General features: G+C 41.7%; 63 protein-coding genes and 1 riboswitch (2 of these 64 only partly in view). Of the genes, 41 read left to right on the top strand and 22 right to left on the bottom strand.

Features of this window, described 5'->3' with window-relative positions:
• A protein-coding gene (locus IRY55_RS05395) for a methyl-accepting chemotaxis protein (protein WP_194562214.1) crosses the window boundary here: on the bottom strand, positions 1-209 show its start. 1,510 nt of this gene lie to the left of the window's left edge; the window shows 209 of its 1,719 coding nt (coding positions 1-209); its start codon is at positions 207-209; its stop codon lies beyond the left edge, outside the window.
• A gap of 130 nt (positions 210-339) precedes the next feature.
• On the bottom strand, positions 340-795 hold the full coding sequence (locus IRY55_RS05390; protein ID WP_194562213.1) for a chemotaxis protein CheX: 456 nt from the start codon (positions 793-795) through the stop codon (positions 340-342).
• 163 nt (positions 796-958) lie between these two features.
• Between IRY55_RS05390 and IRY55_RS05385 the strand changes: the two genes are divergently transcribed.
• From IRY55_RS05385 to IRY55_RS05375, 3 genes are read left to right on the top strand one after another with little or no spacing between them, the layout of a single operon-like run.
• Positions 959-4,516 (top strand): dynamin family protein, encoded by a 3,558-nt coding sequence (locus IRY55_RS05385; RefSeq protein ID WP_194562399.1) that lies wholly within the window; start codon positions 959-961, stop codon positions 4,514-4,516.
• The gene (locus IRY55_RS05380) at positions 4,513-5,337 is read left to right on the top strand and encodes a sulfurtransferase (protein WP_194562212.1); all 825 of its coding nucleotides are present in this window, start codon (positions 4,513-4,515) and stop codon (positions 5,335-5,337) included. Before IRY55_RS05385 ends, IRY55_RS05380 begins: the two co-directional genes overlap by 4 nt.
• Positions 5,330-5,914 (top strand): metallophosphoesterase family protein, encoded by a 585-nt coding sequence (locus IRY55_RS05375; protein ID WP_194562211.1) that lies wholly within the window; start codon positions 5,330-5,332, stop codon positions 5,912-5,914. Before IRY55_RS05380 ends, IRY55_RS05375 begins: the two co-directional genes overlap by 8 nt.
• 37 nt (positions 5,915-5,951) lie before the next feature.
• Here the strand turns inward: IRY55_RS05375 and IRY55_RS05370 are convergent, their stop codons facing one another.
• Positions 5,952-6,698 carry a DUF6612 family protein gene (locus tag IRY55_RS05370; protein ID WP_194562210.1) on the bottom strand — a complete coding sequence of 249 codons (747 nt, stop codon included), beginning with the start codon at positions 6,696-6,698 and terminating at the stop codon, positions 5,952-5,954.
• A gap of 59 nt (positions 6,699-6,757) precedes the next feature.
• A complete protein-coding gene (locus IRY55_RS05365; RefSeq protein WP_194562209.1) occupies positions 6,758-7,165 on the bottom strand; it encodes a ribonuclease HI family protein in 408 nt (135 codons plus the stop codon).
• 36 nt (positions 7,166-7,201) lie between these two features.
• Here IRY55_RS05365 and IRY55_RS05360 point away from each other — a divergent pair, with 36 nt between their 5' ends.
• A complete protein-coding gene (locus IRY55_RS05360) occupies positions 7,202-7,396 on the top strand; it encodes a zinc-finger domain-containing protein (protein ID WP_194562208.1) in 195 nt (64 codons plus the stop codon).
• A 31-nt stretch (positions 7,397-7,427) separates the two neighbouring features.
• Here the strand turns inward: IRY55_RS05360 and IRY55_RS05355 are convergent, their stop codons facing one another.
• The 3 genes from IRY55_RS05355 to IRY55_RS05345 form a co-directional block, all read right to left on the bottom strand.
• Positions 7,428-7,631: a cold-shock protein gene (locus tag IRY55_RS05355; protein WP_194562207.1), complete on the bottom strand. Its 204-nt coding sequence runs from the start codon at positions 7,629-7,631 to the stop codon at positions 7,428-7,430.
• Positions 7,632-7,708: 77 nt separating this feature from the next.
• On the bottom strand, positions 7,709-8,245 hold the full coding sequence (locus IRY55_RS05350; protein WP_194562206.1) for a transcription repressor NadR: 537 nt from the start codon (positions 8,243-8,245) through the stop codon (positions 7,709-7,711).
• Positions 8,246-8,273: 28 nt separating this feature from the next.
• The gene (locus tag IRY55_RS05345; RefSeq protein ID WP_194562205.1) at positions 8,274-9,410 is read right to left on the bottom strand and encodes a cysteine desulfurase family protein; all 1,137 of its coding nucleotides are present in this window, start codon (positions 9,408-9,410) and stop codon (positions 8,274-8,276) included.
• Between the two features lie 95 nt (positions 9,411-9,505).
• Here IRY55_RS05345 and nadC point away from each other — a divergent pair, with 95 nt between their 5' ends.
• From nadC to IRY55_RS05315, 6 genes are all read left to right on the top strand, one after another.
• Entirely contained in the window at positions 9,506-10,360 is an 855-nt protein-coding gene (nadC, locus tag IRY55_RS05340) for a carboxylating nicotinate-nucleotide diphosphorylase (RefSeq protein WP_194562204.1), read from the top strand.
• 17 nt (positions 10,361-10,377) lie between these two features.
• Positions 10,378-11,466, top strand: coding sequence for a quinolinate synthase NadA (gene nadA / locus IRY55_RS05335; protein WP_408015132.1), 1,089 nt, complete (start codon positions 10,378-10,380; stop codon positions 11,464-11,466).
• A 274-nt stretch (positions 11,467-11,740) separates the two neighbouring features.
• On the top strand, positions 11,741-12,859 hold the full coding sequence (gene proB / locus IRY55_RS05330; RefSeq protein ID WP_194562202.1) for a glutamate 5-kinase: 1,119 nt from the start codon (positions 11,741-11,743) through the stop codon (positions 12,857-12,859).
• Positions 12,846-14,072, top strand: a complete 1,227-nt coding sequence (locus IRY55_RS05325; RefSeq protein ID WP_235961019.1) for a glutamate-5-semialdehyde dehydrogenase — start codon at positions 12,846-12,848, stop codon at positions 14,070-14,072. Before proB ends, IRY55_RS05325 begins: the two co-directional genes overlap by 14 nt.
• 141 nt (positions 14,073-14,213) lie before the next feature.
• The gene (locus IRY55_RS05320) at positions 14,214-15,278 is read left to right on the top strand and encodes a branched-chain amino acid aminotransferase (RefSeq protein WP_194562201.1); all 1,065 of its coding nucleotides are present in this window, start codon (positions 14,214-14,216) and stop codon (positions 15,276-15,278) included.
• A 126-nt stretch (positions 15,279-15,404) separates the two neighbouring features.
• Positions 15,405-15,956, top strand: coding sequence for a restriction endonuclease (locus IRY55_RS05315; RefSeq protein WP_235961018.1), 552 nt, complete (start codon positions 15,405-15,407; stop codon positions 15,954-15,956).
• Here IRY55_RS05315 and IRY55_RS05310 read toward each other — a convergent pair.
• The 4 genes from IRY55_RS05310 to IRY55_RS05295 all read right to left on the bottom strand — a co-directional run bounded on the left by IRY55_RS05310 (position 15,949) and on the right by IRY55_RS05295 (position 18,607).
• Positions 15,949-16,524 (bottom strand): YrvL family regulatory protein, encoded by a 576-nt coding sequence (locus IRY55_RS05310; RefSeq protein ID WP_194562200.1) that lies wholly within the window; start codon positions 16,522-16,524, stop codon positions 15,949-15,951. The genes IRY55_RS05315 and IRY55_RS05310 overlap by 8 nt on opposite strands.
• A 349-nt stretch (positions 16,525-16,873) precedes the next feature.
• The gene (locus IRY55_RS05305; RefSeq protein WP_194562199.1) at positions 16,874-17,167 is read right to left on the bottom strand and encodes a DUF2653 family protein; all 294 of its coding nucleotides are present in this window, start codon (positions 17,165-17,167) and stop codon (positions 16,874-16,876) included.
• Positions 17,152-17,601, bottom strand: coding sequence for a hypothetical protein (locus IRY55_RS05300; RefSeq protein ID WP_194562198.1), 450 nt, complete (start codon positions 17,599-17,601; stop codon positions 17,152-17,154). The genes IRY55_RS05305 and IRY55_RS05300 overlap by 16 nt, the downstream gene beginning before the upstream one ends.
• A 58-nt stretch (positions 17,602-17,659) precedes the next feature.
• On the bottom strand, positions 17,660-18,607 hold the full coding sequence (locus IRY55_RS05295; protein ID WP_194562197.1) for a hypothetical protein: 948 nt from the start codon (positions 18,605-18,607) through the stop codon (positions 17,660-17,662).
• Positions 18,608-18,678: 71 nt separating this feature from the next.
• Here IRY55_RS05295 and IRY55_RS05290 point away from each other — a divergent pair, with 71 nt between their 5' ends.
• From IRY55_RS05290 to IRY55_RS05280, 3 genes are all read left to right on the top strand, one after another.
• The gene (locus tag IRY55_RS05290) at positions 18,679-20,826 is read left to right on the top strand and encodes an ATP-dependent helicase (protein WP_194562196.1); all 2,148 of its coding nucleotides are present in this window, start codon (positions 18,679-18,681) and stop codon (positions 20,824-20,826) included.
• 273 nt (positions 20,827-21,099) lie between these two features.
• Entirely contained in the window at positions 21,100-22,479 is a 1,380-nt protein-coding gene (nhaC, locus tag IRY55_RS05285) for a Na+/H+ antiporter NhaC (RefSeq protein ID WP_194562195.1), read from the top strand.
• A 10-nt stretch (positions 22,480-22,489) separates the two neighbouring features.
• Positions 22,490-22,948 carry a DUF523 domain-containing protein gene (locus tag IRY55_RS05280; protein ID WP_194562194.1) on the top strand — a complete coding sequence of 153 codons (459 nt, stop codon included), beginning with the start codon at positions 22,490-22,492 and terminating at the stop codon, positions 22,946-22,948.
• Positions 22,949-22,995: 47 nt separating this feature from the next.
• On the opposite strand, the gene IRY55_RS05275 is transcribed toward IRY55_RS05280, so the two are convergent.
• The 3 genes from IRY55_RS05275 to IRY55_RS05265 all read right to left on the bottom strand — a co-directional run bounded on the left by IRY55_RS05275 (position 22,996) and on the right by IRY55_RS05265 (position 25,360).
• A complete protein-coding gene (locus IRY55_RS05275; RefSeq protein WP_194562193.1) occupies positions 22,996-23,682 on the bottom strand; it encodes a DUF421 domain-containing protein in 687 nt (228 codons plus the stop codon).
• Positions 23,683-23,763: 81 nt separating this feature from the next.
• Positions 23,764-24,294 (bottom strand): hypothetical protein, encoded by a 531-nt coding sequence (locus IRY55_RS05270; protein ID WP_194562192.1) that lies wholly within the window; start codon positions 24,292-24,294, stop codon positions 23,764-23,766.
• Positions 24,287-25,360 (bottom strand): DUF2157 domain-containing protein, encoded by a 1,074-nt coding sequence (locus IRY55_RS05265; RefSeq protein ID WP_194562191.1) that lies wholly within the window; start codon positions 25,358-25,360, stop codon positions 24,287-24,289. Before IRY55_RS05265 ends, IRY55_RS05270 begins: the two co-directional genes overlap by 8 nt.
• A gap of 132 nt (positions 25,361-25,492) precedes the next feature.
• On the opposite strand from IRY55_RS05265, the gene IRY55_RS05260 reads away from it, so the two are divergent.
• From IRY55_RS05260 to IRY55_RS05210, 11 genes are all read left to right on the top strand, one after another.
• Positions 25,493-27,241, top strand: a complete 1,749-nt coding sequence (locus IRY55_RS05260) for an isomerizing glutamine--fructose-6-phosphate transaminase (RefSeq protein ID WP_194562190.1) — start codon at positions 25,493-25,495, stop codon at positions 27,239-27,241.
• Between the two features lie 18 nt (positions 27,242-27,259).
• Entirely contained in the window at positions 27,260-27,667 is a 408-nt protein-coding gene (locus IRY55_RS05255) for a DUF3221 domain-containing protein (protein ID WP_194562189.1), read from the top strand.
• Between the two features lie 121 nt (positions 27,668-27,788).
• Entirely contained in the window at positions 27,789-28,988 is a 1,200-nt protein-coding gene (locus IRY55_RS05250; protein WP_328799621.1) for an MFS transporter, read from the top strand.
• Positions 28,989-29,095: 107 nt separating this feature from the next.
• Positions 29,096-30,085: a transglutaminase domain-containing protein gene (locus IRY55_RS05245; RefSeq protein ID WP_194562187.1), complete on the top strand. Its 990-nt coding sequence runs from the start codon at positions 29,096-29,098 to the stop codon at positions 30,083-30,085.
• An 81-nt stretch (positions 30,086-30,166) separates the two neighbouring features.
• The gene (locus tag IRY55_RS05240) at positions 30,167-30,598 is read left to right on the top strand and encodes a hypothetical protein (protein ID WP_194562186.1); all 432 of its coding nucleotides are present in this window, start codon (positions 30,167-30,169) and stop codon (positions 30,596-30,598) included.
• Positions 30,599-30,616: 18 nt separating this feature from the next.
• On the top strand, positions 30,617-30,832 hold the full coding sequence (locus IRY55_RS05235) for a hypothetical protein (protein WP_194562409.1): 216 nt from the start codon (positions 30,617-30,619) through the stop codon (positions 30,830-30,832).
• Positions 30,833-31,144: 312 nt separating this feature from the next.
• The gene (locus IRY55_RS05230) at positions 31,145-32,341 is read left to right on the top strand and encodes a quaternary amine ABC transporter ATP-binding protein (protein ID WP_328799620.1); all 1,197 of its coding nucleotides are present in this window, start codon (positions 31,145-31,147) and stop codon (positions 32,339-32,341) included.
• The gene (locus IRY55_RS05225) at positions 32,334-33,194 is read left to right on the top strand and encodes an ABC transporter permease (RefSeq protein WP_194562184.1); all 861 of its coding nucleotides are present in this window, start codon (positions 32,334-32,336) and stop codon (positions 33,192-33,194) included. Before IRY55_RS05230 ends, IRY55_RS05225 begins: the two co-directional genes overlap by 8 nt.
• 53 nt (positions 33,195-33,247) lie before the next feature.
• Complete coding sequence (locus IRY55_RS05220; RefSeq protein WP_235961017.1) at positions 33,248-34,168, top strand: glycine betaine ABC transporter substrate-binding protein; 921 nt, start codon at positions 33,248-33,250, stop codon at positions 34,166-34,168.
• 159 nt (positions 34,169-34,327) lie between these two features.
• Positions 34,328-34,552 (top strand): hypothetical protein, encoded by a 225-nt coding sequence (locus tag IRY55_RS05215; RefSeq protein WP_194562182.1) that lies wholly within the window; start codon positions 34,328-34,330, stop codon positions 34,550-34,552.
• A gap of 60 nt (positions 34,553-34,612) precedes the next feature.
• A complete protein-coding gene (locus tag IRY55_RS05210) occupies positions 34,613-35,671 on the top strand; it encodes an alanine racemase (RefSeq protein ID WP_194562181.1) in 1,059 nt (352 codons plus the stop codon).
• Between the two features lie 10 nt (positions 35,672-35,681).
• On the opposite strand, the gene IRY55_RS05205 is transcribed toward IRY55_RS05210, so the two are convergent.
• Entirely contained in the window at positions 35,682-36,260 is a 579-nt protein-coding gene (locus IRY55_RS05205; protein WP_194562180.1) for a hypothetical protein, read from the bottom strand.
• Positions 36,261-36,387: 127 nt separating this feature from the next.
• Between IRY55_RS05205 and IRY55_RS05200 the strand changes: the two genes are divergently transcribed.
• Positions 36,388-36,885, top strand: a complete 498-nt coding sequence (locus IRY55_RS05200) for a hypothetical protein (protein ID WP_194562179.1) — start codon at positions 36,388-36,390, stop codon at positions 36,883-36,885.
• Positions 36,886-36,918: 33 nt separating this feature from the next.
• Here IRY55_RS05200 and IRY55_RS05195 read toward each other — a convergent pair whose 3' ends face one another.
• Both IRY55_RS05195 and IRY55_RS05190 read right to left on the bottom strand, forming a co-directional pair.
• On the bottom strand, positions 36,919-37,791 hold the full coding sequence (locus IRY55_RS05195) for an NAD(P)-dependent oxidoreductase (protein ID WP_194562178.1): 873 nt from the start codon (positions 37,789-37,791) through the stop codon (positions 36,919-36,921).
• Positions 37,792-37,836: 45 nt separating this feature from the next.
• Complete coding sequence (locus IRY55_RS05190; RefSeq protein ID WP_194562177.1) at positions 37,837-38,967, bottom strand: FAD-dependent monooxygenase; 1,131 nt, start codon at positions 38,965-38,967, stop codon at positions 37,837-37,839.
• Positions 38,968-39,101: 134 nt separating this feature from the next.
• Here IRY55_RS05190 and IRY55_RS05185 point away from each other — a divergent pair, with 134 nt between their 5' ends.
• The 7 genes from IRY55_RS05185 (at position 39,102) to IRY55_RS05155 (ending at position 45,717) form a co-directional block, all read left to right on the top strand.
• Positions 39,102-39,620 (top strand): type 1 glutamine amidotransferase domain-containing protein, encoded by a 519-nt coding sequence (locus IRY55_RS05185; RefSeq protein WP_194562176.1) that lies wholly within the window; start codon positions 39,102-39,104, stop codon positions 39,618-39,620.
• Between the two features lie 44 nt (positions 39,621-39,664).
• Positions 39,665-39,759, top strand: a riboswitch (guanidine-I (ykkC/yxkD leader).
• A gap of 53 nt (positions 39,760-39,812) precedes the next feature.
• The gene (locus IRY55_RS05180; protein ID WP_194562175.1) at positions 39,813-40,133 is read left to right on the top strand and encodes a DMT family transporter; all 321 of its coding nucleotides are present in this window, start codon (positions 39,813-39,815) and stop codon (positions 40,131-40,133) included.
• A gap of 1 nt (position 40,134) precedes the next feature.
• The gene (locus tag IRY55_RS05175; protein ID WP_194562174.1) at positions 40,135-40,452 is read left to right on the top strand and encodes a DMT family transporter; all 318 of its coding nucleotides are present in this window, start codon (positions 40,135-40,137) and stop codon (positions 40,450-40,452) included.
• Positions 40,453-40,822: 370 nt separating this feature from the next.
• A complete protein-coding gene (gene putP / locus IRY55_RS05170; RefSeq protein WP_194562173.1) occupies positions 40,823-42,367 on the top strand; it encodes a sodium/proline symporter PutP in 1,545 nt (514 codons plus the stop codon).
• A 102-nt stretch (positions 42,368-42,469) separates the two neighbouring features.
• Positions 42,470-43,138, top strand: coding sequence for a response regulator transcription factor (locus IRY55_RS05165; protein WP_194562172.1), 669 nt, complete (start codon positions 42,470-42,472; stop codon positions 43,136-43,138).
• A complete protein-coding gene (locus tag IRY55_RS05160) occupies positions 43,125-44,513 on the top strand; it encodes a sensor histidine kinase (protein WP_194562171.1) in 1,389 nt (462 codons plus the stop codon). Before IRY55_RS05165 ends, IRY55_RS05160 begins: the two co-directional genes overlap by 14 nt.
• A 73-nt stretch (positions 44,514-44,586) precedes the next feature.
• Positions 44,587-45,717 carry a S1C family serine protease gene (locus IRY55_RS05155; protein WP_194562170.1) on the top strand — a complete coding sequence of 377 codons (1,131 nt, stop codon included), beginning with the start codon at positions 44,587-44,589 and terminating at the stop codon, positions 45,715-45,717.
• Positions 45,718-45,781: 64 nt separating this feature from the next.
• On the opposite strand, the gene IRY55_RS05150 is transcribed toward IRY55_RS05155, so the two are convergent.
• Complete coding sequence (locus IRY55_RS05150) at positions 45,782-46,402, bottom strand: SAM-dependent methyltransferase (RefSeq protein WP_194562169.1); 621 nt, start codon at positions 46,400-46,402, stop codon at positions 45,782-45,784.
• A 130-nt stretch (positions 46,403-46,532) separates the two neighbouring features.
• On the opposite strand from IRY55_RS05150, the gene IRY55_RS05145 reads away from it, so the two are divergent.
• Entirely contained in the window at positions 46,533-47,012 is a 480-nt protein-coding gene (locus IRY55_RS05145) for a hypothetical protein (protein ID WP_194562168.1), read from the top strand.
• 16 nt (positions 47,013-47,028) lie between these two features.
• On the opposite strand, the gene IRY55_RS05140 is transcribed toward IRY55_RS05145, so the two are convergent.
• A complete protein-coding gene (locus tag IRY55_RS05140; RefSeq protein ID WP_194562167.1) occupies positions 47,029-47,343 on the bottom strand; it encodes a hypothetical protein in 315 nt (104 codons plus the stop codon).
• A 78-nt stretch (positions 47,344-47,421) separates the two neighbouring features.
• On the opposite strand from IRY55_RS05140, the gene IRY55_RS05135 reads away from it, so the two are divergent.
• From IRY55_RS05135 to IRY55_RS05125, 3 genes are read left to right on the top strand one after another with little or no spacing between them, the layout of a single operon-like run.
• Positions 47,422-47,829, top strand: a complete 408-nt coding sequence (locus tag IRY55_RS05135) for an NUDIX hydrolase (protein WP_194562166.1) — start codon at positions 47,422-47,424, stop codon at positions 47,827-47,829.
• Positions 47,830-47,843: 14 nt separating this feature from the next.
• Positions 47,844-48,296, top strand: a complete 453-nt coding sequence (locus IRY55_RS05130; RefSeq protein ID WP_235961016.1) for a methylated-DNA--[protein]-cysteine S-methyltransferase — start codon at positions 47,844-47,846, stop codon at positions 48,294-48,296.
• Between the two features lie 57 nt (positions 48,297-48,353).
• Positions 48,354-49,160, top strand: a complete 807-nt coding sequence (locus IRY55_RS05125) for an MBL fold metallo-hydrolase (protein WP_194562164.1) — start codon at positions 48,354-48,356, stop codon at positions 49,158-49,160.
• Positions 49,161-49,212: 52 nt separating this feature from the next.
• Here IRY55_RS05125 and IRY55_RS05120 read toward each other — a convergent pair whose 3' ends face one another.
• Positions 49,213-50,904, bottom strand: a complete 1,692-nt coding sequence (locus IRY55_RS05120; protein ID WP_235961063.1) for a methyl-accepting chemotaxis protein — start codon at positions 50,902-50,904, stop codon at positions 49,213-49,215.
• Positions 50,905-50,987: 83 nt separating this feature from the next.
• Positions 50,988-52,676 carry a methyl-accepting chemotaxis protein gene (locus IRY55_RS05115; protein WP_194562162.1) on the bottom strand — a complete coding sequence of 563 codons (1,689 nt, stop codon included), beginning with the start codon at positions 52,674-52,676 and terminating at the stop codon, positions 50,988-50,990.
• Positions 52,677-52,843: 167 nt separating this feature from the next.
• On the opposite strand from IRY55_RS05115, the gene IRY55_RS05110 reads away from it, so the two are divergent.
• The 4 genes from IRY55_RS05110 to IRY55_RS05095 are packed head-to-tail and all read left to right on the top strand — an operon-like array spanning position 52,844 to position 56,125.
• Positions 52,844-53,740: a YcjF family protein gene (locus tag IRY55_RS05110; RefSeq protein WP_194562161.1), complete on the top strand. Its 897-nt coding sequence runs from the start codon at positions 52,844-52,846 to the stop codon at positions 53,738-53,740.
• Between the two features lie 55 nt (positions 53,741-53,795).
• Positions 53,796-54,818: a helix-turn-helix transcriptional regulator gene (locus tag IRY55_RS05105; protein WP_194562160.1), complete on the top strand. Its 1,023-nt coding sequence runs from the start codon at positions 53,796-53,798 to the stop codon at positions 54,816-54,818.
• Positions 54,819-55,616, top strand: coding sequence for a hypothetical protein (locus tag IRY55_RS05100; protein ID WP_194562159.1), 798 nt, complete (start codon positions 54,819-54,821; stop codon positions 55,614-55,616).
• Between the two features lie 11 nt (positions 55,617-55,627).
• A complete protein-coding gene (locus tag IRY55_RS05095; protein WP_194562158.1) occupies positions 55,628-56,125 on the top strand; it encodes a hypothetical protein in 498 nt (165 codons plus the stop codon).
• Between the two features lie 59 nt (positions 56,126-56,184).
• Here the strand turns inward: IRY55_RS05095 and IRY55_RS05090 are convergent, their stop codons facing one another.
• Positions 56,185-57,000 (bottom strand): lysozyme inhibitor LprI family protein, encoded by an 816-nt coding sequence (locus IRY55_RS05090; RefSeq protein ID WP_194562157.1) that lies wholly within the window; start codon positions 56,998-57,000, stop codon positions 56,185-56,187.
• Between the two features lie 137 nt (positions 57,001-57,137).
• Between IRY55_RS05090 and IRY55_RS05085 the strand changes: the two genes are divergently transcribed.
• Positions 57,138-57,453 carry the 5' portion of a Na+/H+ antiporter family protein gene (locus IRY55_RS05085; RefSeq protein ID WP_328799619.1) on the top strand. Its footprint extends 980 nt past the window's final position, so only the first 316 of its 1,296 coding nucleotides appear in the window; its start codon is at positions 57,138-57,140; its stop codon lies off the right edge, out of view.

The following is a 57,453-nucleotide window of genomic DNA, read 5'->3' as shown; positions in this document are numbered from 1 at the left end:
AAATAGCTTGTGGCACTATTTGCAAGTTGCTGTTGTAATCGGACGAATTCATTTAGTTCGTCAATGGTCTTTTGCTGTTGTTCTGTAATTTGTTCATGTTTCGTTTCACTTTGAGCGAATGTATATATGCTTAAAGTAGTAGCGCATGCAAAAATAATAAAAAGTAAAGAGAATGCAAGAGCTAATTTCCGTCCAACTGTGAAAATCATACGAAGCCTCCGTTTATTCATACTATGACTAGTATAAAAGAGGGAAGTAAAGGACATAAGCCTTTTATTGTTAAGAAATCGTAAAAAAACAGTAAAAACCTTTTGAATTTATAGGTTTTTACTGTTTTTATCATTCGTCGTCTAACATGATTAACACTTTCATTTTTTCTGTACCATTTAATAAAACAGGAAGTGTGATCGCTTTCCCGAAGCCATGAAACCTAGCAGAACCTGTCATCACAGTCGGTGTTGTAATATCGATCATCAATTTATCGCTCTCTAAACCGACACTTAAATTTCCTGCCAGCATATTACCGATTTCACCACTTAACGATTCAACAAATTCATCTGAAATGTCCATTTTAAACATTTCTTTTCCTACATCTTTCATTGTATCAAGTGTCGTATCGATTAAAATCCGACCTTTCGTATCGCCAACTAGTCCGATGAGCACGCTAATTTCTTTTTGAGTATAAGGCTCAGGAGATACAGTAGGCGCAGAAATTTCAACGTTGAATGGTATGACCTCTTTTAAAGAGCGGGTCATATGATTTAAAATGAGTTGGATTGTTTTAGCTTGGGACAAGATCTTTCCCTTCTTTCATCTTTTATAGATATATTATACCATGTAGAAAGTAATGTTAAAGCGAAAAGTTTCTCGTCTATGTCCCTTGAAAAGTAAAAATGGTATGATATAGCGAGAATAGTTTAAGAAGGGGTCGAAATCATTGGAACAAATATCTTCATTAATGCGTACAACTGCTATGTACGACACGCTCTTTGAGAAAAATGGTGACCGAGAACGCGTCGATAAATTACAACTTTTTATCAAAAAATTACAAAGTCGCCAATTTACAATTGGCTTTGCGGGACACTTCTCTGCAGGGAAGTCATCGATGATCAATGCTTTAACAGGAGATGACTTATTACCATCGAGTCCAATTCCGACGAGTGCCAACATCGTCAACGTGCAAAAGTCAGATGAGAACTATGTCATTTTGCACCAGACGGATGGCCGAGCGATTAAATATAAAGGCCATGATTTTACCGGAGCGATTAAAGCGTTCGGGAAAAATGGGGCAGAAGTGGCGCGCATCGATATCGGTCATGTTGAATCGAATATTCCAAAAGGTGTCACGGTCATGGATACGCCAGGCGTTGACTCGACGGATGATGCGCACGCATTATCGACAGAATCTGCACTTCACTTATCCGATATCGTCTTTTATACGATGGATTATAATCACGTTCAATCGGAGTTGAACTTCACATTTACGAAAGAATTAATGGCATACAATCCGAACGTTTATTTAATCGTTAACCAAGTCGATAAACATCGCGATGAAGAGTTGTCGTTCGATGATTTTAAAAAATCGGTAGAAGAATCGTTCGCAACGTGGGGTGTTCATCCGAAAGGGATTTTCTTCACATCATTGCGCGCTTTTGATTTACCGTACAATGATTTTACGAAAGTAAAAGCGATTGTCGATGAGGCGATGCGCGATGCCGAAACACAGTTCATTACAAATAGTGAAATGATTTTACAGAAGCTCCATGATGAACATGTGGAATTTTTACAACGTTCTGCCGAGAAAGTGAAAGAAGAAACGACGATTGTGGAAGAGGAAGAATGGACAATGCGTGAGGAGCTAGAAGAACAATATGCTCGTCTTCGCCATGAGCGTTCTTTACTATCGAGTGACGCTTTCCAAAGAGAATTTGAAGCAGCGCGTAGTGAATTAGTGGAAAGTGCTGCAATTACACCGTTTGAAATGCGTGAACAGCTGAAAGATTATTTAGAAAGTAAAAATCCGAACTTTAAAGTCGGTTTATTATTTGCGAAGAAAAAGACAGAAGAAGAACGTTTACGTCGTCACGACGCGTTGTCTGCTTCTTTATCTCAACTGATCGATACACAAATCATTATGCATTTGCGCACATTGATGAAGCGCACGTTGAATAAAGCGAATTTATTAACGGACGAAGAAACGCGTAAAATTGACAGTATGCCGCTCGATATTTCTTTCGATGAAATCGATGAAGTGTTGCATGCGCCAGATGTTATTACAGGGGATACCGTTTTAAACTATACGAAACAAGTACGTAACCGCATCGAAGTATTATTGCGCCAAAAAACAGATGCTTGGAAGCAAGAGATGGCGAAAAAAGCCGAGTCTGTCGGAACGGAAGCGACAGTAACGCTCGATAAACGCATCGCAACACTCGGTGAAAAAGTGACAGCGGTCGCTCAGTACGATGAATATACACAAGCATTACAATCGATCGATCAAATTTTAGAACGTGATGATTTAGCAGCTTCAAACGCTGTCGAACGCCGTTTGCGTGCTTGGAGTAAGCCGATCGAATATATTGAAATTGATGAATTCGATGAGCGAGTAGAAGAGGAAGTCGAAGAAGAAACCATTCTCGAATCAGGACAAGCATCAACGATTGATGCTGATCAAGTTGTCGATATCGCTTCACAAATCGCTGAACGTATCGGTGCCATCGAACAGCTCGCAGAATGGGAAACGTATTTAAAATCAAAAGCGAATCGCATTCGCAACCACGAATTTACGGTCGCTTTATTCGGAGCTTTCAGTGCTGGAAAGTCATCGTTCTCCAATGCGTTAATTGGAAATAAAGCATTACCTGTATCGCCAAACCCGACGACAGCGGCGATTAACCGCATTCGTCCAACGACAGAAGAAAAGCAACACGAGCATGCGGACGTACATGTGAAAACACACGACATTATGTTAGAAGACGTCGGTCGTTCTTATGAAATGATCGGCATGCGCGTCACATCTTTAGAAGAAGCGTATGAAAAAGCAGATGAAGCGTTAGCAAAACCGATTGAAGATGAGCGTCTTCACTTGCATAAATCGTTCATTCGCGCGTATCAAAAAGGATACCCGACGTATCATGCGTCACTCGGTGAAGTGTTGTACGTCGATAAAGACGAGTTTTCTAAATTTGTTGCAGAAGAACATCGCAGTTGTTTCGTCGATTCGATCGATTTTTATTTCGATAGTCCGTTAACACGTCAAGGGGTGACACTCGTTGATACGCCAGGAGCGGATTCGATTAACGCGCGTCATACAGACGTTGCCTTCGAATACATTCGAAATGCGGATGCGATTTTATTCGTGACGTATTATAACCATGCTTTCGCTCGCGCAGACCGTGAATTCCTTATTCAGCTTGGACGCGTAAAAGATGCGTTTGAAATGGATAAAATGTTCTTTATCGTCAACGCGATCGACTTAGCGAGCAATGACGAAGAAGCAGAGCAAGTAAAGTCTTACGTGCGTAATGAATTAACGAAATTAGGAATTCGTCATCCACGCGTGTTTGGCGTTTCAAGTTTAGAAGCATTACAAGCGAAAGAGCGTGGCGAAGAAGACCCGAATATGGCGATAATTGAAGGACAGTTCTATTCATTTTTACAAAATGATTTAAAAGGAATGGCTGCTGAAGCGTTACAAACGGATAGCGAAAACGTCGTTTCTCTCGTGCGCGAGCAAATTGAACGTGCTGAAGCAAATATTGCGCGTAAAGGTGAACGTTTAATCGAATTACGCGAGTTGGAAGAAGCGCTCGAAAATCGTTTCGAACAATCGTTTGAAGAAGTGTATGTCCCTGCTTTAACGAATGAAGTGAAAGAGTTGTTGTACTACGTGAAACAACGTGTCTTTTTACGTTTCCCAAGTTTTTTACGCGAGTCATACAACCCGATTATTTTCGCGAAACATTCAAAGCAAGAGGCATTGAAAATGGCATTGACGCAAATGACGGAAATGATTCGTTTCGATTTCGTCCAAGAATTACGCGTGACGAACTTACGCGTCGGGAAGTATGTCGAACGAATCATCAAAGAACGTCAACGCAGTGAAACGGAACAGTTATTAGAAATGGATCACGCTCTAAAAGTGCGCCCTTACGAGATGGAAGAGTACGACATGCTTCATTTCGACGAACAATTCCAAAGCATCGCACCATACGAACAAGTGAACCGTCATTATAAAAATGAATCTGCGTTCTTTGAAAAAGGAGGGCGCGATACGTTAGGGCAAGCATTGCAGGAGTTACTTGAAGCGGATGCGGAAACGTATATGCAAAAGGAAAATGACGTGTTGTACGATTGGGCATTTGCGTTACTCACGAAAGAAGCGCATCAATTGTATAAACATTTACACGATGAAGCGATGCGTCAAGTGAAAGCGCAGTTCGAATTGTTAGAACATGAAGACCAAATCGAAGAGTGGAAAGACGTGTACGAACAATTAGAAGAGGTGATGAAATGATCGTATTTCAATCCAAACCGAATCCGAATGCGAAATGGATCGACGCTCGTTTTTATTTAATGGACGTCGAAGAAGGAAAGCGCCGTTATGACGAAGAACATATTGCAGGAGCAATCTATTGGGACGTCGAGCGTCATTTGTCAAATATGACAAGTGACCTCGGGCGTCACCCTCTACCGTCGAAAGAAGCGTTCACGACTTTATATCGTGAAAGTGGCCTTACATTAGACGATGAGATTGTCGTTTATGATGACGCAATTTCAGGAGGAGCGAGTCGTGCCTACTGGTCACTCCGTTATGGCGGCTTTCAAAATGTCGTCATCGCCCGTGAATCGTTCGAGCAATTGAAAGAACTCGGGTACGAGACGACGAATGAAAGAGTCGTCGTTACACCTTCTCATGTTGTCCCTTCATTTGATGAGTCGATTTTAGCGATGACGGAAGATGTGGAGCGCGTCGTAGCAAAAGAAGAACAAGCGACGTTAATCGATGCGCGAGCGCATGACCGTTACTTAGGAGAGCGCGAGCCAATCGATCCTGTAAAGGGGCGTATTCCTTCAGCTCTATCTTTCGACTGGGAACGTCTCATCGATCACGAAGCAGGGCAGTTTTCACTCGAACAGGAAGATGAATTTTTGAAGCTCGTTTCGAAAGAAGAGCCAATCATCGTCTATTGTGGTAGTGGCGTTTCAGCAGCACCACTTTTTGCGATGTTGACGCATTATGGTTTCACGAATGTTCGCTTGTATGCGGGAAGCTTTAGTTGTTGGATTCGTGGCGACCGCCCGATTGCGACAGGAGAGTGGTCAGAACGTGAGTAAGTTTGCCATTATCGGAGATATTCATTCTTCGAAAAAAGATTTACAAGCGGTATTGCAACATGTGCGGAAAGTAGACCCACAAGCAGAAATCGTCGGAACGGGCGATATTTTCGAATGTACGATTAGCAAAAAGAAACTTCCGCTTCCAGAGCCTTTGCCGTATGAAGACGTGTATAAAACGAAACAATCGTTTGAACAGTTATTAACTTTTCCTACCGTTTATGGTAATCAAGAAGAGCGCATTTTGCTCGTAGGAGAAGGAGAAGACGAATGGCCGAAATGGATGCGACGCTTACCTGAAGTGTATCCTTTATCTCCAGATGCAGCGATTATTCATGGACATCAGTGGGAATGGGGCGGTACACCGTGGGCATTGCAAAACTACACGATGCAAGCTCGCTTAACATTTTACGGGCATAGTCATACGTCTTTAATCAATCGCCAACCGGTGCAATTCGGGTATCCGTATGACGTGTCGACAGGCGAACATTTAATTAATGTCGGTTCGGTCGTCAGTAACCGCGAATGGGTACTATACGATGAAGAAGCAGGGCATGTTTTATTTATGAAAGCGTAAAAAAGCGCATGAGGAAAGTCTCATGCGTTTTTGTCATTTATTCAATCCTTTCGGCTGAATCAGGAATGGTAATGTCGAGTGCTTCGTTGTAGCGATAATCTTTTGTAAATGTTTTTCGTTGTTGTGGGAATTCTTGACCTTCCACTGCGTACGTATAATATTCAACCAGTTCAGTACTTTGAACTAAATTCGTTTCTTCGTCGATGATTACTTGAATGCGATATTCTTCATATTTCGGCAGTTCAATGACGAGGTCTTCCGCTTGAATGCTCCGCTTCGCGAATTCTTGGAATTGAGTCGTAAACTCCTCCTCTGTCGGCGCATATGTTAAAATATACAGTCCGTCTTTTTTCTCGACGGTCATATGATGATCGAGATTGTCAATCATGCGTTCAAAGACGTGAAAAGGATTTTCGGAAATTTTCTTGAATTCTTCCAGTACGAGAGCGGCAAAAGTATGTTCTCGCTCGAGCTGTTCTTCTGGAATTTCAGGACCTTCCAAATAATCATGTTCGGCGTCGGCATAGTAAATCATGCCATTTAATTGCGTATCGACTCGAACGAGATTGTTTTTCATGTCCATTTCACGGAAAGATTCATGACGGAAGTCGTCATTCCCTTCATCATATGTCACATAAATAGAATCAAGTTCAGCATGCGCTTTTTTCGTATTTTCGATAATTTTAGCGGCTTCGGGATCTTTCGGTTTCGTTCCATCGTCGCTTCCGCAAGCGGTTAAGACGAGGAGTGAAGTAAAGAGTAGTACAGTTATGAATCGTTTCATTCGGTATGAAACCTCCTTTTGTTTACAGTAGCAACTCTGTGTGAAAACTTCATGAATCGTTACTGTTTTCGCACGTGGCGCTCGGTTAAATGAATGGCGCGCCTTGCGAGTTGATCGGCGGCTTTATTTTGTTTTTCGGGAATCCATTCGACGAAACAATAATCAAATTGGTCGGCAAGCGTTAAAATATCATGTAAAATAGGACGGAAATGTTTATTTTTCGTTTGTCTTCTTTGAAAACTATCGACGACTACTTGTGAATCTGAAAATGCTCGTATAAATGTCGTCCCAAGTTCTTGTGCGTATTGTAAAGCTGTTCGTAAAGCGAGAAATTCCGCGAGATGATTGTCCGTCGGTTCAATCGGTTCGGCAATGTGAATAAGATGACCTTCTCCACGAATGAAAATCCCGATACCACTCGGGCCAGGATTGCCAGCACTCGCTCCATCTACAAATATTTCTAACATATTGATAAACCCTCATTTCAAAAGGAGATGATTATTGTGGAACGTAAACAACTCATCCGTGAAATCGATGAGATGACCGATACGTATTGTGAAGGCTGTCTCGTCAAGCAATCGCTCACGAAGGAAAGAAGCAAAACGAATGCCCATCGCTTTTGTATTACGCAATGTTCGATTGGTTTGCGCATTCAAAGGATGGGCGAAGTGATGATGCAAGACAGCAAAAAAGGATGACACACTGTAATAAGTGAGGTCATCCTTTTCTTTATCCGTTCACAGAGACATTCGTTGCTTGAGGACCTCGGTTCCCTTCTTCAACTTCAAAGGAAACAGATTGACCTTCTTCTAATGTTTTGAAGCCTTCCGTCGCAATACCCGTATAATGTACGAAAACATCTTCACCATCTGACGTTTCGATAAATCCGTACCCTTTTTCATTGCTGAACCATTTGACAGTACCTTCACGCATGACGAATTCCCCCTTAGTGATTCCATTATTCATAATGTGATTTCACTATACAGGACTATTAAAATTTCGTCAACGCTTCATTCGACTAAAATCCCTGCATCACGCAATTTTTGCTCTGCTTGATTCATCATGTCAGCGTCTTTAGAAGCGATTGTATGCATATGAATCCCATCTTCACTTAAAGTGGATAAGTATGCTGCTTGATACTTTTGAACGCGTTCAATGAACTGTTGCACCTCTAAGCGGTTGGATACCATAATCGATGCACGTAAGTCGCCATAAATCGGATGTTCGACAGCGACATCTTTCACTAATATACCGTGATCGACGAGTATGTTGAGCTCTTCTTCTGTTTGGTCTGAACGGTGTGAACACACAATCGTTTTTTCAATCATTTGCGGGTCGCTTGTAGGCGTAGTATACAAATAGCCACGACTCGTCGCTAAAATCGGCATGCCTTGCGCTTTCAGCAACGTAATGTCGCCGACAATTACTTGTCTACTCACATTTGCTCGTTCACCGAGCTCGCTTCCTGTAAGTGGTGAGTCGGATTGTTTGAGCCATTGGAGTAGTTGTTTGCGCCGTTCATTCCCGAGTAATTTTTCTTCGGTCATATTGAAGCCTCCTTCATCATGTCGATGTTTATTTTACCATAGTTATATGTTCTGTATAAATAGAGTGCATCGCTTCTGCTAAAGCTTTTACATCTTCTACTGTCGTCGATTTTCCAAACGAAATCCGCACGAATTCTTTCGCACGGTCGGGAGAGGCTTCGAGGGCATACATCGCTTTCGAAGCGACTTGCATGCCGACTTGGCAAGCGCTACCTGTCGAAATCGCAAATCCTTTCTCGTTCAATCGTAACATGAGCAACTGTCCTTCTATCGGATAAATGCCGAGCCCGATAATGTGAGGAATTGTATTTTCACCGTAAATCGTTAAGTGGTGGGCTGGAATTGTTCGTTTCAGTTGGTCAATGAGTTGTTGATGAAGCGCATTCGCCTGTTTTTCAAAATCTTCTCTTTCTTCAATCGCAAAAATCACTGCTGTTGCGAAACTTGCAATACTCGGCGCGTCTAGCGTCCCACCTCGAAATCCTCCTTCTACAGGAAAACCTTGAAAGAGCGGTTCGAATCGAACATGCTCTCGAATGTACACTGCACCTACACCGATCGGTCCGCCGACTTTATGACTGGAAACGGAAGCCGAATCGATATAGGAAATGATGGGAGAAACGTCGATCTTTCCGAATGACTGGACGAGATCGCAATGGACCAACGCGCCGTATTTTTTTGCAATTTTTGCGATTTGTTCAATCGGCTGAATCGTTCCGAGTTCTGGATTGACATGTTGAACGATAATCATGCCGATATTTTTATTCATCTTTTTTTCTAAGACGTCCATATCGATTATTCCATCTGTTCGGAAAGGAATAGAATGAATCGTGTACCCGTGACGTGCTAAATAGTCTACGGCACTGTCGCAAGAAGCGTGTTCTCCTTTGCTAATGATGATTTCCTTTTTACAAGAGGCGAGTGCGATTTGAACGATGGCGAGCACATTGCTTTCCGTCCCACTATTCGTAAAAAATATGCGATGATTCGGCACGTTAAGCAAGCGAGCAATCCGTCTACGACTATTTTCAATTAATTGCGCCGCAAGCCCTCCGACATCGTGTAAACTGTTTGAATTTCCGTACATTTTCACGTTCGCTTCTTTCAATACGTCAAGAGCACGTTCATCCATAGGTGTCGTCGCACTATGGTCAAAATAGATCATAATCATTCTCCTTTATGAAAACTCAGTAAAAATATCTTGTCATAATTTTCGTTTTATGTAAAGATAGATGTCAAGACAGTTGAGTGAGGTGTAAAATGAATAGAGTAACTATACGCGAACAACTCGTTCGTTTTTATAAAGAAGATGTCGGAACGGGCGATCTCTCGGTAGAGTCGATTTTTCCAGAAGAGATGACAAGTGAGCTGACACTCATCGCAAAAGATACGGGCATCTTTTGTGGAAAGATGGTGATTGAAGAAGGGTTTAAGCTAGAAGGAACGAAAATAGCGATTAAATATTGTCGGGACGATGGAGAAGAAATAAGTTCTGGAGAAACGGTTGCGATCATTCGAGGGCCAATTCGCACACTTTTAACTTGTGAACGACTCGTTTTAAATCTCGTACAAAGGATGAGTGCCATTGCGACGAAGACGAATCATCTCATTCAATTGATGGGAGAGACGGATACTCGTTTAACGGATACGCGCAAAACAGCACCAGGACTTCGCATGTTTGATAAATATGCCGTAAAAGTAGGAGGCGGACACAATCATCGCTTCGGTTTATACGATGCCATTATGTTGAAAGATAATCATATCGCCTTTAGCGGCTCGATTACAGAAGCGGTGAATAAAGCGCGCGACTATGTCGGACATACGGTCCCGATCGAAGTTGAAATCGAAACAGAAGCGCAATTAGACGAAGCGATTCAAGCGGAACCGAACATTATTATGTTTGACAACTGTACGCCTGAACAAATTACAAAGTGGCTACCGAAAGTGCCGAAATCGATTGCGACAGAAGCGAGCGGTATGATCACAGAAGAGACGATTCGCGCTTACAGTGAGACAGGTGTTGATTATATTTCAGTCGGTGCATTGACGCATTCCGTTCAAGTGTTTGATATGAGTGCGGTCGTAAAAATGAAAACGATGGAGGAGACATCATGACTTTATTGAATGATTTAATGGACCAAGAACAGAGCTTTTTGCCGGAACGTTATCGAAACTTATCGGAAGACGAGATGCAAATACGCATTCGTGAAATAAAAGAGCAATTTGGAGAGAAATTATTTATTCCAGGACATCATTATCAAAAGGACGAAATTGTTGAATTTGCGGATGCAACAGGCGATTCACTGCAGCTCGCTCAAATTTGTCAGGCGAATGAAAAAGCGGAACATATCGTATTTTGTGGGGTTCACTTCATGGCAGAGACGGCGGATATGTTGACGACAGACGAGCAAACTGTGTATTTGCCGGATATGCGAGCAGGCTGTTCGATGGCAGATATGGCGGATATTGAACAGACGGAGCGCGCTTGGACGAAATTACAAGGGCAGTTTGGAGATACGATCATCCCGTTAACGTATGTCAACTCGACTGCGGCGATTAAAGCGTTCGTCGGGCGACATGGAGGAGCGACGGTAACGAGCTCGAACGCACATACGATGGTCGAATGGGCGATGACGCAAAAGGAGCGCATTTTATTTTTACCTGACCAACATTTAGGACGCAATACAGCGGCCGACCTCGGAATCGCATTAAATGAAATGGCAGTTTGGGACCCGATTCATGACCGCTTCGAATATGACGGCGATTTAGAAAAAGTGAAAGTGATTTTATGGAAAGGGCACTGTTCTGTCCACGAAAACTTTACAGTGAAAAATATAGAGTGGGTGCGTGAAACGTATCCGAATATGAACATTATCGTGCACCCAGAATGTCCGTATGAAGTCGTTGCAGCGTCAGATCAAAACGGCTCGACGAAAAAAATTATTGAAACGATTGAAGCAGCAGCACCAGGAACAGAGTGGGCAATCGGTACCGAAATGAACTTAGTGAACCGCCTCATTGCGAGTCATCCTGATAAAAAAATCATTTCGCTTAATCCATACATGTGTCCATGTCTTACGATGAATCGCATCGATTTACCACACTTATTGTGGAGCTTAGAAAGCATCGTGGCAAATGAGCATGTGAACGTCATCACGGTAGATGAAGAGACGACGAAGCAATCCCTTCTCGCTTTAGACCGCATGTTACAACGTGCATAGTGGCAACTTTTCTTGACAATTCGTTTAGATGTTGTATGATAATAAAAACTAAACATCGGCGATAAGAAGACCGAGTAATGATCGTGAACGAATGTCAGAGAGCGAAACAGTAGCTGAAAGTTTCGTCATTCGAGCGGTGATGAACCTACCTTCTTGCTCTAATAACATTAGCGCGTCATTCACGTTAAGAATGATAGAGAGAAATGAGAAATCATTTAATCGAAGGTGGTACCGCGGAAACATATGTTTTCGTCCTCGAACGAGGGCGATACATATGTTTTTTTACGTTCAAGGAGGAGAAAAAATGCGAATTACTGTAAAAATCGGGAGTAGTTCCCTTACGAATGTGAATGGCGAAATTGATAAAGAAAAAATGATTGAACATGTGCAAGCGATTGCTGAATTGAAAAAGCGTGGCTATGAAGTGATGCTCGTATCATCAGGAGCTGTCGCAAGTGGCTTCAAACAGTTGAACTACGCAACGCGTCCGACGACGGTAAAAGGAAAACAAGCAGCTGCTGCAGTCGGTCAAAGCTTACTCATTAAAACATATATCGAATTGTTTCATTATTTTGACATTATTCCAGCACAAATTTTATTGACGCGTGATGATTTTACAAATCCGAAATCGTTCAACCATATTTTCAATACGATTACCGAACTGTTAGAACGTGGTGTCGTACCGATTATTAATGAAAACGATACGGTATCGATTGCGGAATTAACATTTGGCGATAACGATTTACTTTCCGCTTATGTGGCAGGGTTTTTACATGCGGATCAGCTCATCATTTTAACGGATATTAACGGCATTTATTCAGCTAATCCGAGCCAAGATCCGACGGCGGTTAAATATGATAAAATTACAGAATTGACGCCGGAACTGTTCGGGCAAACGACGTCAGAAGGTTCTTCGCTCGGTACAGGCGGGATGAAATCGAAATTGTACGCAGCGGAAGTAGCAGGAGAGCTCGGAGTTGCTTGCTTTATCGGACGTGGCGAATCGAAAGATAAATTGACGGATATCGTAGACGGTCACGGGGACGGGACGTACATTCAATTAGACGTTGAAAAATCGATGACGAAAAAACGTCAATGGGTCGCATTACATGCGGAACCGGCAGGGACGATCATCGTCGACGAAGGGGCGAAAGAAGCGCTCATGAACCGTGGGAAAAGTTTACTTCCCGTAGGGGTCACTCGCGTAGAAGGAGACTTTTCTGCAGGGGATGTCGTCAATGTGTACTGCGGTGATGAACTGATCGGAAAAGGACGCGTCGCTTACGATGCGAAAACATTGATGGGTTACAAAGAAGAATCAGGCGAAACGAAAGAAATTATCCACCGTGATGAGTGGGTGCAAATAGGGGGAATTTTACATGGAAATGATTGAAATCGGTCAACTTGCTAAAAAAGCGAGCCAGCAATTAGCACAACTGACAGAAGAACAGACGAATGAAGTGTTACGCGCGATCGCTTCACAGTTAGAAGAAGATGCAGAGACGATTTTAGCAGCGAATGCGCAAGATATGGCGCAAGCGGAGAAAGACGGAATCGAAGCGAGTGTTCAAGACCGTATGTTGTTAACGGAAGACCGTTTAGCAGACATGATCGACGCGGTTCGTGAAATTGCGAAGCTGCCAACACCAATCGGCAATGTGTTAACGGAAACGACGCACGCGCAAGGGATGTCGATTGAAAAGACAGTTGTGCCACTCGGTGTCGTTGCGATGATTTACGAAGCGCGCCCGAACGTGACAGTGGACGCAGCAGCGCTCACATTTAAAACGAATAACGCCGTTATTTTACGCGGTTCTTCATCTGTTTTAAAGACGAATATGGCGATGATAAACTCGATTCAACGTGCGTTAATAGCGCAACGAGTAGACGAGCACGCGATTCAATTGTTGACGAATACGAGTTATGAATTTGCGGATCAATTGTTGACGCTGAACGGTTATGTCGACGTCATCATTCCACGTGGCGGTCAAGGACTCATTCAAAACGTCGTGAAAAAAGCGACCGTGCCAGTCATTGAAACAGGAGCGGGCAACTGCCATCTCTTTATCGATGAGGAAGCAAACCCAAGCATGGCATTAAATATTGCCCTCAATGCAAAATTGCAAAGAACTTCTGTCTGTAATGCGATTGAAACGATTCTCCTACACGAGAAATTTGACGCTTCTCCATTGCTTGCAGAACTTCAAAAGCGCAACGTTCGCATTTATGCAGACGATGCAGATTTACAAGGAGAAGGCGTGCAACCTGTTGCAGGATGGGATACGGAATTTTTAAATGAATCGGTTCGTTTAAAACGTGTCGCATCCGTAGAAGAAGCGATTGAGCATATTAATCGATACGGCACGAAGCATTCTGAAGCAATCATTACAGAAAATATCGCTCACGCGAATCAATTTTTACAAAGCGTGGATGCTTCGACGGTGTACCACAATGTGTCGACACGCTTCACAGACGGCTTTGAATTCGGGTTCGGTGCAGAAATCGGCATTAGTACACAAAAACTTCATGCGCGCGGTCCGATGGGATTAGACGCGCTCACGTCAACAAAATATATCGTCCGAGGCAACGGCCAAACGCGCGGATAATGGAAACGAAACATAGTCGTTCAGGAAGAGCGACTATGTTTTTATTATCGTTAAAAAAATTTCAAAAAATCAGCAAAAATATATTTGAATTATTTGAAAATAGTGTACAATTGAAAGATAGCATTAAAGGGGGAATCATTCATGGAATTAACGATTGAACGTGCAACTAAGTTGCAAACGAAACCGAATTGGAGTGACTTAACATTCGGTACAACATTTACAGATCATATGTTTGTGATGGATTATGAAGTAGGGAAAGGATGGTATGATGCGCGCATTATGCCGTACCAAGATTTACCTCTCAGTCCAGCAGCAGTCGTTCTTCATTATGGGCAAACGGTATTTGAAGGTTTGAAGGCGTATAAAGATGACGCCGAAGAAATTTTCTTATTTCGTCCTGATGAAAATATGAAGCGCATGAATGATTCGTGTGAACGTTTATGTATGCCGACATTCGACGGACAGTTCGTGATTGAAGCGATGAAACAATTGATTGAAATTGAACAAGATTGGGTGCCTGAAGTGGATGGAATGGCGCTTTACATTCGTCCTGTCATGTATGCGACAGAAGCGCATTTAGGAGTATCTCCATCAAAACAATATCGCTTTATCATTTTATTATCACCGGTAGGCTCTTATTACGCAGAAGGGATCAACCCTGTTAAAATTGCAGTGGAAAGCCAGTTCGTCCGTGCGGTAAAAGGAGGAACAGGTGCAGCGAAAACAGCTGGAAACTATGCAGCAGCGTTAAAAGCGCAAGAAGTCGCTGAAAAAGAAGGGTACTCTCAAGTGCTTTGGTTAGACGGACGTGAGCAAAAGTATATTGAAGAAGTAGGTGCGATGAACGTCTTCTTTAAAATCGATGGCAAAATTGTCACACCAGAATTGAATGGCAGTATTTTGCCAGGAATTACACGTAAATCGGTTTTACAATTGCTTCGTCATTGGGAGATGGACGTAGAAGAGCGTCGTCTTTCGATTGATGAATTGTTGGAAGCGGCGAAAAACGGTACACTCGAAGAAGCGTTCGGAACAGGGACAGCGGCTGTCATTTCTCCGATTGGCGAGTTGTTTTACAAAGGTGAAAAAACGGTCATTAACAACAATGAAATCGGTCCTGTCGCGAAAAAAATCTACGACACAATTACAGGGATACAAAGCGGTGATGTCGAAGATCCATTTGGCTGGCGTGTACAAGTAATTTAATCATGATATTTTAAAACTAAGAGGGACGGTCTCTCTTAGTTTTTTTGATGTTTCAGAAAGAAAGAGTAGCCGTTTTGTTAAAAACACGCTATGATAGAGGGGAACGTATGTTAGGAGTGCGACATTTTGAAGAAAAGTAATTGGAAAATAAAAATGAGTCGCTTCATCACCCTCGCGATGTTAATGACAGGTTTAATCTTCGGATACTTATATACAGGAGATTGGATGATTGCGTTAGCTAGTTTAGGTGGGGTAGCCATCATCATCACGCTATTTACCTTTTTGCATCTTACGTATCGTCACCGTCAATGGCGAAAAGTAGAGATGGATGCGATTGATGAAATGACTGGTGAGCAATTTGAACAATATTTAGTGAAATTGTTTAAAGCGCACGGATATAAAGTGAAACATACGCCTCTTTCCGGGGATTATGGAGCGGATTTAATTTTAAAAGATGCGGGGCATACGATTGTTGTGCAAGCGAAGCGCTACCGTTCGACTGTCGGTTTACAAGCCGTGCAAGAGGCGCTTGGTTCCATCAATATGTATGATGCGGACGAAGCTTGGGTTGTGACAAATAGCACATATACGAATCAAGCGAAAAAACTCGCGGAGGCGAATGACGTCTATTTAATCGATCGTCAAGGGCTGCGCGAGCTCGTGCGAGAAGTCACTTAGGTGGAGCGTTTTTTTGCATTTCATTATAAATCCATAACGTTGCTTTTTGTAAGTCTTGCAGTGGGATGTGTGGATATTTTTCATGTAAAATGTCTACACAAGTCCCGACATCGACTTCTCTTAACAATGATTGAATTTCTTTTGCGATGTGAGGATCTATCGGAACTTTTTTCGACTTAATGGATACTTCGCTACTTGCTACTAAATAAAATAATAAACTATGCGCCAGAGCAATTCCGGCTGCTGTCCCTGTCGTTAAATGAACATTGTTCGTCAAAGATTCTAAAACGACGACGATAGAAAAGCTCGTTACTGTGTCGACGAGAAAGGTGAGCCAAAACGATTCAGGGCGTCTACGCAATGCTTGAATCGCTGTTAAAATCGCATCAGTGACAAAACCGAAAAGAAAATCAAAGAAATAAAAAATAAGTAAAAAGACGATTAAACTCCATGTGCTGGAATATGAGTTGTCCATAAAGAAAATAATGCCACTATCGATAAAAATAAGTGGAACGAAAATGATGCTAAACGATAGCATAAGGAGAAAAAAGAGCGATAATCGTTTCAAGCTAAGAACTCCTTTCAAAATCTAGTACAAATTATACCATAGAAGGAGTGGTGATATGTCGAATATACGCTTAAAAGGTGCGCTACTCGACGACGAGACGCGTTGCGTACATTATCATTCTCCGTTAGATGTTGTAGCGCTTCAATGTTATGAATGTCGAACGTTTTATGTGGCGTTTGTCGCACGTTGCACACGATTGAGGCGTATCAATCGATGACGCATTGCACAAACTGCCAAGCGCCATTCAATCCAAAATGCACGCTCCACGCCAAGCACTATTTCGAATAAAAAATCGTCTTTTACATGAAAAAACCTTTCCGCTACATGAGTAGAGGAAAGGTTTTTAGTATTAGTCGATGACGGCGATAAACTCTTCATCATCTGTCAATTGTAAGTCAACGGAAGCACTTAATGGATCGACATCGGTATATTGTTCTAAATATAAGCGAATCGCTGCGACGAGTTCAGGCATTAATAAATCTTCCGTCACTCCGCGATATGTTACTTCCGCAAGAAATGGCTGTGGAAAATCGTCATCATAGACGATCTCCGCTTCGAAATCTTCCGGTTCGGCACCGCGCTTTTGTGCTTCGTATAAACAAACACCGTTAATGAGTTCTTGAACCGTTAAGATGAGCGCCATGATTGGTGATCCTCATCTTTCTTTTCTTTTTTGCCGAATAAAAACTTAATGAGGCGGAAAAGTAGTCCGATAATGACGACGATGAAGAGAATGTTTAAAATCATGCCGACGATTGGACCGAGTGCGCCTAAACCACCGAGTAAGCTACCGAATAAAAGACCAGCGAGTCCACCCATCATTAATCCACCAAGGAAGCCACCACGTTTATTTGGTTGGTCCGGTGATTTTTTAGGCGTCTGGTTAACGTTTTGTTTTTGGTCGTTCTTTTTGTTGATGTTGGATTTATTCGGTGTTGGATTACTTTTATTAAATCCACTTTTACCTGATTTGACACGTTTTGCTTCTGCTACAGACACATCATCTGTCATAAGAGCACCGATTGTTGGGCTCATGACGATTGTCAGTGCAAGGAAAGCTGCAAATAATTTTTTCACTATGAAAACCTCCTACTAAATCTCTTTCTATTGTACCGTACAACGAAAAAAAGTGATACTAATTTGAATGAATGATGATTGTTTCGTATTGTTCTTGCAATTGGAGCAGTCGCTCGTCTGCGAGGCGTTTTTGTTTGACGAGTTCCGCTTGCATTTTTTTCACTTGTTGATACGGTTTTTGCAATGTTTCGGTATGCTCTTGAATTTTTTGATGAACGAGAAAATCGAAAATAAAACCATCAAAGAAAAAGTCAGCAAAGCTGAGCGCGAAAGAAGGGACGATTTTCATTTCTTGCTCGATTATTTTTTGCACATCTTGTAATTCGATTTCATAATCGCGTAACGCACGACGTAAAGGCAATGTTTCATTTTCAGCGGCTTGCATTTCCGAATGTTTGAGCGCTGTCGAAATGATTCCACCACCGAACATGTCGAGCATCGAATAGCCTGAAGCATTGTCCAAGCTTTTAAACATTTTGTCGAAGACGTGAAGCACGTGCACACCGGCTGCATGCGCTTCTTGAATTTGTTCGATGAGGTGGTGTAGTTCTTCTTGTTGAAGACGTATCGATTGTGCGTGTTCATAAGCTTCTTGATCTGTCGTCATGATGGATAAAGCTTTCGCTTCTAGCCATGTTTTGTAACGTTCGTCCATATCGCCTATACTAGCGATCCGTTTGGTGACATCGTCATATTGCTCTTCGCATTTTTTAAGTTGATGCTCCGCTTCTTTTAATCGTTGTTCCGCCTCGAATGCTTCAGTTAGTTCTTGATCGATGACCGTATCCCATGAACCTATTTTTTGTTTCACGAATTTCTTTAATGAAAATCGTTGCAATGCTTCCACATCGCGATATTCTTTTTCGTGTTCACGTTGGAGTATTTGGACTTCTTTTTTATAATGGTCGCATCGTTTTGCTAAAGCAGTTTGCTCTCTTTGCAGTTGACTCATGTAGAGTCGTTCTGTTTGAATATGTTCATATTGTTGTTGCAGTGATGTTCGCATCTTCTCACCTCACTTGTTATGATACATATACGGAACAAGATTGAAAAAGGTTTCAAAAAGGGTGACAATGAGTGAATACATTTTTACAACAAGTAGAAGAGCGGACGGGTGTTCTTTTTAATGAGGAACAAATGGCAGCCATTCATCATGAAGAAGGACCAGCGCTCGTCTTAGCATGTCCAGGGTCGGGCAAAACGACGACGATGATTACGCGACTTGCACGACTAATAGAAGAGCGTCATGTCGCACCGCAACGATTGCTTGCCATTTCTTTTAGTAAAGCAGCGGCACTCGCATTAGGAGAGAAGTTTACGCAGTTTTTCCCGCATTTACCAAAACCTCAATTTGCGACGATTCATCGTTTAGCATTTCATATTACACGGCATTATTTTGCGAAATATGAAGTGGCGTATCAATTGATCGAAAGCAATCAAGCACCGATTACGAAGCAACAATTGCTGAAAAAAAGCTATGAAATGGTCATGCGTTTATCGGCGACAGATGATGTCTTACAAGAACTAGAGACGCATATTACGTTATTGAAAAATAAAATGGTGCCAGTCGAGCGGTGGAAAGAAGTCGAAGGACCATTTGAACGAGCAGGAGATATCGCTTATCAGTACGAGCAGTTGAAACGGCAATCAAGCCCGCGTTTGATCGATTTTGATGATATGTTGGAAATCGGAGAGCAAGCGTTACGAGAAGATGCGCAAATACGGCAACACTACGCTTCATTTTATGACTTTATCGCAACAGATGAAAGTCAAGATACGTCGCTCGTCCAATTTAAATTAATTGAACATTTACTCGTCCATCATCAAAATGTATTCGTCGTAGCGGACGATGATCAGTCGATTTACATGTGGCGAGGCGCGAGCCCGACGTATTTATTACAATTTGAACGTCATTATCCGAACGCATCATTTTATCATTTGCAATACAATTATCGTTCTGCTACGTCGATTATTGAACGGGCGAATCGTTTAATTCAACATAATCAAAAACGGTATGAAAAAGAGATGAATGCCGTGCGAGAGACGGAAGGAGATATCCGCGTCATCGCTTATGAGACGGAAACATTCCAAACGAATGCGATTGTCGATCAACTCGTAGAAGCTGAAAACTTTGATATGTATGCGATTTTATTCCGAAACAATAAGTCGGCGATTCCTTACATTATGGAATTGCATAAGCGAGGTATCCCTTTCCAATTGAAAGATGAACAAGGATTTTTCTTTAATCATTGGATTGTGAAAGATTTGTTTCATTTTTTCGCATTGAGTGAAGATCGGACGAATGTGGAAGCGTTCGGGAAAATCGCATTTAAATTGCAACTTTATTTATCGCGCGTCATGTTGAACAATTTAAAAGGACGGACCGTTCCACACTCCGTGTTTGATACTTTTATTGAAGTGAATGATTTACGTGCGAACCAAAAAGAAAGCTTGCAAATGATTGATGAGACACTTGATGAATTTCCGAAACAGACGATTGCTGAATGCATTCGGACGATTCGTCAAACGTTTCGTTACGAAGAAGCGATCGTTCAACGTGCGGAAAAGTTCGGTTATCGTTTAGAGACGATGATACAAATTTTAGATGAAATGGAACAACTTGGGGAATCGTGTCAAACGGTCGAACAGTTTCGAGAGAAAATCGATGAATTACAACGAGCCGTCAAGGAAGCGAAGCATAAAGGAAATACACCACGCGTCACATTATCGACCATCCATTCTGCAAAAGGATTAGAATGGGATACCGTCTTTTTAATCGATGCTTCAGATGGTATTTTACCTTCTGAACGCGATGTGGAAGATGCCGAAATGTTAGAAGAAGCGAGACGACTTTTCTATGTTGGAATGACGCGTGCAAAAAATACATGTTTGATTTCATATCCGAAACGAACGGAAGACCGTGAACGCGCGCGTAGCAGTTTTTTAGAAGAATGTTTCGAATTTGAAGATGCGACAAAACGCCATGTCACGATATCGACACGACCGAAAGTAGCGAAGCGAAAAGCGCGTCCTCAAGTGAATGAACATGGCATGACGAAGCTTGAACAATTCGCCATTCAAAAACGCGTGGAACACCGTGTTTTCGGGGAAGGCATCATTATCGAATTGACAGCGCGAGATGTGAAAATACGCTTTGAAAAAGAGACGAAGCAATTTGATTTGCAAACTGTCATGACGTACGGATTTTTAACAGAACGCGAATAAACTATTGACAAAACCGCCTTACGTCCTTAACATATTGACTATTACAAGAAAATGAACGAAATTACGCAAATTGAAGTAGGATGACAAGACGCAGCATGTAGAGACTGAGCGGATGGTGAAAGCTCAGGTGGTTGTCAAACGAATTACGTTTTGCATAAATAGTAATTTCACAATTCGAGCGGACTTTACAGTCAAGCAGGGTGGTAACGCGGAGCACACTTCGTCCCTAATCTAGGGATAGAGTGTGCTCTTTATATTTGGAGGGAATTGGAAATGTTACAAATGAAAAAATTAGTTACCCCGAAAACAGGAGAAGCTGTTTTTGTACTTCTTCTGACACTTAGCTTACTTAGTATATTTATTATCGGACTAGGTGTCGCACCACATATTCCGTTATTGTTAGCTCTTTTTGTATTGATCGGATACGGTTTATTAAAAGGGGTAAAATACCGCGATTTAGAAGCAGGTATGGTCGAAGGGACAAGTTCAAGTTTAGGTGCCGTTTATTTATTTTTTATGATTGGGATTTTAACGAGTAGTTGGATGGTCGGCGGAACGATTCCGACGTTAATGATGACGAGCTTTGAACTCGTCACGCCACAATTTTTCTTTATGACGATATTCATCGTGACAGGAATTGTCGGCATTTCCATCGGTAGTTCGTTAACGACTGTTGCGACGATTGGCGTTGCGTTTTTCTCGATGGCAGCAGCGCTCGACCTTTCATTACCGATGGCAGCAGGCGCGATTGTGAGCGGCGCGTTTTTCGGCGATAAAATGTCTCCACTTTCAGATACGACGACAATCGCTTCGAAAACGGTCGGTGTCGATTTGTTCGAACATATTAAAAATATGGGATGGACGACGATTCCTGCTTTTCTCATTAGCGCCGTATTGTTTGCGATTTTGACGCCATCTGTCGGCGAATTAAATTTAGCGCAATTAGAGGAATATAAACAAAATATTTTAGCGACAGGACTCGTTCACGGGTATAGTTGGATTCCGATTATCGTGTTGTTCATCTGTACATTTTTACGCGTTCCTGCTGTGTTAACATTGTTCATCAGTTCAGCGACAGCGCTCATCTTATCGCGCTTCCATTCTTCGTACACAGTCGGAGAATATGTCGATATTTTATTCGGAGGATTCGAAACGAATACTGGGCATGAAGCGATCGATGCTTTACTTTCAAAAGCGGACGGCTTAATGGGCATGATGTTTACGATTTCCCTCGTATTGCTCGCATTAAGCATGGGTGGTCTATTGTTTAAACTCGGCATCATTCAAGCGATTTTGGAGCCTTTTGCCCATCGTTTAAAAACAAAAGCATCTGTCATCGTTGGCGCGGCATGTACAGCGATCGGTGTGAACTTAGCGATCGGAGAACAATATTTATCCATTTTACTGACGGGTCAATCGTTCGCTCCTCATTTTGAGAAAAATGGCTTAGCGATGAAAAATTTAAGCCGTGTCATGGAAGATGCAGGAACGGTCATTAACCCACTCGTTCCGTGGGGCGTATGTGGCATTTTCATTTCGACGACGCTCGGCATTCCGGTCATCAGTTACATTCCATTTGCGTTTTTCTGTTTATTATCACCGATTTTAACGATTATTTTTGGATTGACGGGCAAAACATTAACGAAAGCATAGGAGAGATACAATGATTCTCGTGAGCAGTTGTTTAGCAGGTAACAAAGTGCGTTATGATGGAGGGCATTGTTTGCAAGAAGTGATTGAAACACTCGTCCGCGAAGGAAAAGCAGTGACCGTTTGTCCAGAAGTGATGGGCGGTATGTCGACACCTCGCGAACCTTCAGAAATCATAGGGGGAGACGGGTTCGATGTGTTAGACGGACGCGCGCGTGTCGTATCGATTTCAGGAGTTGACTTGACGGACGCTTTTTTAAAAGGGGCAAACGAAGCGTTACAAGTTGCACGAAAATACGGTGCGACGACAATCGTCTTAAAAGAAGAAAGCCCTTCTTGTGGCAGTGCGTTCATTTATGACGGAACGTTTACCGGCATGAAAATAAGTGGCCATGGTGTGACCGCAGCTCTTTTTAAGCGAGAAGGCTATGACGTGTACAATGAAAAACAATGGTTGAAACAATACACATAAAAAACGTCAGAAACTGATGAAACAATTCAGTTTCTGACGTTTTTTTATTATTCTAACGGGACACAATGTTCTTCTGTCGTGTTATAGCGTTGGATGTGTAATCCTTCCGCAATAGACCATTCCGCTAATAAAACGGTATGCAGTGCGCCGACTTCACCTAATAGCCAAGCGTCCGAAAGTCCGAGTTGTTGTAATGTGGATTGGTGGATTTCGCCTTCGCTAATGAGTAAATAACTTAAATGAGGTTGTGCGACATCTATGTTCAATTGAGCGTTTGTCGGAGGTTCTAAGTGCGCATACTTTTGTACGCTAAATGTGCCGTCTGGTTCTAAAAATAAATGATACACTTCTTTCAAAGAAAAAATTCCTTGAGTTCTTAAAATAGAGCGCAATTGTTCCATTTCGAGCTTTTGTTTGCGACATGTTTCAGCGATGATTGTCCCTTTATAAATTAAGCAAATCGGCACACCTTTCACAATTTTGCGCAAGCGATCGGAGCGGTAAACGAGCGTTTCAAAAACGTAAGATAAAGTAACCCAGATGGCAAGCGCAACGGCCATTTGCCAGATAGGTATTTGTTCATCGTAAACGGACTCTTCTACAATACCTCCGAAAACCATGAAATAGACGATATCACTCGGTGTCAATTGGGCTAAATGTTTCTTTCCGAGCAAACGAATGAAAAAAAGTAATAAAAGAAAGCCTACGATTAATTTACTAGCGATGAGAACCATACAATCACCCACTTTTTAACAGGATATACCCTTTCGTTATTAGAAAAAAACGTCAACTCGCTCATGAGTTGACGTTTTGGGCTATCGTTTATGCAATTGGGTGATGAGCGCATGTCCGTTATTGTAACGTAATGTCGCAGTCCATCGATATTCATAATCAATCAAAGTTTCATTTGGCTCGTAGACATCCGCTTCGCGAATCGCTTGCCCGACATTAAGCTGAATCGGGTAGGTTGTCTTCGCTAGATGATCTTCCTCATAGTTATATAAATAAAAAGAACCTTCTAAAAAGATCCGTTCATCTGGCTTCGTCAGTTGAACGCGACGCAAAGTAAGTTCGCCGTTTAATTCATCAAAAATAGCATACACTTTCGCTTGATAATGTGCATTGTTTGTAATATCTTGTTGCATCGTGTCATCCAATTGATCGAAAGAGGCTTCGACTGGTATCGAAATCGTAGGATTTTCATCGCTATTTTGATAGGACACGGCTGGGATTGTAAATGTCTCTTTCGATTGTAAAATTTGCCATAATGGAAAGGCGACGACGAGTAAACAAAGGATAGAAAGTCCAACTGTAATCAACCATTCTGAAACTGTCAATTTACGCATGGGTCTGTCCCTCATTTCTGCGCGTTCGTTCAAACCAGTAACCGAATCCAATCATCAACAATCCAGCGATGACGAAAAATAACGATTGTGGAATGAGGTCGAACGTGTAATCAAAGTATAGACGGGAAATTAAAATCCCGATAAACACGATCGCTTGTAAAGAAGCATACTTCAATAATGCGAAAGCGAAAATAGCGAATGCGATGGTGAAGCTCGTACTGTAAATCGAAGCTGAATTTTCAGATACCGCTTGCCATGTAAACCGTCCCATTAAAGAGAGTGATGTAATACTAATGATGATTGTCCCGAGCCATCTCGATAAATTGAAATATTTTTCAAAATGATTGAAAAATAAGGCAATTCCTAAAATGAAGATGAATGAAATAGGAACAATCTCAGGAACGTCAATGCTGCTCATTAAAGCGGCGATCCATGTTACGAGTACAGCGACAACACTGATAAATCCGAGCTTCGATTCTTTTAATTTCACTTCATTGACCCACATGAGGAAAGCGATGAGTGGAAAAATGAGCAAAATTCCAAAAGAGAAGACGGCAGCATATCCAATGGATGATAAAAACAGCGCCCCAGCAAAGAGTAATGTAATCGGTAAGTCTACTAAAAATAAGACGAGTGGGATCAGTGTGACGGCCCAGAGGAGCGCAATCATTCCCGTTTCAATTTGATTCGTATACAGTGACGCGATAAAATACAAACTCGCGCCCGTTATAAAAGCGGCGATGTAATAAAAAGCACGTGCAGTTTTTTCGAAATGATGTTGTAAAGCGAAAGCGACGACGTAACTCGTTAATGTTGCGACGAATAAAATGCTGAACTTTAACAACAGTGAGAAGTGTGACCAATTCGTCGAAACAGCAATTAAAACACCGAGTCCGATTAAGATGGCACCGATTGCTAAAATAATCGACAAAGTAGAAAGACCTTCTTTTATTTCATACTTTTGAAGGGCTTCTTCTCGTTGTTCCTCCGAAATGACGCGTTCCTTCACTAAATAGTGCAGTTCTTGTTGTAATTGGCGATAATATGATGCAGTTATTTTTTTCATAAAGTTCGCCTCCTTCTCTTTCATTATACTACATCTTAAAAAGAACAAAATACAATTCATACGTAAGACGTTTAAATATGAAGGAAATGTGGAATAGTTCATTAATGCGTGCAAGGAGTAGGAGGGATGGTCATGTGTGGAATGATCGGCTATGTCGGTAACGCATTCATTGCGAAAAAATACATTATTGACGGTTTGAAACGTCTGGAACATAGAGGAACAGAAGCAGCAGGTGTAGCGATTCAACCAAATCAAACCTTCTCTTTTTTTAAACAAGGCAATCCGTTAGTTAATATTCAACTAGCATTGGATGAAATTGAAGAAGCCTCGATTGCGATTGGACATACTCACTGGCTAACAGGAGCACAAGCGGGGCATTTTCATGGAATAGAGGATGGTAGATTTGCTATTGTTTTTAATGGTTCCATTCAAAACTGGGGAAGCATTCAAAAACAATCGAATCGTTCGGATATTGAAGCCTTTTTTTTATATTTAGAAAATCAAGTGGACATTCACCAATCGATTGATCAAGCACTTATACATTTTATGAGCGAGGTGGAAGGTATATATTCTTTCATCTGTTTAGATTTGCATACACCAGATACTTTATACGCTGCACATCATGAAATGGAGATGTGTTTCGGAATGAGTGAATCGGCCATAATGGTTGCAGAGCAAGCCCAAGCATTTACTGAAGATTTTACTGAGGTCGTTCACCTTGAATCGAATGAACTTGCTATTATGCATCCGAAAGCATACCGCGTCATTAACTTATTAGGAGAAGAGATTACAAAAATACATCAACCGTATCACTTTCGCAAACTAGCAGTCGATCGTGGAAATTATTCGAATTATATGACGAAAGAAATGAATGAACAACCTGCTGTACTTTGTGAATTATCAAGACAATATTTAAAAGAAGATGGCACGCTTGCGATTGCACCAGAAGTCGTTCAAATGTTACAAAAGGCAAAACGACTCGTTATTATCGGTTCAGGGACGAGTTATCATGCTGCGCTCATCGGAAAACGCATGTTTGAGCGTATGGCGCAATTGCCGACGGACGTTTATGAATCCGAAGAGTTTTTACACAATACTCCTTTATTAGTGGAAGGGACAATATGCATAGCGATTTCACGTTCTGGAGAAACGCCAGCAATTTTACAAAGCATTAAAAAGATGAACCGTTACAATTATCCAACCATTGCGATTACTAATGAAAAAGAGTCTTCGATTGTATCGTTAGCGGACGCTTCTTTATGGTTGCATGCAGGACCAGAATTTGGCATTACATCCACAAAAGTATTTGTCGCTAAAATCGCATTTTTATCGATGTTGGCGATTGCTTTAGGAAGAAGTGAAGGAATGTACGACACGTTTGATATACCTAAAAAATTTGCTATTACAGCCGAAGCGATTCGTGATGTATTGAATAAGCATCAACGTTTTCGAACATGGTTACCCGCTTTTTTAATGCGCCACCCGAATATTACGATTGTCGGTAGAGGTCTTGATTACGCGGTTGCCCAAGAAGGAGCTTTAAAATTGAGAGAGATGGGTTCTTTGCATGCGGATGCCTATCCTGGTGGTGAATTAAGGAGAAGTCCGCTCGCACTCTCTCAAGAGAAATCGCTCGCCATTGCGCTCATTACGAATAAGCGCAATGCTAAACCGATGCGTCGGGATATCGAAGAAATTCGTTCTTACGGAGCTAAAGTATTTATTATTTCGACGGTAGGTCTAGATGAAGAAGGAGACGACTTCGTGTTGCCACTCACTCATCCCATTATGGCACCACTCGTTGCGATTATTCCGTTTCAAATTTTAGGATATTATGCTGCACAACTGCGACGTTTAAACGTCGATCAACCAATTTATTAAAAGAGGAGAGGATTTAATATGAATCAGATGATGAAATGGGGCGCTGTTGCGATGCTCGCATTCAGTCTTGCCGCTTGTAGTGAAGAAACGAAAGAAAGCGTGGAAGAAGCAGGAGACAATATTGTAGAAGATTCAAAAGAAAATGTTGAGAAGGTGGAAGGACAAATGAAAAATGAAGCTGGTGTTCAAGGAATCGTCAAAGCGATCGATGGGGCGGACGTGACAGTAGAAGTGACGGAAACGGTAAAAGGGCCTGACATGGCGGAAGGATCTGAAATTGTTTTCCATATGGATGAAATCGAAGCGGATAAAGTGACACATTTAAAAGAAAATGACAAAGTAGAAATTCATTACAATGGCATTACAACAAAGTCATTACCGCCACAAGCGAATGCTGAAGATTTAATTATTTTAACGCGAGAGTAAGCTAGAAAATAGAAAGTCGAATGCGCTGTCAAAGCACTTTGCATTCGGCTTTTTTATTTTTCCGAAAAATCGAGAAAAAAAGGTTGACTATGTCGTTACTATATCGTTTAATCTATACTTATTGGTTTTTAGATGGAGGTTTTATATGGACAAAAATACGAAGACGATGTTGTGGATTTTACTCGGTAATTTATTCATTGCATTTTTAGGGATCGGGCTTGTGATACCGGTTCTTCCAACGATTATGAATGAGTTGCAAGTGAGTGGAAAAGTCATCGGCTATTTAACAGCATCGTTTGCTTTAACTCAATTGATTTTTTCGCCTTTCGCAGGGAAGGCTGTCGATAAATATGGACGAAAAATAATGATTGTTCTCGGATTATTTATTTTCGGATTCTCAGAACTATTATTCGGTATGGGAAAAACGATTGAAGTACTCTTTATTTCACGCATTTTAGGGGGAGTGAGCGCGGCATTTATCATGCCTGCGGTCACTGCATTTATCGCAGATATTACGACGATGGAAACGCGTGCGAAAGCGCTCGGTTTAATGTCTGCATCCATCAGTACAGGTTTCATCATCGGTCCCGGAATCGGTGGAATGCTCGCGATGATCGGCTCGCGCGTACCGTTTTATTCAGCGGCAGTTCTTGGAGTCGTTGCGGCGATTTTATCGATTTTATTATTGAAAGAGCCAGAGCGACAAAAAGTAGAAATCGAAGAATCAGGCCCTATGGAAAATATGAGTGGATTCAAAAAGATTTTCATTCCGATGTTCTTTATCGCTTTCTTAGTTATTGTCGTGTCATCTTTCGGTTTAGCTGCTTTTGAGTCATTCTTTAGCTTATATACGGATCATAAATTTGGATTCGAACCGTATGATATTGCGATTGCGATCACAGGGGGCGCAATTTTTGGTGCGATTTTCCAAGTGTGGCTATTCGCTCCGCTCACAAAGCGCTTCGGAGAAATTGGCGTCATTCGAGGTTCGCTTTTCTTCTCGGCAATACTTGTCTATATGATGACTGTTGTCAATCATTACTGGGCAATTATGGCAGTGACATTCACCGTCTTCATCGGTTTTGACCTTATTCGACCAGCCGTAACGACGTATTTATCACGTATTGCGGGGAAAGATCAAGGATTCGTCGGTGGTATGAACTCCTTTTTCACTTCTTTAGCGAATGTTTTCGGCCCGATTGTCGGTGGTATTTTGTTTGAGCGCAATATTGATGCTCCGTATCATTTTAGCGCGGTCGTATTATTGCTTTGTGTCGTCATCACACTGTTTTGGCGTCAACCGAAAGAGGCGACATTGTAACAAAAAAGCTAATGTTTCTTTTATTTTAAAGAAACATTAGCTTTTTATGCGTTATGATGAAACACAATGATACATGAAACGTATACGAGAATAATGGAGGGATATGGATGAAACAATTCACTTACATTATGCCATTCGTCGCATTATTAACGATGTGTGTACCGACGAATGATCAAGAGCAAGAGTCATTGATCGAACAACAAGTACAAGTAGAAGAAAAAACGTCCGAACGTCCAATTATCGTGGAAGAAGTCCCACAAAAACAATTAAAAAGACAACCCGCTCCTCATTCAAATGCTGTCAATTTCGAGAAACTGCCGACAGATGATTTTATTACTGAAACAGAAAAACAATGGCGCACTTTGTTTCCGAAAGTGTATGAAGAAGTGCGTCATGCACTTTATACTAGTGCTCCACATTATGCATTTTCTTTAACGGAAATTCATCCTGAAGATTTAAATCAAATGATTGAAGCGATTGCCAAAAATAGTCGTATCGATACATATGTTGTTTCATGGCAAGCTGAATATCGAGGCGCGAGTGGAGATGTTTATTTTACGTATCGGTACTCACTAGAAGAAATTGCTAAACAACGGGCGTTCGTTCAAGCGAGGGTGAAGCAGATTGTGTCTGAGACTATCGAGCCACATTTTGATGAATATGAACGAGTAAAGGCGATTCATGATTATATTGTGTTGCAAGCGGCTTACGACGTAGACTTGTTTGAAAGTTGTGGCGAAGAAGGATGCGAAACACTTGAAGCGGGGCATACGGCATATGGTTTGTTGAGAGACGGCATAGCTGTTTGTGAAGGATATGCGCGTACATTCGCTATGCTCTTAGATGAAGTGGGGATTGAGAATTACTATGTGACAGGTTATGGCGATGATGTGTTGCATGCTTGGAATATGGTGAAAGTGGACGGGGCGTATTATTATGTCGATGTCACATGGGATGATCCTATTCCGAATCAACCTGGAAAAGTGCATTACGATTATTTTTTAGTACCGTCCGAAGAATTGTATGGCCATGCGTGGATTCGAGAAGATTATCCAGAAACAGCGAAAACACGTTATATTCGTTCCGAAGAAAATTAGGACAGAACGGTGAAAACGGATGTCGCTGTAAGAAAAATGTGATACGCTAGTGAACGATATATGAAGTAGAGGAGGAATTGAATGAGGAAGCTTTGGTTCAGCATGTTAGTCAGCTTGTTATTCGTGCTCGCAGCATGTAATAGTGAAGTGGAAAGTGCGCCGAATGAGCAAGGCACTTTAACTGCTGATTTAGTCCCTGAACTCGTTCAAACATATGGGTTAGGAGAAGGTGATGTTTTACAAAAAGCGGAGCTTGAGAATGGAACAATTCATCTTGATGTTTCACTCGCACCTTTTGGGAATTTATCACAAGAGACATTAGCCCAGACGTTTTATAGTAGTATGAGTGAAGTGTTCCTAACGTATTCGGAAGGGTGGGAGCGTTTTTCGGTTCACTTTGAAGAACTGAATCATACGATTATGCTTCATTATGCAGAGCATATGACAGATTCTTTAGGAAAGCGAACATTTCCAATGACACGAATTGAAGACAAAATGAAAGAACGCTCGTAAGTATGGAGGTGGAGAGGTGTGTTCAACTACTTATACAATCGAAATGTCGATGATAAAGGGATGCATGAAATTCATCATTTAAACTGCAAACATTTACCTGCTGCGGAAAATCAGCGAGCGATCGAAGGGTATCATTTGCATTGTTTAGATGCACTCGAACAAGTGAAAATTCAAACAAATCAAGACAATTTTGATGGGTGTTGGCACTGTTGTCCATCTTGTCATCAAGGATAGAAAAGTATATTGGATCAGCGAATGAGTTGATCTAATATACTTTTTTATTATTTTTATTTTCCTTCATTACTTTGTGGGTTCATCGACAAAGTAATGAAGGATGTATGTGAAAAAATAAAAAGAAAAAAGCCCTTTTTATTTTTTCGTCAAATAGATGTTTGATGGAAAAGGAAGGGGGTATATTAAGTGATGGCGGTGTTTTTTATTGCAAAAGTTGAAGTTTAAGCATTTGACAACTCAATTTCTTTCGTATAACATGGCTAATCAGACTGAAACTTAATAAAAAAATCAAATATTTTCGGAGTGATGTATGTGGAACCAATTATAAAAGTCGAAAATCTTTCGAAGGTTTTCGGGACACGGATTAAACAGAGTGTCCAACTATTAGAGGAGGGAAAGACGAAAGAACAAATTTTAAAAGAAACAGGAGATACAGTCGGTGTCAATCGAGCGAATTTTGAAGTGTATCCTGGTGAAATTTTTGTCATTATGGGGCTTTCTGGTAGTGGTAAGTCGACACTCATTCGTTTAATTAACCGACTTATTGAACCGACAGAAGGCAGTATCATTATCGGTGATCAAGACTTAGCAAAAGCGGATAAAGCGACATTGCGTGACATTCGACGCAAAAAGTTAGGAATGGTATTCCAAAGTTTCGCGCTCTTTCCGCATCGAACGGTGCTCGAGAACGCAGCGTTCGGTTTGGAAGTGCAAAAAGTATCAAAAGCAGAACGTGAAAAAAAAGCGCAAGAGGCTTTGGAACTTGTAGGGCTTGGCAGTTATATGCATCAATACCCTGATCAATTATCAGGAGGGATGCAACAGCGTGTTGGTTTAGCGCGTGCTTTAGCAAATGATCCGGATGTTCTCTTGATGGACGAAGCATTCTCGGCTTTAGATCCTCTCATCCGTAAAGATATGCAAGATGAACTCGTCGATTTACAAGCGCAAATGGCTCGTACAATTTTGTTCATCACGCATGATTTAGATGAGGCTCTTCGTATAGGAGACCGCATTGCTTTAATGCGCGACGGAGTGATTGTTCAAATCGGTACTCCCGAAGAGATCTTAATGAATCCGGCAAACGCTTATGTCGAAAAATTCGTAGAAGACGTCGATCGTTCGAAAGTATTGACGGCTCAACATATTATGAATCGTCCTGAAATGATTAATATCGATAATCACGGACCGCGGGTGGCGCTAGAACGCATGCGTGAAGAAGCCATTTCAGGTGTTTACGTCGTCGATAGCAAACGAAATCTCGTCGGCTATGTAACAGCAGATGCCGCAAGCAAAGCAATTAAAGAACAAAAACAATTACGCGATGTGCTCATTACAGACATCCCGACAGTCGATAAAGATTTACCGATGAGTGATATATTTAACGTTATTCACGATTCCCCCTTGCCGATTGCAGTGACGGAAGATGGGCGTTTATTAGGCGTGCTCGTTAGAGGCGCTGTCATCGCTGCATTGTCTGAAGAAGGAGAGGTGAATATGAATGTCTAGTATTTTAGACTTCGCTCCTCGTATTCCAATTGCGGAGAAAACGAAAGACTTCGTTGATTGGATGACAGATGCATTTTCAGGTATTTTTGGTTATTTGAAAAAAGACGGAAAAGAAGCATTGAATGGCCTATCAGATGCGATGGAAGCTATTCCCCCTGTCGTCGTCATCATTCTCGTCGCTTTACTCGCATTTTTCATTACGGGTAAAAAATTCGGCTTAGCGACATTCTCGGTATTCGGACTATGGCTCATTTATAACCAAGGTTTCTGGAGTCAGTTAATTGATACATTTACGCTCGTTTTAGTATCGAGTTTACTATCGGTCGTTATCGGGATTCCGCTCGGTATTTTAATGGCGAAAAGTAAAGTAGCAGAAGCGATCATCACACCTGTTTTAGACTTTATGCAGACGATGCCGGCCTTCGTTTATTTAATTCCAGCCGTTGCATTTTTCGGAATCGGAATGGTGCCTGGAGTGTTCGCATCTCTTATTTTCGCAACACCGCCGACAGTGCGTATGACCAATTTAGGAATTCGTCAAGTGTCGACAGAATTAGTAGAAGCAGCAGATGCTTTCGGTAGTACTCCTGGACAGAAATTGTTCAAAGTGGAATTGCCAATGGCGAAATCAACGATGATGGCAGGAGTGAATCAGACGATTATGCTCGCTCTATCAATGGTCGTCACAGCAAGTATGATCGGTGCGCCAGGTCTTGGAAGTGAAGTATTAAGTGCCTTACAACGTGCGCAAGTCGGACCAGGATTCGCAGCAGGTCTCGGTATCGTTATTTTAGCGATTATTGTCGATCGCCTTGCACAAAATGTCAACAAAAGTAAGAAAAAAGCGTCATGAATCCTTTTCATTCGTGAAAAGTTTCATATAAAATTTTAAAGGAGATGGATGATTTGTTAACAACAGGATTAAAGCGTTTCGGTTTAGTAGCAGGACTCTCACTATCACTCGTCATCGCAGGGTGTAGTTCAGATGATGGAAAGAAAGAAGAAGATAATGCAGATAAGCCAGAAACTACTGCATCAGTAAGTGAAGCAGTTAATTATACAATTACAGGAATTGAACCAGGAGCCGGCGTATTTAAAGCAGCTGAAAATGCAGTGGACGAATACGAATTAGAAGGTTGGAACGTTCAAGCATCTTCAAGTGGTGCGATGGCAACAGCGCTCGGAGAAGCAGTGAAAAACGAAGAGCCAATCATCGTTACAGGATGGACACCGCACTGGAAATTCGCAAAATATGACTTGAAATATTTAGAAGATCCAAAAGGTGTATTTGGTGACGTGGAAACGATCAACACGATGACACGTAAAGGATTTAAAGATGACAATCCAAATGCTTATAAATTGTTAGAGCAGTTCGAATGGACGACAGACGATATGGAAGCAGTGATGGCTGAAATTGAAGAAGGAACTTCACCAGCAGAAGCAGCAACGAACTGGGTAGAAGCGAATGAAGAAAAAGTCGCTACTTGGACAGAAGGCGTTGAAGAAGGAACAGGTGAAATCGAACTCGTTTATGTCGAGTGGGATTCTGAAATTTCATCGACAAATGTTGTCGGTAAAGTGTTAGAAGACTTAGGTTACACAGTGACATTAACACCGCTTGATAATGCAATCATGTGGCAAGCAATTGCAGGTGGCGAAGCGGACGCAATGGTCGCAGCTTGGTTACCAGCTACACATGGTGACTTATACGAGCAGTTCAAAGATGACATTGACAATGTAGGCGTGAACTTAACAGGTGCAAAAATCGGTTTAGTCGTTCCGACATATGTCGACATCGACTCAATTGAAGATTTAGAAGCAAAATAATAGACTCCATTCTTAATGAATGGGATGAAATAAAAGAGGTCTTTTCCATCAATATGAATGGAAAAGACCTTTTTTTATCTGGAAATATTAAAATAGACATAAGTTTTTGAGTTTATGGAAAAATATACTATAATTAAAAGAAAGAAAGGAGAATGTAAAATGTTATTCCTTTGGTACGGTTCCATTATAGCAGCACTCGCTACATTAACATACGGTTTATCTCGTCGTTCCCCGAAATACCTCGTCATTAGTACCCTTTTATTTTTACCGTTTTCCTATTATTTTTTAGGGTTTCCTGTTGCAATTCGCTATATCGGTTTATTACCTATCGCCCTTCTTTTCCTCGCCTTCGTTATGAATCATAGATCGAAAGTGACCGTTTAAACAATCCGTCGTTTCCCCTGTTTCGCTTATTTCAGGATAGGGAATAAGGAGAGCGAGGTGATGAAGATGTATCCGAAATTACTTTGGAAAAAAGGAGCGTTACAACAAAATATCGAAACACTCGATTTGTATTGTCAGAGGCAAGGGTTGCGTTGGATTGCGGTGACGAAAGGTTTTTGTGCGCATTTACCTATGATTGAAACATTGATTCACTCGGGAGTGAGGCATATTGCCGATTCAAAATGGCAGCATCTTCAAAAAGTGAAAGAGCGTTATCCTCATATTCAAGGAGACTTAATTCGTATCCCGACTAGACGAGAAATTCCGGAAGCGGTTGCAGTAGCCGATCGAATTGTCGTGACTTCGTATGAAGTAGCGGAAGCATTGAATATCGAAGCACATCGCCAAAATAAAATTCAACATCTTCTCGTCTTTTTAGAATTAGGAGACCGGCGTGAAGGTGTCTTACAAGAGAAAGCAACTACATTATTAAAGAAATTAGATCATCTTCCTCACGTACAGGTAGCGGGTGTAGGGATGAATGTGACCTGTTTCGGAGGCGTTGTACCGAATGAAGAGAAGATGGAGGAATGGTCGTCTGTTGTTCAACATCTTCCGCGTCGTTATGATGTTTACTCTGGGGGAAGTTCAAGTGTGCTCGAAACAGTGTGGCGAGGTGAGAACTTACCCTATGTAACAGAATTGCGAATAGGAGAGGCATTATTATTTGGAGTGGAGGCTTCCTACGGGAAAGAGCTGTCGAATATGCGCCAAGATGTGTTTGAATTACAGGCGGAAGTAGTTGAAGTAGAATGGAAGCCAAATACGCCTGCTGGAGCATGTAGCACCCGTACTTTCCAACAAAGTGAGAGAAAAGGGACGGAAATGATTAGAAGGCGCGCGATTATCAATATTGGCGCACAAGATGTGGCGGTTGAAGCGGTTCAACCGATCGATCCTAACATAAAAATTGTCGGTTGGTGTAGTGACTATACTGTTTTAGACGTAACGGATGCGAGACAAGACATTCATGTCGGTTCCGTTATTGCTTTTCACTTGGAATATGCAGCCTTACTGCGCCTGACGACATCACCTTATGTGACGATTGAAGCGATTTGAAAACGAGAAGTCAAGTTGCTTCTCGTTTTTCTTTCGCTTTCTTTTCATTTTTTTCGGTAACTGTAAATGTCGTCGATAATATGACATTGAATGTGTTTTCATTTTCGCCGAGAATATTCAATTGGAAGATCGCGTCGACTTCATATTCACCAGGTTCAAATTCACCTGCATTTAAAGCAGCGACATGTTCTTCTGTATAGGGCTTTCCGATTCCTTGAATGTGTGAAAGGGCTTCAAAGCGGTAAGGTTCGACGAGCATTTGCTCGGGTTGTAAAGTGATTCGTCTCGCTGCACCGCTAGGAGGAGATGTATATTCGAATCGTTCATCAATGCGACGTGTATGGAAGGTGACCCATGAAGAGTCGAATGTTGCAAAAGTGGCTTCATCGCCATTATATTGAAGTAAGGCGAGTATTTCAATCTGTTCTCCGGTATAATAGTTCGTTTTCGCGTCTGCCAATGTAAACTCAAATTCATCTTCTTCAATCGTATGCACCGTTTCTTCTCGCTTGACCTTTGTTTCATTTTGACAAGCGACTAATGAGAAAGCAACAGTGAAGAGAAGAAAGAATAGCAACTTTTTGTTCAATATAACAACCGCCTTTCTATGTCTATTTTACCATATCTATTTTTAAATTGAACAATGAAATGGAGAATTGAATGTAAAAATTAGAAATGTTAAGATGAAAGAAATATGAAAAAAGTAGGCGACGTCATTGAATTGGAAGTTAATTGGGAATATCATTGGATTTCTACTCGTTATTATTTTAGGTGTCTTTATTTTTGGTGATTCTTTTCAAAAGCAATTGACGAATGTCATGAATGATATCGGTCAAGTCGATGAAATTGTCGTCGATGGAACAACCGTTTTTGAAGGAGAGCAAGCGAAACCGTATGTAGAAAAAAATCCGGTATCGTTCATTATGGAATTATCTAAAAAAGAGCGTAAACAATTCGTCAATGCACCATTATATGAAATAGAATATCGCATCGATGGAAAGAAGTTGTATAATGTTCATATTTTACAGTGGGGTGGCGATGAAGAGGAGTGGCAACAATGGATTGCTCAACATCATCTAGACGATACAATAGTGAGTACGTATTCTTTTAGGAAAGATGGTCGACCTGTAGTGATTTACTGGCCGAAAAACCGCTATATTTTATGGGCGGATACAGAAGCGACGGAACGATTGCTCGAACAACTCGATGAATAGAAAAAGCTCGGACGATGATGTCCGAGCTTTTTCTTATGAACGTTGTTGAGATAAAAGCCATTCATAAATGACTTGAGTTCCTCGTTCACCGAGGCCTTCACTTTCGATTTGTTCGTACAATTCGAGTGCTAAGTCGAGTCCTGGTGTTTTGAAATTGAGTTCTTTCGCGACTTCTTGTGCGATCCGCATATCTTTCACGAAATGTTTTACGAAAAATCCAGGATCTGTATCGCCTTTTAACATGCGCGGTCCGAGATTGTCCATCGTCCAGCTCCCACCCGCACCTGGTGCGATCGTTTGACGTGCACGTTCTGGGTCCAGCCCTGTTTTGTTCGCGTAAAGGAGTGCTTCTGAAACGGATAACATCGTGCCAGCAACGGCGATTTGATTGCTCATTTTCGCATGTTGTCCAGATCCTGCAGGCCCATGCAACATAATGTTTTGCCCGATCGCTTGGAAGATTGGTTGCACTTTTTCGTACGCTTCTTCTTCGCCGCCGACCATGATTGATAATGTCCCATTTTTTGCACCGATGTCTCCCCCAGAAACAGGTGCATCTAAAGCAAACATGCCATGTTTTGCAGCACTTTCGCCAATTTTTTCTGCAAGTAATGGGCTCGAAGTTGTCAGATCGATAAAGATCGTCCCTTCTTTTGCGTTTTCCAATAAGCCGTCCGCTCCAAAATACGTTTCTTCCACGTCGATTGGATAGCCGACAATCGTCATAATGACGTCGCTCGTTTCGGCGATTTCTTTCACCGTATCGAGCACGCGAGCCCCCGTTTCTTCAAGTGCTTCCGCTTTCGCACGCGTTCTGTTGTACATATTCACTTCAAATCCTGCTTTTCGTAAATTACGGATCATGCTACTTCCCATAACCCCTGTACCGATAAATCCAATCTGCATCCAAATAACCCCCTTAAATAGTGTTGTCTTTAGTATAGAATGAACTTATTTGAAAAGAAAGGTAAGTCTTTGAAAAAGTAATGATTTCGGCACGTAAGGGAAAATCGTATCTCGCAATGTGACGAGCCAGCGCTGGTCCCATTGTGCCGCCCAGCCGATTTGTCTGGAAATATCGATGACCTTTTTCGTTTTCGGAACACGGTACGCATCGTATCGTTGTGCAACAAGTTCCCACGTATCTTCCTGCTCAAAGGCGAGCATTAACTCATAGGCATCCTCAATCGATTGACCAGCACCTTGTCCCATATTCGGTGTCGTCGCATGAGCGGCGTCCCCTAACAATAAAATGCGTCCGTAATGGAAAGTAGAAAGAGGCGCAATGTCATATAAATCGTGATGTAAGAAATAATCGTCTTTCGTCTCTTGGATGAGCCGTTCGACAGTAGGACCGAAATGTTTAAACTGTGCGGCTACTTCACGAGGAGATAAATTTGCATAAAAGGCGTCTCGTTCGCGCGCATTGACACAAGCAAACCAGTACACCTCACCATTATGCAAAGGAGCCCATCCAAACCGCCCGTCCGTCGACCATGCTTCACTTGAAACGTGTAGTGGGACATCTCCCTCATTTTGCGAAATGCCGCGCCAACATGTGTATCCTGCGTAGCGTGGAGAGGAGTTTTGTACGAGTTGTTGGCGGAAAAGAGAATGAATGCCGTCTGCTGCGATGACGAATTCATGTGTTGCCATCGTACTGTCTGTAAAAGTTAACGTGACGCCATCTTCATTTTGTGTAAAATGTTCGACGCGTTTATTGAAATGAAATGAAGAAGAAGGGACGGCTTCAAATAGTGCTTCATGTAAATCCGCGCGTTGAATCGTAATCGTCTCTTCACCGAACTGCTTTTTTAGACGGGTGAAGTCAATCGTGTTCATCAATTTTCCTTTCCCGTTATAAAATCGTTGTTCATGGAGCGGTAAGCCGTGCGCTAAAATCGATGCTCCGACTTCCATTTGTTGCAAGGCGAGCATCGCATTCGAACCGATGCCAATCCCTGCGCCTAACGGTTTGAAAGAAGACGTGCTTTCATAAATGGTTGTTGAGATTCCAATCTTATTTAAAGCGACTGCTGTCGCCAAACCACCAATCCCCCCACCGACAATGGCAATATCCATGCAAATCTCCTCCTTTTCTTTCATTATATCAAAGGGAAATGGGGAGAAGTCATTTATTCATTTCATGCTGATGTTTAAAAGAGTGGGGGCGTGGTATAGATACAGTGATTCAAAAATATGAGGAGGAATATAACATGGCAAAAATCGCAGCAGTACTCGCAGATCAGTTTGAGGATATTGAGTTTACACGTCCGAAAAAAGCATACGAAGATGCAGGCCATACAGTAGAAGTAGTAGGGCTTGAAGAAGGCACTGTAACAGGTAAACATGGCGAACAAGTACAAGTCGATGTGAAAGTATCTAACGCAGATTATGACGCATATGATGCACTCTTTATCGCAGGTGGTTTCTCACCCGATATTTTACGTGCAGACGACGAGATGGTTGAATTTGCGAAACAGTTCATGGATGACATGAAACCTGTCTTCACAATTTGTCACGGTCCTCAATTGTTAATTAATACGAAAACATTAGACGGTCGTGACATTACAGGATATAAATCGATCTTAGTCGACTTAGAAAACGCAGGCGCAAAATTACATGATACATCTGTGTTCGTCTGTCAAAATCAACTCGTTTCAAGCCGTACACCAGACGACTTAGATGACTTTGAAAAAGCATCTGTTGAGTTGCTTCAAGAAAAAGGTCTATAGTAGGCAATCGCTCAAAATTGTGCTATAGTAAAAATAAGTAAATAATGTAAGCATTCTAGGGTTCCGAGCGATCGCTGTCTGTGACCGAGAGAATGCGCGAAGGAAACTTCGTACACGGAAGGATAAAAGCCTGGGAGATATGACTTGTCATATGTCCTGGGCTTTTTTCTATGCAAGAAAGGAATGAGAAACATGGCAAAAGAATGGTTGAAAATAGTGGTCGCTGGTTTATTTGAAGTCGGTTGGGTCGTTGGATTAACGCACTCTACAACATGGTGGCATTGGGGATTGACAGCGATCGCTGTGTATATTAGTTTTTATTATTTAATTATGGCAGGAGAAAAATTACCAGTTGGAACATCGTATGCTGTTTTTGTAGGGATTGGAACCGTCGGCACTGTCTTGATGGAAAATATCGTCTTCGGAGGCGAATGGAGCTTTTTACAAGCGCTATTTGTCACGACATTGCTCGCAGGAATCATCGGATTAAAACGCGTATCGGAGGAGGGATAATATGATTTGGGTAGTATTAATTTTTGCAGGTTTATTTGAAGTGTTAGGGGTCATGATGATTTCTTATTTCCATCAACAGCGCAATTTACGCTCTGTCGTTTATATGATTGGTAGTTTCGGTATTAGTTTCGCTTTATTGAAAGTCGCCCTGATGACTTTACCGATGGCGACAGCTTATGCCATTTGGACAGGGATTGGTGCAGCGGGTGGAGCCCTTGTCGGTATGATGTTCTTCGGGGAATCGAAAGAAATGAAACGTATTTTCTTCATCACGCTTATTATCACGTCCGTAGTCGGCCTGAAAGTAATCGGAAGTTAAAGAGGAGATGTATAGTACAAAAGTTTTATTTCCATTTTTCGAGAAAATCCGAGAGCCCCTTATATGATAGCGTTTCGATAAATTTTTGCAAAATTCATTCTCTAAATCTCCTTTGAACGACATGTGAAAGTGTGTAAGAATGGGTAACGCGAGACATTTTGAGGCGAAGGACGTATCGTTTGTCTGCTTTTGTTGTTCGAGAGCACGGACTCACATTTTACGCTTCGCAAAATGTTACACTTATCACTCTCTTATAGAGCGATGAGCGATATTCGTTTTGAAATGCCAAATTAAGTGAGCCGTTCGTACGTTTCTCGCCGTACATGAAAAGAACGAGGCTGACGTCATTTGGGAAGGTGGAACTTTTTACATGTCGGAACAGATGTACCAATTCATTGCGCTTCTTTTGTACATGATCGCGTTATTATGGATTGGCTGGTATGCGTATAAGAAAACTACAGATTTAACAGATTTTATGCTTGGAGGACGTTCGCTCGGTCCAGGAGTGACTGCATTAAGTGCGGGAGCCGCAGATATGTCAGGTTGGCTTTTAATGGGCTTGCCAGGAGCGATTTATTTATATGGAGCGAGTGAATTATGGATGGGTGTCGGTTTACTCGTCGGCGCCTATATCAATTGGTTGCTCGTTGCCCCACGATTACGTGCCTATACGGAAGTGAACGATTCAATCACAGTCCCGAGCTATTTAGAAAACCGTTTGAAAGATACGTCGAATATTTTAAGAATGGTGACGGCACTTGTCATTTTGTTATTTTTTACGTTTTATGTATCGAGTGGCATGGTCGCAGGCGGGAAGTTTTTTGAAAGCTCATTCGGTCTCGATTATCACGTCGGTTTAATCACGGTTGCCGTCGTCGTCATTGCGTACACACTATTCGGTGGATTTTTAGCGGTGAGTTATACGGACTTTTTCCAAGGACTCATTATGTTTTTCGCTTTAATTCTCGTCCCGATCGGTGGCGTCATCTATTTTGGTGGATGGGCTGAAGTGAAGGATGTCCTTTTATCATTGAATCCATCTCATTTTAGTTGGACATCATCGGTGGAAGTAGGTTCTGTTCTCGGAGACTACTTGGAGAGCATTGACAAAGTACGTGCTGTCACATTTGCTGGGATTGCTTCTTCACTCGCATGGGGACTCGGCTATTTCGGTCAACCGCATATTATCGTGCGCTTTATGGCGATTGAATCGCTAGATGAAGTGAAAAGTGCTCGTCGTATCGGGACAGGTTGGATGTTGTTAAGTTTAATTGGTGCGACATTTACCGCTTTTATTGGGCTTGCGTATTTTTCACAACGAGAGGGGATTGGAGCGATTGACCCTGAAACGGTCTTCATCGTCATGGGACAAGTGTTGTTCCATCCGATTATTGCAGGAGTCATTTTAGCGGCGGTACTTGCAGCGGTGATGAGTACGATTTCGTCTCAATTGATTGTAACGTCTTCGGCACTTGTTGAAGATTTGCATAAAGCAATTTTCAAGCGTCACCGTCCAGATCGCTATTATGTGTTGCTCGGACGCGTTGCGATCTTATTCGTTTCTGCTATCGCCTTACTGCTGGCATGGCCGAACAATGAGTCGATTTTATCGCTCGTGTCATTTGCGTGGGCAGGCTTCGGCGGAGCGTTCGGGCCGATCGTTTTATTGTCATTGTATTGGCGCGGTCTTACTTCACAAGGAGCGATTGCGGGGATGGTAGTCGGTGCAATCACCGCTTTCATTTGGCACTATGCGCCGGTGGATACAGGAATTTTCGCCGTCTACGAAATCATTCCAGCATTTATTTTAAACTTGCTTGTGGCGATACTCATTAGTCGCAAAACATATACAAAAAATAACCAGATTGAACAGGAGTTTGAAGAGACGCTTGCTTTACTGAAGAAGCGTCCATAAAGGGAAAGCGTACAGTTTCGCACTGTGCGCTTTTTCTCATTAGACAAATTGACGAACTTTCATTACGCTAATAGAAAGAACTTATGAGGAGGAGAAAGACCGATGCCGACGATCGTAATTGCAGAAGATGAAATGCCGATACGCCGTGTGTTAGCACTATATTTTGAGCGTGCTGGTTATGATGTATTGCAAGCAGAAAATGGAGAAGAAGCGTTACGCTTTTGGAAAGAACATACCATTGATGGCTTCGTATTAGATATTATGATGCCGTTTGTGGACGGTTGGACCGTTTTAGAAACAATTCGGGCAGAAAGTGATGTGCCGATCATTATGCTGACGGCACTCGGAGATGCACCGAATCGCATTCAAGGACTAAAAAAAGGAGCGGACGATTACATTGCGAAGCCGTTTGAAGCGGAAGAAGTTGTCTTGCGGATGGAGGCGATTTTTAAACGCATTGCGCCATCGCGTTTCGTTTACGGTTCTCTCGTCATCGTTCCAGAAGGGCATACGGTCACGTTAAATGGTCGTACTATCAATTTAACACCGAAAGATTTTGCGATGTTAGCTTTTCTCGCACGGCATCCGAACCGGACATTTACACGTGAAGAAATTATTGAACACGTATGGGGAAATTTTTATGAAGGAAGTGACCGTGCCATTGACGTTGCTGTGAAACGTATTCGCCAAGCATTGCGCGATTGGCCAGCAGAAGAAGGACAAATTAAAACGATTCGTGGCACGGGGTATCAATTCCATGTCCCCGCGTAAATGGCCGATGAGCCGCTACTGGTCGCTCTTGTTTTTTGCAGTGTTAATGATTGGATTACTGATTATCGGTTTCGTCGCATCTTCTTGGTTGAAACAAAATGCACTCGATGACCGTCTTCGTTTAATGGACGCTTTAGCAGTCGATGCGACAGAAGCGATTGCGCACGGTAATCCGAATGCCATACCTCAAGACATGACGACTGTACCACTCCTCACACAAAATGGTTCATTCGTTGCGATGAAACGGACGCCGACGATGTATGTGATGGACCATCAAGGGATTATTCGTTTGGCGAATGACCGTGCATTAATCGGGACATATGTGGCCGATGATCGAATTTTACAAGCCCCAATTGGTACCGCACAATTGAAAGGGAAGGACCCCGTCTTTATCGTAAAACGCCCGATTGAAACAGCATATGGCACAATCGGGTATGTGGTGATGCTAGAGAAAAAATCGATGCTTACAGCACTAGAACCGAGCCGGTATCAGCAGTTTCTCATTTTCATCATCGCATTGGCAGTCATCGGCTTCATCGTCATTTCGCTTATTTCTCGCCGTTTAACAGCGCCTATCGCGACCGTCGTTGAAGCGTCACGTGCGATTGAACGCGGAGAATATGACCAATATTTAAATACGAATTCAGTCAAAGAATTAGAACTCGTCGAGTTAATGGAGTCATTTAATGCCATGTCGAATCGTCTTCAGCAACTAGAATCGGTCCGAACGGAATTGCTTGCTGGGGTGACGCATGAATTAAAGACGCCACTCACATCGATGACGAGCTTACTGCAAGCATTGCGTGACGATGTCGTACCTGAAGAGGAACGTGCTGAATTCGTCGTCTATGCATTAGAAGAAGGGGAGAAGATGAAGCGCCTTGTCGATGACTTAGTCGAATTTAACACATTTGCGACAGGCCGTGTTCACGTGGAATTGGAAGTGCTCGATGTGCGTGAAGTGATGGAACGTCTCGCTCACGTTTATGAAGCGACCTATCGAAACGTAACGATTGAACTTTGGGAAACTCCTGTTTTGTTGTCAGTCGATCGTTTACGCCTCGAACAAATCATTAAAAATTTATGGAATAATAGCATTCGTGCGATGAGTGAACGAGGGACTTTGCGTGTTGTATACGAAGAGAGAAATGAAGCACATCGTTTTGATTTCATCGATGAAGGGAAAGGAATACCGATTGCAGAACAACCTTACATTTTCGAACGATTTTTCAGAGGACAAGAGAAGCTTGGAAGTCGGGGATTCGGTCTTGGCTTGCCGCTTGCGCAAATGATGGCGCATTCGATGAACGGTCACCTATACCTTGTCCAAAGCGATGAACGTGGAACGATTTTTCGTTTAACTTTTCAAAAATAAAGAGCATTTGTCATACAGCTGACATATAACGGCTTTATAATGAAAATATAAGAACGAGACGGAGGAGATTGTTATGGCGAAAGAAACAGGAAAATTAGCAGTACAATTAATTGGAGCGGGTGTACTAGGGTCCGCTTTTACATTGATTGGTGTTACTCAATTTGACCTATTAAACACAGACGCTCCCGAAGAACAAAATAAAGAGGTAGTCAATCAACAAGCGAAACAACGAGGTGAGCAAGCGACACAAGTGAATCATGCGACGCAAAACTTAAGTGATATTATTGCAAAAGCATCGCCGAGTGTTGTCGGTGTCGTCAATTACGGACAACATCCTTTCCAACAGCAAACGGTTGAACAAGGCGTTGGCTCAGGTGTGATTTATAAAATCGATGGCGACAAAACCTATATTGTGACGAACAACCACGTTATCGAACAAGCGATGAATATTGAAGTGTCCCTCCATGATGGCGAGCGCGTACCAGCGAAACTGATTGGAACGGACGTGTTTACGGATTTAGCCGTGCTCGAAATTGCGACGATTGACGGCATGGAACCTTTACCATTCGGGAAAACGACACAACTCCAAATGGGTCAAGATGTCATTGCCATTGGAAATCCACTCGGTTTAAATTTATCGAGTACTGTGACAAAAGGAATTATTAGTGGCCTAGACCGAACCGTTCCTGTCGAAACGTCACAAGGAAATTGGGAACTCAATGTATTACAAACAGATGCTGCGATTAACCCAGGAAATAGTGGGGGCGCTTTATTAAATTTGCAAGGGGAAGTCATCGGCATAAATACGTTGAAAATCGCGAGTGAAAAAGTAGAAGGACTCGGTTTTGCGATTCCAAGTGAAGAAGTGCAAACCGTCGTCGATGAGTTGTTAGAAAATGGCGAAATTAAACGCCCGATGCTCGGTGTTCGTGTCATTGATTTAAGTCAGTATGCAAATCCTTATGCTGCCTTACAAGGCCGCGAAGTGATGACAGGACTCAGTGTTGATTCAGTAGAACCTGATTCTATCGCACAAAAAGCAGGAATGCAACGAGGTGATATTATTAAAAAGTTAAACGATGTCGAAATTGAATCGATGTACGATTTACGTAAATTTTTATATCGAGATGTGAAAGAAGGAGATGTCGTGACAGCGACGGTTCTCCGCAATGAAAAGCCGATTCAATTACAACTCCAATTTTAAAAGATAATATATATATAAACGAGAGTACGGGTATTCATGCCATGTACTCTCGTTTTGCATTTCTTTACGTCGTTTGTTGTGTTTTCATCCGATAAATTAAAAATCGCGCGTGGTCGTCTTTTTCGTAAAGGCCAGGCACTACGACTTCTTGTGTTACACGGAACGGGGTGCTTCGTTCTAAAAATCGAATGTATGATTCCGTAGGGTAATATAAAATAATGTCGATTTCGCGAGGATGTTCTTTCGCGGAAGCGACGATTCGTTGTACGACTTGTTGGAATAACTCGACTGTAAACGGATTGAAGAAGTAAAAATGAGTATCTTCTTTTTTGACTAGATAACGTTCCGCAAATTTTTGTTTAAAGCGAATTTTCCCTTTCCCCCGGCGGATGCGTGTGCGGAAGGTTTCTTTATTGAGCAATGCTTTCGCATGTAATTCTTCGCTCATTTCAATTCCTTTGACGAGGTTTTGAAAACGGCTATGGACGTAAAAAGGTACGCGTCCTTTTCCGCTACCGAAGTCGACGAGTACCGCATCTTCTTGCAGGTCGTATTCGTAAAACAATTCGTCTAACGCTTCATACGGCGTCGGTTCATATCGGTGATGATGCGTTGATTTTTTTAAGTCACTCCGCCATCCAGTCGTTTTAATGAGTAACTGTTTTTCATAATGAGCAGCAACCAATGAATTCACTCCATTTCCATATTCATTAGCATTATACTAAATAATAGCAATAAGTCGAAATGCAATGAAATTGTAACTTTTCTGCATCGGGCGAGTCTATTACAATAGAAAAGGAGAGAGGAAGAGAATTATGAAAAGATTGCTATGGTTCAGCCTCTTATTCGTATTGGCTGCTTGTCAATCAGGGGCGTATGAAGAAGTAAATTTGTTAGATTTTGAAGTCGTTGTAGCTGGAGAAGTCGTGCCGCAACAGGTAGAACAGATGCAGCTTTATGCGTTAGGGAGTCAATGTGTCCGTTTAGAAAAAGCAGCGACCTGTACCGATGTCGGTTGGGAACCTGAAGCGTTACATGTCATCGATGTCCCTCAAGGTGAGACGATTGAAATTCGCGAATTGACGTACGGTGAACATGCAAAAAGAATAACGGTCGATCGCGTCATTGATGTCGAATCGTTAGAGACGGAGTGGGTTTTAGAAGATGGAGGCGAAGCATTTCAAGCGCCTGAACAATCCGGACATTACATGTACATCGTCACTTTACATTATGCGGAAGGCAAGCAATTTAAAGATGCAGACGGTTCGATTTTACTCAATTTACGTGTGAAATAGAAAAGACAAAGTCGGTTTATTTCGACTCTGTCTCTTTTCGTTTTACCGCATCTAGTGCTGCTCTTCGACGTGTTAAAATCGTCATCGATAAAAATAAATAAAGGGCGAAAATGGTTGCGATTAACGCCGTGACGAATGACCATTCAAACAACTGCTCGCGGGAAATTTGACCAGTCGCATCACTTCGTTGAAACTTTACATAGTTGACGACTGTATTCATAAGAAAGGCGAGGATGGGCGCTACCCAAACACGCTTTAAAAGAAGCGTCACCCCGACACTGATTGAAACGATGACGAACGGGATAATGACGAATTGTACAAATGGATCCATTATTGAACACCTCACTTCTGACAATATAACGAAAAGAGCGTACAATGTAAATGAATTTCAAAGAAAGGCGTGACCGAAATGAACAACCCACGTGTCGGTGTAGGAGCCGTCATTTTAAATGAAGCGAGTGAGATCTTATTATTAAAACGATTAAAATCTCCGGAAATGTATGCTTGGAGTATACCTGGAGGGAAAGTCGACTGGATGGAAACGATTGAAGATGCCATTATTCGTGAAATCTATGAAGAATTAGGTGTGACCATTACTCTCATTCGTCTCGTTGGCGTAACGAATCATATTTTACCTGAAGAACAGGCACATTGGGTGGCGCCTACATATTTAGCGAAAATTGCGAAAGGGGAACCACGCAATATGGAGCCGAATAAACATGAAGCGATCGGTTGGTTCGCCTTGGACGATTTACCCGAGCCTCTTACGCTCACGACAACTTCGGCATTGCGAGATTTACAACAAATGATTTATTGAAGAAGGTGAATAGTTTGCGGTGGGTAGAACAATTGACAATCGGTCGAATCGCGATTGACGCGACAACAGAAGGTATTCAAAAAGTAGAATTTACAGAAGAATCTCTAGGTGGCGAGCGCAACCATTGGACGAACCAATGTCTAACATGGCTTGCGCGTTACTTTGAAGGAGACACTACGCCATGTGACATACCGCTCGTTACGATAGGAACTGAGTTTCAACAGAATGTATGGCAAGCATTGCGAACGATTCCGTACGGAGAGACGCGCACGTATGAAGAGATCGCCATTCAAATCGGCAAGCCGAATGCATATCGAGCAGTTGGTAACGCGAACAATAAAAATCCTTGGATGGTTCTCACACCATGCCATCGCGTGATTGGAAAAAATGGAAAACTCGTCGGATATCGTGGAGGATTATCGTTTAAAGAACAATTATTAGCACATGAAAAACGACATTCACATTGAATGTCGTTTTTCAGTACGATATAATGAATGAATAATCATTCAGAAAGGGGAAAGTGTATGAAGGTTGAAACAATTCAAGGGGTGAAAGTTGTTTGCCAAAGTGTCAAAACAGTGGGGAATATGCAAATGGACGTTTATTTTTATATGATTGACGATACATTAATCGATAGTGGACCGTATCGTTTAGAAAAGCAATCCCTCGAAATCATCACAGATTCAGCAGTGGATCGCGTCTTATATACGCATCATCATGAAGATCACACAGGAAATGGAGCGGCGCTTGAGAAACTCGGCTATGAACAATGGATTCATCCACTCGGGCAAGACATTTGTGCAAAAGAAGCGGAGATTCCATGGTACCGAGAACAATTTTGGGGGAAACGTCTTGCATTTCAAACGAAACCGCTTAGCGAAACGTTCGATACCGGAAAACGAACATTACAAGTATTACATACACCGGGACACTCCTTCGATCATGTAGCATTATATGACGCATCGGAAGGGATTTTGTTCACGGGAGACTTATTCGTTCAACCGCGTCCGAAAAGCTTGTTCGAGTTTGAAATTGTTCCGGAGCATATTCGCTCGTTGCAGTATATATTAGAACAAGATTTCGAGACGACATTTTGTCATCATCAAGGGTATTTGAAAGAAGGGCGACAAGCGCTCGAACAAAAATTAAACTATTGGTTAGAGTTGACAGAGCGGGTCCAAGAGGAAGCGGGCCGAGGATATACAGTCGATGAAATTACGCAAAAGTTATTTCCAAAACGTCATCCGATGCATATCGTTTCAGAAGGTCAAAATTCACCGAAGTATATCGTGCAAAGTATTTTGACAGGACGAGGCGTTACATTGTATTAAAAAGCTGTAGAAGTGGTGGAATCATCCCCATTTCTACAGCTTTTTATCATCTTTAATTTGTCTTAAATTGCAATATTTCTTGTTGAAGTTGTTCAGAGAGTGCGTGTAATCGTTCGGTACTCGCTGTAATTTCTTGTATCGCTGCGAGCTGTTCTTCTGTCGCAGCCGTTGTGTTTTGAGAATGAGTTGAAGCGGTACGTGCTAAACTTTGCAGTGTATTCGCCATACGTAGCACATTTTGTGTCATCGTTTGAATTTGTTCACTTGCATTGGATACCGACGTAATTTGTTCATGAACATCTGTAACGGATTGTTCAATTTGTTGAAAAGTCTCGAAAGAACCATTCGTGTGTTGGATGCCTACAGCTACTTTTTGTTGTCCGTCAGCAATCGAACGGACAGCGAGTTCGGCTGCTTGATGAATATCTAAAATCATGCGGTCAATGCGTGTTGCAGAACGTTTTGATTCTTCCGCTAAATTGCGCACTTCTTCAGCGACGACGGCAAAACCAGCACCATGTTCACCTGCTCGAGCTGCTTCGATCGCAGCATTCAGTGCGAGCAAATTCGTCTGTTCGCTAATGCCAGTAATAAGAGCAGATGCTTCTTGGATTTCATTCGACTTTTGAGCCATTTGTTGAATGATGGAAGTCGACTGTTGAATCGTTTCATGAATTTCTTTCATTTGTTCTACGACTTCATTCATTTCATGTTTCCCGTCGGACACAGCACGTTCCATTTGTTGAGCAGATGCTAGCATACGTACATTCTCTTCTGTAATTTGTGTAACACCTTGTGCTACTTGTTCTAACGCTTCTGATGAGCGTGTGACATACAGTTCTTGTTCATCACTTGTCACCATAGCATTTTCCGCCGTTTTTGCGACCATTTCACTTGAAGCGAGGGATTCTTCCGTATTGGCAGAAACTTGTTCTGCTTGTTCAGCCACTTGTCGAGAAGAATCATTCACTTTTCGTATGACGGTATTCCATGTATTAAGTAAACTATTTAAAGCGTTTGCCATTTGACCCGTTTCATCTTTCGTCGTAATCGTTAAAGGAGTGAGCGCTAAGTTGCCTTGAGCCATTTCCTTTAAGGCATGAGTCGTTTGAGCGAGAGGCCGTTGAATCGAACGACTTAAAATTAAAATGATGAGGAGTCCGCTGAATAGACCGACACCAGCAATGATGAAAGAAAGGAGCGTCGCCCGTTTGACAGTAGCCTCTAGTTCAAGTAGTTGAACATCCGTTTGGGCGTCGAGCTCTTCTTTTAAGCTAGTGACAAATGCAAAAAATTGTTGATTCATCGCATTTGCTTGTGTCGATAATCGTTGGAAGCGTCCGAAATCATTTGCTTGATAGGATTCGATTAAGTCTGGAATTAATGTGTTGTAATTCCCTGCTAAACGATCGATCCGTTCCGCCGCATGCGCAAGGTCTGTACCTTCAGGAAACTTTTCATGCAATTCCTGCATTTGGATATTAAACGTCTCGTGCAATGTTTCGAATTGTTGAATGAATGCTTCGTCTTTATGCGTTAAATAGCCTCGAACATTGCTTACAATTTGTGATTGCGTGAGCGATAAAGAATCAATTAAATACATTGAATATACATTATCGTACAAAACATGATCATATTGTTTAGTAACCATATGGCTTGATTTCATATTTAAAGACACGATAAGTAAAATGACAATTCCGATAAGTCCGAATGAAAATAGTAATTTTGTACGAATGGATTTCATCAAAAATCCCCTCCTTTTCCCTTATCATATATCATATTTAATAATAAAACATTAGAAATAAGAGGGGAATACTAAAATTATGTTTATTTTATTTTAAATTGTGCGATTTCTGCTTTTAAAACATCTGCTAATTGAGCGAGACGTTCTGAACTCGCTGAAATTTCCTGCATGGCAGCGAGTTGTTCTTCTGTCGCTGCTGTCGTATCTTGTGAAGTACTTGTCGATTGTTCTGCTAAGTTCTTTAAAGTGCTTGTCGTCGATAATACTTCATTTGACATGGCTTGAATTTGCTCAACTGCAGCGGATACGGTTTCGATTTTATAATGAACTTCCGAAACAGAGCGTTCAATATGTTCGAATGTCGAGAGTGATTCTTCGGTACGTTCCAAACCTGTCGTCACTTTTTGTTGACCGAGAAGAATTGATTGAACAGCTTGTTCGGCTGCTGTTCGAACTTCGATGATCATCTCGTCAATTTTTGAAGCAGATTTGGTTGACTCTTCCGCCAAGTTACGGACTTCCTCCGCTACGACGGCAAATCCTGCACCATGTTCACCTGCACGAGCTGCTTCAATCGCAGCATTTAATGCGAGTAAGTTCGTCTGCTCACTAATCCCTGCAATGAGTGCTGATGCTTCTTGAATTTCGCTCGATTTGCGCGCCATTTGCTCCATAATCGTTGTCGATTGTTGAATCGTATTGTGAATGTCATTCATCTGAGTAGAAACGTCATGCATGACTTGTTTTCCGCTTTGCACGTACTGTTCCATTTCGTCTGCAGATTGTAGCATTTCTTCATTGCTCGCTGTAATTTGGTCGATGCCAAGTCCGACTTCTTTTAAGGACTCTGTCGATTGTTCAACATAATGCGCTTGTTCTTCACTCATGCGCATACTGTTTTCTGCAGCGGTAGTAACCATTTCACTAGAAGCGAGAGATTCTTCTGTACTCGCAGACAGTTGTTCAGATTGAGAAGCGAGTTCCTTAGAAGAGTCGTTCACTTTGCAAATGACGCCATTCCATGTCGCAAGCATTTGATTGAGTGCAGTCGCCATTTGTTGAATCTCATCTTTCGTCTTGACCGAAATCGGTTCGATGGTTAAGTTACCATTCGCCATTTCTATTAAACTCGTTGTCGCTTTTAAAAGAGGGAGACGAATGGAGCGACTTAAAATTACAATGATGGCCAACCCGCCTAAAATTGCAAATATCACGATGGCTACCATCATACGATTTGATTGGGTGACCGAGTTTTCGAGTTCGAGAATGGCAGCATCTGCTTCATCATGTAATTGTTGAATGGTGTCTTCCGCCATTTTGACGAAGTCACGATTCATTGCAGTAGCAGTAGAAGCAATTCCCATTAAGTAATCGCTTTCACCTTCAGTGTGATAATTCATTGCCACTTCAATTGCCATGTCGAAATATTGATACAAATAATCTTTCATTTCATCGAGCCATACTTCGTAGTCTGGGCCGAGTTCGTCATATAAATCATCCATCGTCGCTTTAGAGTTTTGCTCGAGCTGATCGATATTCGTCAAATACACATCTTCCCGGTAGAGCATATATCCTCTTAAGTTCGCTACAATTTGTAAGGAGTTTGAAAGAAGATGATCCAATTGCGCAATTGGTTCCATTTTATCTTCTAAAATCATGTCGTATTGATCAGTCACTTTTTTACTCGTTAAAAAACTTAAACTTGCAACGATGAGTAATAAAATCGCAATAAGTCCAAAAGCAGCTAAAAATTTCGATTGTACAGACTTCATTTTTCCACATCCTTCGCCTCTTAATATATTTTACCTATTATCATATAACAATTTTGATATAAAAACGAGGAATTTTTTCAAAAATTAACAGAAATACACTGTTTATTAGGCGGTTAGATTCATAATTCGCTATTTAGGGTATACAGGATAGTAAAGGAGGAATGACGATGCAAAAGTTAAAAATTTTAGTCATCGGTCAACATATTGAAGCTGTTTATGAGCGTTTCGCCGCTTTGGATGGCGAACGTTTTGCGATGACGATTTTACAAGGGTATACGGATGAGTCGACCTATGAAAGTTTCTCTAAGCGTGTGATGCAATATAGCGAAGAGAAAGAATATGTCATCGTTTATACGATTCAGTCGAATGAACCGTGGAAAGATATCGATGCGCAAACATTGCAGTTTTTGCGGTCAAGAGGTAAGCAGGTTCTCGTTTTACAAGTAGGACAAGCGAGCATTTCATCTTCACAACAGGAGCAGTGGGCCACTGAACAAATTGAATATGTTCACGTTGAGACTATCGATTCTTTAAATGCCTTCGTCCATCAATTAGGAGAGCGGCAAATCCAATTTGCAAAATTGGAGGAAGTGAAAGAAGAAGTGGAAAAGTCGATTCGTCGTCACGTCGGCATTGCTTTCGCAGTCGGCTTCACACCGATACCTTTCGCGGACGGTCCTATTTTATTAGCGAATCAAGCGAAAATGTTATCGAAAGCGATGCAACGATACGAACTTGGAAGTTTGACGCGCCAAATTCAAACGATTGTCGGAGCGCTCGGACTCGGACAAGTTGTATCGCAATTCGGTCGTTACGCTGTATCCCAAGTGGCCAAACTAATTCCAGGTGTCGGAACTGTAGCGGGCGGTGTCATTAACGGAGCGGTCGCTAGTGCCATTACGACAGCGCTCGGTTTGACGATTTCGGAACTGAGTTATCGTGTGAAACGAGAAATGATTCTCGATCCAGACGTGTCGAAAAAAGAATTAATCGACCGTATTTTCACCAAACAAGAAGCGAAACGATTATTTGACCAATATTTGAAAAAAGAACAGCAATCTTAAAAACGAGGGGCATGAAGCTCTCGTTTTTTTGTTATACTGAAGGGGAGGTGAGGAGATGGATAGCCACAGCACATATTTATTGTATACATTGTTAGTATTGAAAAAATATAGCCATAGTGAAAAAATGTTAACAACAGGGAATATTATGGAATACATACAAGAAGATTTTGAATTAGAAAAAAAGCTTGATCGACGCACAGTAGCGAAGCATTTAAACATATTAAAACAACTACACTTACATAGTGAAGATTTAAAAGAGCCTATTTTCCCGTATGAACTTGTACAAGAAGGGCGTACCTATTATTTGCGCAGTAATTTTGAACAGTCCGAAGTGAAAATGCTTTGCGATGCTGTCGCTTCTTCTCGCTTTATTCCGAAAAAGTATAGCGAACAACTCATTCAAAAACTTGGCGCGCTCGTCGGCCAAAATTATATTTCGCAGTATGCCAATCGCATTCAATTTAAAGATGATACGGAAAAGGAATATAATGCGAGTTTATTTTACAATATCGAACAAGTATCCGAAGCCATTAAACAAGGACGTGCCATCGAGTTCGACTATTACAAATATAATTTAAAGAAAGAGTTGGTCCCTTTCAACGGAACAGACATGGATCGTCGTAAAGTGTATCCGTATTATTTAATTTGGACGTTGAATCACTATTATGTCATGTGCCGTTACGAAAATTATGAAAAAGAATATTTTTTACGTTTAGATAAAATGAAAAATATTGATATTTTAAAAGAGAAAGTAGAATCTTTGCCAGCGAGCTTTGATATTCATACGTATACGCGTAATCAAGTATTCATGTTTGGTGGAAAAGCGGAGCCGATTCGTTTTCGTTGTAAATGTTCGATATTAGGTCCGGTCATTGATTTTTTCGGTGAAGATGTTGAAATTCGTCCAATGGATGAGGAACATTTTCAAGTGCGTATTGAAACGAGTCAGCAAAGTATTTTTTATTGGCTCGTTCAATATGCAGGATCGATTGATCAAATTGAACCTGCCGAATTGCGCGAACGTTACATTCAACAGTTGAAAACCGCACTTCATATGAATGAAGAGGGAGCGGATTAAATGAAAAGAAATCAGCAAAAAATGGGACGAGTTTCTCAATTTATCGGGATGCTCAGTTTGATGATTGCGGGAATTTTATATTTTACACCCCTTCCGCTCGAACAAAAAATGGACGTTTGGACGTTCGCTTTGCCTCTCGGTTTAGTAAGTTTTCTCTTCGGGAATTATTACATGAAGCAAGCGAGCGCTCACATTCAAGAAGAGTATGGTCCATTCGATATCGAATCATTGTCCGAACTTATTTTTATCCCGAAAACGCAATGGACACGAGAATGGCTCAATGTCGATGCGGACGGTCGTATTCTTTTTACCATTCGTGTTGCCGGCTCTACGTCATCGAAAGGATTACGAAGTTTTTCGGATGCGGCGCAACGTGGATTATTCGTTCCCGTCACGTATGAAATTGTCGACGAAACAGGTGTCGTCGCAGCTTTTCGCATGTCTCAAAATGTGAAGCGAGCGGAAGTAGAAATATTCGACACTGAAGGAGAATTGCTCGGGACTTACGACGAACGAATAATGGACAGCTTATTAAAAAAGCAAGGGCAACTCATCTGCCGGGAAGAAGTACTAGCTGAAGTGAAAGAAAAATCTGCAGCAGGGGATATCGATTTGCGAAAGCCAGACGGGACTTTTATCGCACAACATCGATACGGACGTTTTAAATATGCGATGAAACCAGCATTCGAAGCTTATTCTGAAGTATATTATGTCACGCTCAATGAAGCGCTCACCGCGGAGGAAAAATGGTGCACCATCGCATTATTTAGCAGTTTTTATATTCGCAGTGCAAAATGAGGAGGAATGAAGTGAAACGTATAATCGGGTTACTCGTATTAAGTGTGATACTCGTCGCTTGTAGCGATGGCGATGAATTTATAAAGGTGAATGATGATTTAATTGAACATGTCGGCATCCCGTATGATGCCATTTGGGTAGAGCTCGACCAAATTGAACAAGAGGTTGAGGCGGGACATGTCACATCAGAAATGTTTGAAAGTCGTGTGGAAGACTTATATGAAGAGAGCAAAAAGATCGTCGCTTATGCAGAAGCATACGAGCAGCCGAAAGATAAAGATGCGCAACAATTGTTGAAACATATTCAAGAAAATGCGCAAGTGAAGCAACAATACATCGAGGCCGTTCAAAACTATTTGCAATGGTTAAATACTGTGCCGGAAGATGAAGAAGAAACCATTGTGACAGAGACGTGGGAATATGAAGATCGCATTGAATCGTCTCGTCAAGCGTTAATTGACAGTGATGAAACAGTGCAAACATTTATCGACTCCGTCATCGGACAATAAGACGAAAAACCGTACGAGAAGGCAGTGTTGCCGTCAAGTACGGTTTTTTCACATGGTGATTATTCACTTGCGTACGTGTCAATCCATTCTTGAATACGTTGTGTCGTATATTGTAAAAGCGCGCCGTTGTAAATATCGCTTGCTGCTGTTCCACCTTCTGCAATTTTCGCTTGAGACTTAGCATACGCATCACGATCTTTAATCCATTGACGCTGCTTTTGTTGCAATGCTTTAAATTCTGCATCGGGTAAATTTTGACGGAGTATTTGATAAATGCCGTTTAATTGAGCATCTACTTTTTCATAATGCGCGTATTGTATTTCGCGAAACTCAGCCATCGAAGCATCGGAAGGAAGAGCAGCATATTGGTTTTCTGCCCATTGTTCCGCTTCAGCGAGTAGACGTTGTTGTTCCGTAGCATTTAAAAATGACTTCGGTTGTTCAGCAGGCTTTGGCGACGGAGTGACCGGTTTTGGAGTTATTGTAACTTGTTTCGGTTGCTCTGTCGGTAAAGTAGCGATTCTCTTTTCTACAACGGATTGTAATTTTGGATGTTGTATAGCATCGAGTTGCTCTTTCGCTTCATCATATTTTTCCATTTCGAGCAATTTTTCTACTTCAATCAATAATGTTAATTGTTCAATCCACGTTTCAGTCTCCGCGTTTGGTTGAGCGCTGTGCACTTTTTTGAAAGCGTCGCGGGCCATATACCAATCTTCTTTTTCAATCGCTTCCGCTGCTCGTGTTTTTTCATCTGTTAACTCCATTTGTTCTTCTTCTTTCACAATTGTAGAAACTTTTTTTGCTTCATTCGTTGTAGTGGAGCAAGCGCTAAGAATGAGTAAACTCGCAATGATCCATCCTTTTTTTAACAAATACAAACACCCCTTTAGTTCAAATTTCTTATTCTCTTTCAATTATACGATAATTTCCAAAAAAGAATAGACAAGAAATAGAGGTATGTTATAATTTAGTCTAGTAAAGCACTAAAGCGAAAAAGGAGGAAATGATTATGAATGCGGTATTAATTAGTGTCATCGTTATGCTCGTTTTAAGTTTACTAAGAGTGAACGTTATTTTTTCACTGATTTTTGCATCATTAACAGCAGGACTCGTTGCAGGAATTCCGGTGAGTGATGCGACGACATTGATGGTGAACGGAATGGGGGACAAATCAGGAACGGCACTCAGTTACGTCTTACTCGGGATGTTTGCGGTCATGATAGGACTATCTGGCATCATGTCACTGCTCGTTCAATTTTTAAGAAAAGTGTTTCCGAATCGCCGTTTTGCACTTATTTTAATGCTCGCGTTCATTGCGAGTTTTT

The sequence above is a fragment of the Savagea serpentis genome (genome assembly GCF_015351395.1).
GTDB classification, from domain to species: domain Bacteria; phylum Bacillota; class Bacilli; order Bacillales_A; family Planococcaceae; genus Savagea; species Savagea serpentis.
The sequence above is the reverse complement of the archived record's forward strand: the minus strand, read 5'-3'. Positions and strand labels throughout refer to the sequence as shown.

What these genes read in the sequence shown, in the direction of transcription:
- IRY55_RS05385 (WP_194562399.1), top strand. Translation starts at nt 959, where the DNA reads ATGCGTACAACTGCTATGTACGACACGCTCTTTGAGAAAAATGGTGAC.
- IRY55_RS05380 (WP_194562212.1), top strand. Translation starts at nt 4,513, where the DNA reads ATGATCGTATTTCAATCCAAACCGAATCCGAATGCGAAATGGATCGAC.
- IRY55_RS05370 (WP_194562210.1), bottom strand. Translation starts at nt 6,698, where the DNA reads ATGAAACGATTCATAACTGTACTACTCTTTACTTCACTCCTCGTCTTA.
- IRY55_RS05365 (WP_194562209.1), bottom strand. Translation starts at nt 7,165, where the DNA reads ATGTTAGAAATATTTGTAGATGGAGCGAGTGCTGGCAATCCTGGCCCG.
- IRY55_RS05355 (WP_194562207.1), bottom strand. Translation starts at nt 7,631, where the DNA reads ATGCGTGAAGGTACTGTCAAATGGTTCAGCAATGAAAAAGGGTACGGA.
- IRY55_RS05350 (WP_194562206.1), bottom strand. Translation starts at nt 8,245, where the DNA reads ATGACCGAAGAAAAATTACTCGGGAATGAACGGCGCAAACAACTACTC.
- IRY55_RS05345 (WP_194562205.1), bottom strand. Translation starts at nt 9,410, where the DNA reads ATGATCTATTTTGACCATAGTGCGACGACACCTATGGATGAACGTGCT.
- nadC (WP_194562204.1), top strand. Translation starts at nt 9,506, where the DNA reads ATGAATAGAGTAACTATACGCGAACAACTCGTTCGTTTTTATAAAGAA.
- nadA (WP_408015132.1), top strand. Translation starts at nt 10,378, where the DNA reads ATGGACCAAGAACAGAGCTTTTTGCCGGAACGTTATCGAAACTTATCG.
- proB (WP_194562202.1), top strand. Translation starts at nt 11,741, where the DNA reads ATGTTTTTTTACGTTCAAGGAGGAGAAAAAATGCGAATTACTGTAAAA.
- IRY55_RS05325 (WP_235961019.1), top strand. Translation starts at nt 12,846, where the DNA reads ATGGAAATGATTGAAATCGGTCAACTTGCTAAAAAAGCGAGCCAGCAA.
- IRY55_RS05320 (WP_194562201.1), top strand. Translation starts at nt 14,214, where the DNA reads ATGGAATTAACGATTGAACGTGCAACTAAGTTGCAAACGAAACCGAAT.
- IRY55_RS05305 (WP_194562199.1), bottom strand. Translation starts at nt 17,167, where the DNA reads ATGGCGCTCATCTTAACGGTTCAAGAACTCATTAACGGTGTTTGTTTA.
- IRY55_RS05295 (WP_194562197.1), bottom strand. Translation starts at nt 18,607, where the DNA reads ATGCGAACATCACTGCAACAACAATATGAACATATTCAAACAGAACGA.
- nhaC (WP_194562195.1), top strand. Translation starts at nt 21,100, where the DNA reads ATGTTACAAATGAAAAAATTAGTTACCCCGAAAACAGGAGAAGCTGTT.
- IRY55_RS05280 (WP_194562194.1), top strand. Translation starts at nt 22,490, where the DNA reads ATGATTCTCGTGAGCAGTTGTTTAGCAGGTAACAAAGTGCGTTATGAT.
- IRY55_RS05275 (WP_194562193.1), bottom strand. Translation starts at nt 23,682, where the DNA reads ATGGTTCTCATCGCTAGTAAATTAATCGTAGGCTTTCTTTTATTACTT.
- IRY55_RS05270 (WP_194562192.1), bottom strand. Translation starts at nt 24,294, where the DNA reads ATGCGTAAATTGACAGTTTCAGAATGGTTGATTACAGTTGGACTTTCT.
- IRY55_RS05265 (WP_194562191.1), bottom strand. Translation starts at nt 25,360, where the DNA reads ATGAAAAAAATAACTGCATCATATTATCGCCAATTACAACAAGAACTG.
- IRY55_RS05260 (WP_194562190.1), top strand. Translation starts at nt 25,493, where the DNA reads ATGTGTGGAATGATCGGCTATGTCGGTAACGCATTCATTGCGAAAAAA.
- IRY55_RS05255 (WP_194562189.1), top strand. Translation starts at nt 27,260, where the DNA reads ATGAATCAGATGATGAAATGGGGCGCTGTTGCGATGCTCGCATTCAGT.
- IRY55_RS05245 (WP_194562187.1), top strand. Translation starts at nt 29,096, where the DNA reads ATGAAACAATTCACTTACATTATGCCATTCGTCGCATTATTAACGATG.
- IRY55_RS05240 (WP_194562186.1), top strand. Translation starts at nt 30,167, where the DNA reads ATGAGGAAGCTTTGGTTCAGCATGTTAGTCAGCTTGTTATTCGTGCTC.
- IRY55_RS05225 (WP_194562184.1), top strand. Translation starts at nt 32,334, where the DNA reads ATGTCTAGTATTTTAGACTTCGCTCCTCGTATTCCAATTGCGGAGAAA.
- IRY55_RS05215 (WP_194562182.1), top strand. Translation starts at nt 34,328, where the DNA reads ATGTTATTCCTTTGGTACGGTTCCATTATAGCAGCACTCGCTACATTA.
- IRY55_RS05210 (WP_194562181.1), top strand. Translation starts at nt 34,613, where the DNA reads ATGAAGATGTATCCGAAATTACTTTGGAAAAAAGGAGCGTTACAACAA.
- IRY55_RS05195 (WP_194562178.1), bottom strand. Translation starts at nt 37,791, where the DNA reads ATGCAGATTGGATTTATCGGTACAGGGGTTATGGGAAGTAGCATGATC.
- IRY55_RS05190 (WP_194562177.1), bottom strand. Translation starts at nt 38,967, where the DNA reads ATGGATATTGCCATTGTCGGTGGGGGGATTGGTGGTTTGGCGACAGCA.
- IRY55_RS05185 (WP_194562176.1), top strand. Translation starts at nt 39,102, where the DNA reads ATGGCAAAAATCGCAGCAGTACTCGCAGATCAGTTTGAGGATATTGAG.
- IRY55_RS05180 (WP_194562175.1), top strand. Translation starts at nt 39,813, where the DNA reads ATGGCAAAAGAATGGTTGAAAATAGTGGTCGCTGGTTTATTTGAAGTC.
- IRY55_RS05175 (WP_194562174.1), top strand. Translation starts at nt 40,135, where the DNA reads ATGATTTGGGTAGTATTAATTTTTGCAGGTTTATTTGAAGTGTTAGGG.
- putP (WP_194562173.1), top strand. Translation starts at nt 40,823, where the DNA reads ATGTCGGAACAGATGTACCAATTCATTGCGCTTCTTTTGTACATGATC.
- IRY55_RS05165 (WP_194562172.1), top strand. Translation starts at nt 42,470, where the DNA reads ATGCCGACGATCGTAATTGCAGAAGATGAAATGCCGATACGCCGTGTG.
- IRY55_RS05160 (WP_194562171.1), top strand. Translation starts at nt 43,125, where the DNA reads ATGTCCCCGCGTAAATGGCCGATGAGCCGCTACTGGTCGCTCTTGTTT.
- IRY55_RS05155 (WP_194562170.1), top strand. Translation starts at nt 44,587, where the DNA reads ATGGCGAAAGAAACAGGAAAATTAGCAGTACAATTAATTGGAGCGGGT.
- IRY55_RS05145 (WP_194562168.1), top strand. Translation starts at nt 46,533, where the DNA reads ATGAAAAGATTGCTATGGTTCAGCCTCTTATTCGTATTGGCTGCTTGT.
- IRY55_RS05140 (WP_194562167.1), bottom strand. Translation starts at nt 47,343, where the DNA reads ATGGATCCATTTGTACAATTCGTCATTATCCCGTTCGTCATCGTTTCA.
- IRY55_RS05135 (WP_194562166.1), top strand. Translation starts at nt 47,422, where the DNA reads ATGAACAACCCACGTGTCGGTGTAGGAGCCGTCATTTTAAATGAAGCG.
- IRY55_RS05125 (WP_194562164.1), top strand. Translation starts at nt 48,354, where the DNA reads ATGAAGGTTGAAACAATTCAAGGGGTGAAAGTTGTTTGCCAAAGTGTC.
- IRY55_RS05120 (WP_235961063.1), bottom strand. Translation starts at nt 50,904, where the DNA reads ATGAAATCCATTCGTACAAAATTACTATTTTCATTCGGACTTATCGGA.
- IRY55_RS05115 (WP_194562162.1), bottom strand. Translation starts at nt 52,676, where the DNA reads ATGAAGTCTGTACAATCGAAATTTTTAGCTGCTTTTGGACTTATTGCG.
- IRY55_RS05110 (WP_194562161.1), top strand. Translation starts at nt 52,844, where the DNA reads ATGCAAAAGTTAAAAATTTTAGTCATCGGTCAACATATTGAAGCTGTT.
- IRY55_RS05105 (WP_194562160.1), top strand. Translation starts at nt 53,796, where the DNA reads ATGGATAGCCACAGCACATATTTATTGTATACATTGTTAGTATTGAAA.
- IRY55_RS05100 (WP_194562159.1), top strand. Translation starts at nt 54,819, where the DNA reads ATGAAAAGAAATCAGCAAAAAATGGGACGAGTTTCTCAATTTATCGGG.